This window comes from Nonomuraea sp. NPDC050547 (genome assembly GCF_044457345.1).
Lineage (GTDB): Bacteria > Actinomycetota > Actinomycetes > Streptosporangiales > Streptosporangiaceae > Nonomuraea.
On the sequence record NZ_JBITGW010000004.1, the window covers coordinates 227,955 to 284,981 of the forward strand.

At 69.8% G+C, this 57,027-nt stretch carries 50 protein-coding genes and 1 pseudogene (2 of these 51 running past the window's edge); 27 read left to right on the top strand and 24 right to left on the bottom strand.

Annotation, left to right across the window (positions count from 1 at the left end; translation table 11 throughout):
• Both ACIBHY_RS11805 and tpx read left to right on the top strand, forming a co-directional pair.
• Positions 1-505, top strand: partial view of a pyruvate dehydrogenase gene (locus ACIBHY_RS11805; RefSeq protein WP_397306672.1) — the 3' end only. 1,229 nt of this gene lie to the left of the window's left edge; the window shows 505 of its 1,734 coding nt (coding positions 1,230-1,734); its start codon lies off the left edge, out of view; its stop codon occupies positions 503-505.
• 36 nt (positions 506-541) lie between these two features.
• Positions 542-1,042 carry a thiol peroxidase gene (gene tpx, locus ACIBHY_RS11810; protein WP_397252465.1) on the top strand — a complete coding sequence of 167 codons (501 nt, stop codon included), beginning with the start codon at positions 542-544 and terminating at the stop codon, positions 1,040-1,042.
• 3 nt (positions 1,043-1,045) lie between these two features.
• Here the strand turns inward: tpx and ACIBHY_RS11815 are convergent, their stop codons facing one another.
• Entirely contained in the window at positions 1,046-1,837 is a 792-nt protein-coding gene (locus ACIBHY_RS11815; protein WP_397252466.1) for an SAM-dependent methyltransferase, read from the bottom strand.
• Between the two features lie 140 nt (positions 1,838-1,977).
• On the opposite strand from ACIBHY_RS11815, the gene ACIBHY_RS11820 reads away from it, so the two are divergent.
• On the top strand, positions 1,978-2,739 hold the full coding sequence (locus ACIBHY_RS11820; protein ID WP_397306817.1) for a helical backbone metal receptor: 762 nt from the start codon (positions 1,978-1,980) through the stop codon (positions 2,737-2,739).
• Here the strand turns inward: ACIBHY_RS11820 and ACIBHY_RS11825 are convergent.
• The 5 genes from ACIBHY_RS11825 to ACIBHY_RS11845 form a co-directional block, all read right to left on the bottom strand.
• Positions 2,736-3,896: an ROK family transcriptional regulator gene (locus ACIBHY_RS11825; RefSeq protein WP_397252467.1), complete on the bottom strand. Its 1,161-nt coding sequence runs from the start codon at positions 3,894-3,896 to the stop codon at positions 2,736-2,738. The genes ACIBHY_RS11820 and ACIBHY_RS11825 overlap by 4 nt on opposite strands.
• Before the next feature lie 3 nt (positions 3,897-3,899).
• The gene (locus ACIBHY_RS11830) at positions 3,900-4,745 is read right to left on the bottom strand and encodes a carbohydrate ABC transporter permease (protein WP_397252468.1); all 846 of its coding nucleotides are present in this window, start codon (positions 4,743-4,745) and stop codon (positions 3,900-3,902) included.
• A complete protein-coding gene (locus tag ACIBHY_RS11835) occupies positions 4,732-5,640 on the bottom strand; it encodes a carbohydrate ABC transporter permease (RefSeq protein ID WP_397252469.1) in 909 nt (302 codons plus the stop codon). The genes ACIBHY_RS11830 and ACIBHY_RS11835 overlap by 14 nt, the downstream gene beginning before the upstream one ends.
• On the bottom strand, positions 5,637-7,010 hold the full coding sequence (locus ACIBHY_RS11840) for an ABC transporter substrate-binding protein (protein ID WP_397306673.1): 1,374 nt from the start codon (positions 7,008-7,010) through the stop codon (positions 5,637-5,639). The genes ACIBHY_RS11835 and ACIBHY_RS11840 overlap by 4 nt, the downstream gene beginning before the upstream one ends.
• A gap of 88 nt (positions 7,011-7,098) precedes the next feature.
• Complete coding sequence (locus tag ACIBHY_RS11845; RefSeq protein ID WP_397306674.1) at positions 7,099-7,986, bottom strand: sugar phosphate isomerase/epimerase family protein; 888 nt, start codon at positions 7,984-7,986, stop codon at positions 7,099-7,101.
• Positions 7,987-8,177: 191 nt separating this feature from the next.
• On the opposite strand from ACIBHY_RS11845, the gene ACIBHY_RS11850 reads away from it, so the two are divergent.
• From ACIBHY_RS11850 to ACIBHY_RS11860, 3 genes and pseudogenes are all read left to right on the top strand, one after another.
• Positions 8,178-9,134 (top strand): zinc-binding alcohol dehydrogenase, encoded by a 957-nt coding sequence (locus tag ACIBHY_RS11850; RefSeq protein ID WP_397252472.1) that lies wholly within the window; start codon positions 8,178-8,180, stop codon positions 9,132-9,134.
• On the top strand, positions 9,131-9,916 hold the full coding sequence (locus ACIBHY_RS11855) for a sugar phosphate isomerase/epimerase family protein (protein WP_397094851.1): 786 nt from the start codon (positions 9,131-9,133) through the stop codon (positions 9,914-9,916). Before ACIBHY_RS11850 ends, ACIBHY_RS11855 begins: the two co-directional genes overlap by 4 nt.
• Before the next feature lie 50 nt (positions 9,917-9,966).
• Positions 9,967-11,088 (top strand): annotated as a pseudogene (locus ACIBHY_RS11860) (MGH1-like glycoside hydrolase domain-containing protein); the annotation flags it as partial.
• Positions 11,089-11,097: 9 nt separating this feature from the next.
• On the opposite strand, the gene ACIBHY_RS11865 reads toward ACIBHY_RS11860, so the two are convergent.
• Together ACIBHY_RS11865 and ACIBHY_RS11870 are read right to left on the bottom strand one after the other, a co-directional pair.
• Positions 11,098-12,198, bottom strand: a complete 1,101-nt coding sequence (locus tag ACIBHY_RS11865; protein ID WP_397252473.1) for a zinc-binding dehydrogenase — start codon at positions 12,196-12,198, stop codon at positions 11,098-11,100.
• Positions 12,191-13,141, bottom strand: a complete 951-nt coding sequence (locus ACIBHY_RS11870; protein ID WP_397306675.1) for a Gfo/Idh/MocA family protein — start codon at positions 13,139-13,141, stop codon at positions 12,191-12,193. Before ACIBHY_RS11870 ends, ACIBHY_RS11865 begins: the two co-directional genes overlap by 8 nt.
• 105 nt (positions 13,142-13,246) lie before the next feature.
• Between ACIBHY_RS11870 and ACIBHY_RS11875 the strand changes: the two genes are divergently transcribed.
• Both ACIBHY_RS11875 and ACIBHY_RS11880 read left to right on the top strand, forming a co-directional pair.
• On the top strand, positions 13,247-14,185 hold the full coding sequence (locus ACIBHY_RS11875; protein WP_397252475.1) for a glucosyl-3-phosphoglycerate synthase: 939 nt from the start codon (positions 13,247-13,249) through the stop codon (positions 14,183-14,185).
• Entirely contained in the window at positions 14,182-15,291 is a 1,110-nt protein-coding gene (locus ACIBHY_RS11880; protein ID WP_397306676.1) for a glycosyltransferase, read from the top strand. Before ACIBHY_RS11875 ends, ACIBHY_RS11880 begins: the two co-directional genes overlap by 4 nt.
• On the opposite strand, the gene ACIBHY_RS11885 is transcribed toward ACIBHY_RS11880, so the two are convergent.
• Positions 15,284-16,078, bottom strand: coding sequence for a universal stress protein (locus ACIBHY_RS11885; RefSeq protein ID WP_397252477.1), 795 nt, complete (start codon positions 16,076-16,078; stop codon positions 15,284-15,286). The two genes, ACIBHY_RS11880 and ACIBHY_RS11885, sit on opposite strands and share 8 nt — an antisense overlap.
• A gap of 78 nt (positions 16,079-16,156) precedes the next feature.
• Here ACIBHY_RS11885 and ACIBHY_RS11890 point away from each other — a divergent pair, with 78 nt between their 5' ends.
• Positions 16,157-16,465 carry a hypothetical protein gene (locus ACIBHY_RS11890; RefSeq protein ID WP_397306677.1) on the top strand — a complete coding sequence of 103 codons (309 nt, stop codon included), beginning with the start codon at positions 16,157-16,159 and terminating at the stop codon, positions 16,463-16,465.
• Positions 16,466-16,570: 105 nt separating this feature from the next.
• Positions 16,571-17,122: a phosphatase PAP2 family protein gene (locus ACIBHY_RS11895; protein WP_397306678.1), complete on the top strand. Its 552-nt coding sequence runs from the start codon at positions 16,571-16,573 to the stop codon at positions 17,120-17,122.
• Here the strand turns inward: ACIBHY_RS11895 and pip are convergent.
• Positions 17,119-18,075 carry a prolyl aminopeptidase gene (gene pip, locus ACIBHY_RS11900; RefSeq protein ID WP_397252480.1) on the bottom strand — a complete coding sequence of 319 codons (957 nt, stop codon included), beginning with the start codon at positions 18,073-18,075 and terminating at the stop codon, positions 17,119-17,121. The genes ACIBHY_RS11895 and pip overlap by 4 nt on opposite strands.
• A gap of 20 nt (positions 18,076-18,095) precedes the next feature.
• On the opposite strand from pip, the gene ACIBHY_RS11905 reads away from it, so the two are divergent.
• Together ACIBHY_RS11905 and ACIBHY_RS11910 are read left to right on the top strand one after the other, a co-directional pair.
• On the top strand, positions 18,096-21,263 hold the full coding sequence (locus ACIBHY_RS11905) for an NACHT domain-containing protein (RefSeq protein ID WP_397306679.1): 3,168 nt from the start codon (positions 18,096-18,098) through the stop codon (positions 21,261-21,263).
• Between the two features lie 7 nt (positions 21,264-21,270).
• Entirely contained in the window at positions 21,271-22,185 is a 915-nt protein-coding gene (locus tag ACIBHY_RS11910) for a threonine/serine dehydratase (RefSeq protein WP_397252483.1), read from the top strand.
• Here the strand turns inward: ACIBHY_RS11910 and ACIBHY_RS11915 are convergent.
• Together ACIBHY_RS11915 and mscL are read right to left on the bottom strand one after the other, a co-directional pair.
• Positions 22,182-22,769 (bottom strand): hypothetical protein, encoded by a 588-nt coding sequence (locus ACIBHY_RS11915; RefSeq protein WP_397252484.1) that lies wholly within the window; start codon positions 22,767-22,769, stop codon positions 22,182-22,184. The genes ACIBHY_RS11910 and ACIBHY_RS11915 overlap by 4 nt on opposite strands.
• Before the next feature lie 93 nt (positions 22,770-22,862).
• A complete protein-coding gene (mscL, locus tag ACIBHY_RS11920; RefSeq protein ID WP_397252485.1) occupies positions 22,863-23,279 on the bottom strand; it encodes a large conductance mechanosensitive channel protein MscL in 417 nt (138 codons plus the stop codon).
• 144 nt (positions 23,280-23,423) lie between these two features.
• Here mscL and glgX point away from each other — a divergent pair, with 144 nt between their 5' ends.
• The 9 genes from glgX (at position 23,424) to ACIBHY_RS11965 (ending at position 37,206) form a co-directional block, all read left to right on the top strand.
• The gene (glgX, locus tag ACIBHY_RS11925; RefSeq protein WP_397252486.1) at positions 23,424-25,517 is read left to right on the top strand and encodes a glycogen debranching protein GlgX; all 2,094 of its coding nucleotides are present in this window, start codon (positions 23,424-23,426) and stop codon (positions 25,515-25,517) included.
• Positions 25,510-27,702, top strand: a complete 2,193-nt coding sequence (gene treY, locus ACIBHY_RS11930) for a malto-oligosyltrehalose synthase (protein ID WP_397306680.1) — start codon at positions 25,510-25,512, stop codon at positions 27,700-27,702. Before glgX ends, treY begins: the two co-directional genes overlap by 8 nt.
• On the top strand, positions 27,702-29,414 hold the full coding sequence (gene treZ / locus ACIBHY_RS11935) for a malto-oligosyltrehalose trehalohydrolase (protein ID WP_397306681.1): 1,713 nt from the start codon (positions 27,702-27,704) through the stop codon (positions 29,412-29,414). Before treY ends, treZ begins: the two co-directional genes overlap by 1 nt.
• 168 nt (positions 29,415-29,582) lie before the next feature.
• Positions 29,583-30,560 (top strand): ABC transporter permease, encoded by a 978-nt coding sequence (locus tag ACIBHY_RS11940; RefSeq protein ID WP_397252489.1) that lies wholly within the window; start codon positions 29,583-29,585, stop codon positions 30,558-30,560.
• 3 nt (positions 30,561-30,563) lie between these two features.
• Positions 30,564-31,409, top strand: a complete 846-nt coding sequence (locus ACIBHY_RS11945; RefSeq protein WP_397252490.1) for an ABC transporter permease — start codon at positions 30,564-30,566, stop codon at positions 31,407-31,409.
• Positions 31,406-33,475 (top strand): dipeptide ABC transporter ATP-binding protein, encoded by a 2,070-nt coding sequence (locus tag ACIBHY_RS11950; protein ID WP_397252491.1) that lies wholly within the window; start codon positions 31,406-31,408, stop codon positions 33,473-33,475. The genes ACIBHY_RS11945 and ACIBHY_RS11950 overlap by 4 nt, the downstream gene beginning before the upstream one ends.
• On the top strand, positions 33,472-35,181 hold the full coding sequence (locus ACIBHY_RS11955; RefSeq protein WP_397252492.1) for an ABC transporter family substrate-binding protein: 1,710 nt from the start codon (positions 33,472-33,474) through the stop codon (positions 35,179-35,181). Before ACIBHY_RS11950 ends, ACIBHY_RS11955 begins: the two co-directional genes overlap by 4 nt.
• A 171-nt stretch (positions 35,182-35,352) precedes the next feature.
• Positions 35,353-36,276: a hypothetical protein gene (locus tag ACIBHY_RS11960; RefSeq protein WP_397306682.1), complete on the top strand. Its 924-nt coding sequence runs from the start codon at positions 35,353-35,355 to the stop codon at positions 36,274-36,276.
• Positions 36,277-36,432: 156 nt separating this feature from the next.
• Entirely contained in the window at positions 36,433-37,206 is a 774-nt protein-coding gene (locus ACIBHY_RS11965) for an SAM-dependent methyltransferase (RefSeq protein ID WP_397252494.1), read from the top strand.
• A gap of 123 nt (positions 37,207-37,329) precedes the next feature.
• On the opposite strand, the gene ACIBHY_RS11970 is transcribed toward ACIBHY_RS11965, so the two are convergent.
• Entirely contained in the window at positions 37,330-38,916 is a 1,587-nt protein-coding gene (locus ACIBHY_RS11970; RefSeq protein WP_397252565.1) for an FAD-dependent monooxygenase, read from the bottom strand.
• 668 nt (positions 38,917-39,584) lie between these two features.
• Here ACIBHY_RS11970 and ACIBHY_RS11975 point away from each other — a divergent pair.
• The gene (locus ACIBHY_RS11975) at positions 39,585-39,746 is read left to right on the top strand and encodes a hypothetical protein (RefSeq protein ID WP_397306683.1); all 162 of its coding nucleotides are present in this window, start codon (positions 39,585-39,587) and stop codon (positions 39,744-39,746) included.
• A 272-nt stretch (positions 39,747-40,018) separates the two neighbouring features.
• Here ACIBHY_RS11975 and ACIBHY_RS11980 read toward each other — a convergent pair whose 3' ends face one another.
• The 4 genes from ACIBHY_RS11980 to ACIBHY_RS11995 all read right to left on the bottom strand — a co-directional run bounded on the left by ACIBHY_RS11980 (position 40,019) and on the right by ACIBHY_RS11995 (position 42,731).
• Complete coding sequence (locus ACIBHY_RS11980; RefSeq protein ID WP_379609351.1) at positions 40,019-40,309, bottom strand: MTH1187 family thiamine-binding protein; 291 nt, start codon at positions 40,307-40,309, stop codon at positions 40,019-40,021.
• Positions 40,310-40,624: 315 nt separating this feature from the next.
• Positions 40,625-40,945 carry a hypothetical protein gene (locus ACIBHY_RS11985; protein WP_184966041.1) on the bottom strand — a complete coding sequence of 107 codons (321 nt, stop codon included), beginning with the start codon at positions 40,943-40,945 and terminating at the stop codon, positions 40,625-40,627.
• A 17-nt stretch (positions 40,946-40,962) separates the two neighbouring features.
• The gene (locus tag ACIBHY_RS11990; RefSeq protein ID WP_397252496.1) at positions 40,963-41,583 is read right to left on the bottom strand and encodes a response regulator; all 621 of its coding nucleotides are present in this window, start codon (positions 41,581-41,583) and stop codon (positions 40,963-40,965) included.
• Positions 41,580-42,731: a sensor histidine kinase gene (locus ACIBHY_RS11995; RefSeq protein WP_397306684.1), complete on the bottom strand. Its 1,152-nt coding sequence runs from the start codon at positions 42,729-42,731 to the stop codon at positions 41,580-41,582. Before ACIBHY_RS11995 ends, ACIBHY_RS11990 begins: the two co-directional genes overlap by 4 nt.
• Before the next feature lie 128 nt (positions 42,732-42,859).
• Here ACIBHY_RS11995 and ACIBHY_RS12000 point away from each other — a divergent pair, with 128 nt between their 5' ends.
• The gene (locus ACIBHY_RS12000; RefSeq protein WP_397252498.1) at positions 42,860-43,285 is read left to right on the top strand and encodes a DoxX family protein; all 426 of its coding nucleotides are present in this window, start codon (positions 42,860-42,862) and stop codon (positions 43,283-43,285) included.
• Here ACIBHY_RS12000 and ACIBHY_RS12005 read toward each other — a convergent pair.
• The 5 genes from ACIBHY_RS12005 to ACIBHY_RS12025 form a co-directional block, all read right to left on the bottom strand.
• Positions 43,282-43,959, bottom strand: coding sequence for a uracil-DNA glycosylase (locus ACIBHY_RS12005; protein WP_184966034.1), 678 nt, complete (start codon positions 43,957-43,959; stop codon positions 43,282-43,284). The genes ACIBHY_RS12000 and ACIBHY_RS12005 overlap by 4 nt on opposite strands.
• A 113-nt stretch (positions 43,960-44,072) precedes the next feature.
• On the bottom strand, positions 44,073-44,972 hold the full coding sequence (locus tag ACIBHY_RS12010) for a carbohydrate ABC transporter permease (protein WP_397252499.1): 900 nt from the start codon (positions 44,970-44,972) through the stop codon (positions 44,073-44,075).
• Positions 44,972-46,336 (bottom strand): ABC transporter permease subunit, encoded by a 1,365-nt coding sequence (locus ACIBHY_RS12015; RefSeq protein ID WP_397252500.1) that lies wholly within the window; start codon positions 46,334-46,336, stop codon positions 44,972-44,974. Before ACIBHY_RS12015 ends, ACIBHY_RS12010 begins: the two co-directional genes overlap by 1 nt.
• A gap of 12 nt (positions 46,337-46,348) precedes the next feature.
• Positions 46,349-47,668: an ABC transporter substrate-binding protein gene (locus ACIBHY_RS12020; protein WP_397252501.1), complete on the bottom strand. Its 1,320-nt coding sequence runs from the start codon at positions 47,666-47,668 to the stop codon at positions 46,349-46,351.
• Positions 47,669-47,676: 8 nt separating this feature from the next.
• On the bottom strand, positions 47,677-48,915 hold the full coding sequence (locus ACIBHY_RS12025) for an ABC transporter substrate-binding protein (protein ID WP_397252502.1): 1,239 nt from the start codon (positions 48,913-48,915) through the stop codon (positions 47,677-47,679).
• A 126-nt stretch (positions 48,916-49,041) separates the two neighbouring features.
• Here ACIBHY_RS12025 and ACIBHY_RS12030 point away from each other — a divergent pair, with 126 nt between their 5' ends.
• Genes ACIBHY_RS12030 through ACIBHY_RS12040 form a run of 3 tightly spaced genes read left to right on the top strand, consistent with a single transcriptional unit; the run spans position 49,042 to position 52,566 of the window.
• Positions 49,042-49,548: a PadR family transcriptional regulator gene (locus tag ACIBHY_RS12030; protein WP_184966027.1), complete on the top strand. Its 507-nt coding sequence runs from the start codon at positions 49,042-49,044 to the stop codon at positions 49,546-49,548.
• Positions 49,545-50,270 carry an ABC transporter ATP-binding protein gene (locus ACIBHY_RS12035; protein ID WP_397252503.1) on the top strand — a complete coding sequence of 242 codons (726 nt, stop codon included), beginning with the start codon at positions 49,545-49,547 and terminating at the stop codon, positions 50,268-50,270. Before ACIBHY_RS12030 ends, ACIBHY_RS12035 begins: the two co-directional genes overlap by 4 nt.
• A gap of 31 nt (positions 50,271-50,301) precedes the next feature.
• Positions 50,302-52,566: an ABC transporter permease gene (locus ACIBHY_RS12040; protein WP_397252504.1), complete on the top strand. Its 2,265-nt coding sequence runs from the start codon at positions 50,302-50,304 to the stop codon at positions 52,564-52,566.
• 4 nt (positions 52,567-52,570) lie between these two features.
• Here ACIBHY_RS12040 and treS read toward each other — a convergent pair whose 3' ends face one another.
• Together treS and ACIBHY_RS12050 are read right to left on the bottom strand one after the other, a co-directional pair.
• Positions 52,571-54,262, bottom strand: a complete 1,692-nt coding sequence (gene treS, locus ACIBHY_RS12045) for a maltose alpha-D-glucosyltransferase (RefSeq protein WP_397252505.1) — start codon at positions 54,260-54,262, stop codon at positions 52,571-52,573.
• A gap of 260 nt (positions 54,263-54,522) precedes the next feature.
• Positions 54,523-56,166 carry an asparagine synthetase B family protein gene (locus tag ACIBHY_RS12050; protein WP_397252506.1) on the bottom strand — a complete coding sequence of 548 codons (1,644 nt, stop codon included), beginning with the start codon at positions 56,164-56,166 and terminating at the stop codon, positions 54,523-54,525.
• Positions 56,167-56,264: 98 nt separating this feature from the next.
• Here ACIBHY_RS12050 and ACIBHY_RS12055 point away from each other — a divergent pair, with 98 nt between their 5' ends.
• Positions 56,265-57,027, top strand: partial view of a hypothetical protein gene (locus ACIBHY_RS12055; RefSeq protein ID WP_397306685.1) — the 5' portion only. The gene runs 1,079 nt beyond the window's last position; only the first 763 of its 1,842 coding nucleotides appear in the window; it begins with the start codon at positions 56,265-56,267; the stop codon falls past the right edge of the window.

Sequence of the window (57,027 nt, forward strand, 5' to 3'; positions counted from 1 at the left end):
CAACGCGCTGCCGCACGCCATCGGCGCCGCCTTCGCCGACCGCGGCCGCCAGGTCGTCTCCATGTCCGGCGACGGCGGGCTGGCCATGCTGCTCGGCGAGCTGATCACGGTCAAGCTGCACGACCTGCCGGTCAAGACGGTGGTGTTCAACAACTCCTCGCTCGGCATGGTGAAGCTGGAGATGCTCGTGGACGGCCTGCCCGACTTCGGCACCGACCACGAGCGGGTGTCCTACGCGGCGGTGGCGGCGGCCGTCGGCATCCCGTCGGTCACGGTGACCAGGCCGGGGGAGATCCGCGAGGCGCTGACGAAGGCGTTCGCCGCCGACGGCCCCTACCTCGTGGACCTGATCACCGACCCGGACGCGCTGTCGATCCCGCCGAAGGTCTCGGCCGAGCAGATGAAGGGGTTCGCGCTGGCCGCCGGGAAGATCGTCCTGTCCGGCGGGGTCGGCAGGATGGTGGACATGGCCAGGTCGAACCTGCGCAATGTGAAGGGCATATGATCGCCTGCTGGGGAGCACAGCTAACTGGAGGTTTTCATGTCCGAGATCACGTTCAAGGGCAACCCGGTCACGGTCGGCGGCACGTTCCCGCGGCCCGGTGACAGCGCGCCCGGCTTCACGCTGGTGGCCAAGGACCTGTCCGACGTCTCGCTGGCCGACTACGGCGACAAGTACAAGGTCCTCAACATCTTCCCGAGCATCGACACCGGGGTCTGCGCGGCGTCGGTGCGGCGGTTCAACGAGGTGGCCGCCGACCACCCCGACGCCGTCGTCCTGTGCGTCTCGGCCGACCTGCCGTTCGCGCAGGGCCGCTTCTGCGGCGCCGAGGGCCTCGACAAGGTGGTGACGCTCTCGCTGATGCGCGGCAGGGAGTTCCTGAGCGACTACGGCGTGGCGCAGGAGAGCGGCCCGCTGGCCGGACTCGCGGCCCGCGCGGTCGTCGTGCTCGACGGCGAGAACAAGGTCGTCCACTCCGAGCTGGTCCCGGAGATCGTGCAGGAGCCCGACTACGAGGGCGCGCTCAAGGCACTCAAGTAGAAGTCAGGTCTTCCGGCCGATTCCGCAGAGGATGAGCGACTTCTCCGGCTGCCCGGGGAAGTCGATCATGTCGGTGTCGTCGGGACGCCATTCCGGCAGCCAGACGACGCCCGGCTCCTCCAGCGCGAAGCCGTCGAACATGGCCGCGATCTCGTCCCTGCTGCGCAGCGTCAGCGGGCTGGCGGAGTTCTGGTAGACCTCGGTGCCCTTGGTCACCGCCGCCGCGCGGGCGTCGCTGGTGCCGTGGGACAGGACCAGGAAGCTGCCGGGCGCCATCGCGTCCCTGAGCGTGGCGATGATCCGGCCCGGGTCTTCGGAGCGGGCGACGAAGTGCAGGACCGCCACGAGCAGGATGCCGACCGGGCGGTCGAAGTCGATGCCGAGCTCGCCGTCCTTGAGTATCTCCTCGGGATGGCGCAGGTCGCCCTGGACCACGGAGGTGTCGCTGTCGAGTGCCAGCAGCGCCCTGGCGTGAACGAGCACGACCGGGTCGTTGTCCACGTACGCCACCCGCGCGCCGGGCGGCGCGACCTCGTGCACGTTGCCCTGCGTGGGCAGGCCGGTGCCGATGTCCAGGAACTGCGTGATCCCCTGCCCCGACAGGTGTCTCACCGCACGTCCCAGGAAGGCGCGGTTGGCGCGGGCGGCGGCCCTCAGCTCGGGCGCCACCCGTAAGATCTTCTCCGCCGCCGCCCGATCGGCCGGGAAGTTGTCCTTGCCGCCCAGGTAGTAGTCGTACAGCCGGGCGGCGTTGGGCTTGTTCGGATCGAAGCCCCTCGAACTCCTCTGGTCCAACCGGTGATCCCCCGATCACAAATAGTCGGCCTTTGCTGCGATCCTACGTATTCGACCCGTGACGTGGCGCGAGATCGGCCATAACGTCCGGGAGGGGATCACCGTGCTATGGGACGGCGTGCGGGATACTTGGCCGTGTGCTGAACGACGACACCGGAGCCCCCTCGGCGGTGCCCGACCAGGTGCGGCGGATCGTCTCGCTGGTCCCCTCGCTGACCGAGTCGGTCGCGGCCACGGTGCCCGATGCGCTGGTCGGCGCGACCGACTGGTGCTCGCATCCGGCGGACCTCGACGTGACCCGCGTACGCGGCACCAAGAACCCCGACCTCGACGCCATCGTGCGGCTGCGGCCCGACGTGGTCCTCGCCAACTTCGAGGAGAACCGCGAGCAGGACATCCTGGCGCTGCGAGAGGCCGGGATCCCGGTCTGGGTCACGGTGATCAGGACGGTGGAGGAGGCGTTCACCTCGCTGGCCAGGATGTTCGAGCTGGCCTGCCGTACTCCGGCGCCGCCCTGGCTGGGCGCGGCGCGGGCCGCCTGGGACCTGCCGGAGCCCGCCGTACGCGCGAGCGCCGTCGTGCCGATCTGGCGGCGGCCGTGGATGGTCGTGGGCAGCGGCACCTTCACCGGTGACGTGCTGCGGCGCCTCGGCGTCGACAACCTCTACGAGGGGCACGCCGAGCGCTATCCCAAGATCCCCCTGCCCGACCTGCTCGCCGCCGCCCCCGACCTGGTCGTGCTGCCCGACGAGCCCTACGCCTTCTCCGCCGGCGACGGGCCCGAGGCCTTTCCCGGGCTGCCCTGCGCGCTGGTGAGCGGGCGCCTGCTCACGTGGTACGGGCCGTCGCTGGCCGTCGCCCCCGCCCTGCTGGGCGAGGCGCTGGGCCGTACCGCGACCTAGGCGCGATCGGCCAGCCGGGGCCCCTCCAGCGCGGCGTCCACGGCGTCAGGGGACAGGACGTGCTCCGTCACGATCACCGCCGTGCCCACGATGCCCGCACGCGCGCCGAGCACACTCGTCACGATGTCGAGATTGCGGGTCGTGTACGGCAGGCTCCGCCGGTAGACGCTCTCCCTGATGCCCGTCAGGTAGTGCTCCCGGGTCTCGGCCATGTCACCGGCCAGCACCAGCACCCCCGGGTTGAGCAGGCTCACCGCCGTGGCCAGCACGATCCCCAGCGTACGGCCGGCCTCCTGGGTACGCGCGATGGCCGTGGGGTCGCCGGCCTGCACCAGCCGGACGACGTCGCGGCTCGAGGCCTGCCCGAGGTCCACGGCGAGCGCGTGGCCGCTGGCCAGCGAGGCGACGCAGCCGCGTGAGCCGCAGGTGCAGACCCGGTCGTCGCTGTCGCGCAGCCGTACGTGGCCGAGGTTGCCCGCGGCCGCCTCCACGCCCCGGTAGATCTGGCCGTCGATGACGATGCCCGCCCCGATCCCGGTGGAGACCTTGATGAGCAGCAGCGAGGGCGTCTCGCGCCAGTGCGTCCACCATTCGCCGAGCGCCATCGCCTTGGCGTCGTTCTCCACCAGGATCGGCACGTCGAAGCCGGCGCCGATGGCCTGGGCGATCGGGTACTCGTCCCAGCCGGGCATCAGGAACGACCTGACGGCCCGGCCGGAGGCGTGGTCGACGGAGCCGGGCAGGTCGACGCCGATGCCGCAGACCCGGTCGCGGGCGTGCCCGGTCCGGTCGAGCAGACGCTGGAAGGCCTGGCGGACCCAGGTCAGGACGGGTTCGGGGCCGAGCTCGATGCGGATCTCGGTGTGCTCCTCGGCCAGCGGGCGGGCGGCGAGGTCGGTCAGCGCCACGCGGGCGTGGCCGGCGCCGAGGTCGGCCACGAGGGCGAACCGGTTGGTGGAGTCGATGTCGAGCACCGACGGCGGCCGTCCGCCGCCGGAGATGGCGACGCCGGACTCGTGGATGTATCCGGCCTCGATGAGCCGGTCGACCCGGTCGGTGATCGTCGAGCGGGACAGGCCGGTGAACTCGATGAGTTCCTTGCGCGTTCGGCAGGAGCCGTTCCTGATGAGCTGGAGCACCTGCCCTGCCGTGAGCATGGCCTATCCCTTCTCCGCCCCGGCGGTGAGCCCTTCGGTCAGCAGCCGCTCGCTGGCGAAGAAGACGATCACGATGGGCAGCGTCAGAACCACCGATCCTGCCATGAGAACCGTGGTCGGGATCTCGATACTGCCCGCCAGCTGGGAGAGCCCGAGGGAGACCGTCCATCTCTCCCGCCGCTCGACCAGGAAGAGCAGGGCGAACAAGAACTCGTTCCAGGCGATCATGAAGGCGTACAGTCCGGTCGCCATGAGCGCCGGCTTGGACAGCGGCAGCACCACCCGCCAGATGGTCTCCACCCGGGAGCAGCCGTCGATGGCCGCCGCCTCCTCGACGCTCCGCGGGACGGTCTCGAAGTAGTTGCGCAGCATGTACACGGTGACCGGGACGGTCTGGGCGATGTAGACGAGGATCAGACCGGCCAGTGAGCCGCGCAGGCCCATCATCGTGAACAAGACGAACAGCGGGATGGCCAGCACGATGGCGGGGAAGAGGTAGACGGCCAGGAACAGGAAGTGCACCTGCCGGCGGCCGAAGAAGCGCAGCCGGGCGACGGCGTAGGCGCCCGGGACGGAGATCAGCAGGGTGACCGCCACCGAGGAGACGGCGATGATCGCGCTGTTGCCCATGAAGGTCAGGAAGCCCTGCCGGGTCAGGACGTCGGCGTAGGTGCTCAGGGTGAAGGCGTCCGGCCAGAGCGATCCTGGTTCGAGTATCAGTTCCTGGATGTCGCGTACCGACAGCATCACCATGTAGAGGAACGGGAACGCGGTGATCACGAACAGGAAGGCGATCACCAGCGGCCTCAGCGCGCGAAGCAGCGCGCGCTCGAACCTATCCCTGCTCACGCGCACCTCCGGAGAAGAAGCGCAGGTAGATCACCAGGAAGACGACGAGCACCACGGCCAGCACGATGGCCTGCGCGGCCGAGGCGCCGATGTCGTCGCGCGCGGTCAGGAAGTTGTAGACGCGCACCGAGACCACCTCGGTGCCCGCGCCGCCGCCGGTCAGCAGGTAGACGTCGTCGAACTTGGTGAAGGTGAAGACGAAGCGCAGCACCGACAGCAGGGCGATGATCCGCCAGAGCTGCGGCATGATCACATAGCGGAAGCGCTGCGTGGGCGTGGCCCCGTCGACCACGGCCGCCTCGTCCAGCTCCTTGGGCAGCGCCTGCAGCCGGGCCAGGATGAACAGGAAGGCGAAGGGGAAGTACCGCCAGGCCTCGAAGGCGATCACCGTCAGCAGCGCCACCGGGACCTCGATGCCCAGAAAGGTGCCGCGGGCCTGCGACAGGAAGGCGATCGGCTCGTTCAGCCAGGTGTTGACGATGCCGTACTGCGGGTTCAGCATCACCTCCCACAGGAAGGCCACGGCCACCACGGGCGCCACGTACGGAACCAGGATCGAGGCCCTGACCAGTGTCCGCCCGGGGAACCTGTCCCGGAGCGCGAGCGCGGCCGCCAGCCCGACGGCGATCGACAGCGCCGTGCCGGCGACCGTGTAGACGAGCGTGTTGACCAGCGCCGACCAGAAGCCCGGCTCGGAGATCACATAAGTGAAGTTCTCCAGCGTGTAGTGGCCGAAGATCCCGACCCGCCTGATGTTGATCAGCCGGACGTCCTGGAAGGCCAGCATGACCGCCCACAGCAGCGGCGCCACGACCACGACCAGCGTGACCACCAGTGTGGGCGAGATCAGCGCGAGCCCGGCCCTGCCCTCCTGCTGCCGGAGCGTCCCCCTCACTGACGGATCCCGCGTTTGATGCCCTCCACGTCCGCCTTGGCCTGCGCCGCCGCGGCCTCGGGCGTCAGTGAGCCCTCGACGATCCCGCTCAGCGCCTTGGGCACCGGCAGCTCGCCCATCGTGACGCCGACCAGCTTGCCCTGCCCCTGCGGGATGCCCCAGCGGCCGAAGGTGTCGGGGCTCTTGCGCAGCGCCTCCAGCGTCGCGGCCGGGTACAGCTCGGCCAGCGGCTTCTTGGTGTCCACCCCGGCGGGCAGCTTGGCCCACGCGCCGGCGAACTCCGGCCGGGTGGGGAACTTGCCCTCGGGCGCCATGCCCATCCAGCGCTCGTAGCCCTCGTTCATCAGGTACGCGACGAACCTGGCCGCCGAGTCCTTGGCGGCGTCGCGGGTGACGGCCCAGGAGACGATCTCGCCGTACTGCGCGGGCGCGGCGCCGTCCGGGCCCTTCAGCGCGGTCACCACGCCGGTGTTCGCGGCCAGCCACTCCTTGTCGGTACGGCACGCCGCACAGGAAGGCAGCGCATCGTTCCGCAGCCCGGCCATCTCGTCGAGGATGAACGACGACCAGATCATCATGGCCGCCTTGCCGGAGAAGTACGTGGCCCGGGTCGAGTCGACGTCCTGCTTGCCCTTGACCGAGTACTGCTTGGCCAGCGTGGAGTAGAACGTGAAGGCCCGCACGCAGTTGGGTGAGGCCAGGGCCACGTTGCCCGAGCCGTCCACCAGCTCGCAGCCGTTGGCCAGAGCCACGTGCTCGAAGCTCTGGGCGGTGAAGGAGTCCTTGGGCGCGACCGCCAGCGTGATGCCGGCCACGTCGGGGCCGTGCAGCTTGGCGGCGGCGGCCTGCAGCCGCTCGTAGGTGTCCGGCGGCTCCAGCCCCGCCTTCTCGAACAGGTCCTTGCGGTAGAGGATGAGCTGGGCCCATCCGTCGCTGGGCACGGCCAGCAGCTTGCCGTCGGCGGTGTTGAGGTCGAGCGCCCGCTTGGAGAAGGTGGCGCGGCCGAGCTGGTCGACGACCTTGGCCGGCGTCTCGGTGTCGAGAAGGTCGTTGGCCTCCATCTCGCGTACCGCCGCCAGGGGGAGTGCGCCGATCACGTCGGGCAGGTCGCCGGCGGCGGCGGCCGCGGTCAGCGTCTGGCTGAACTGGTCCTCGGCCACCGGCACCAGCTTGACCTTGATCTTGGTCTTCCGCGTGAACTCGTCGGCGATCGTGGTTTGGACGTCCATCCGGTCCGGGAGGTTCTCCTCGGTCCAGACGGTGATCTCCGCGGCGGCGGCGGGCCGGCTGTCCCCGCCGCCGTCCCCGCAGGCGGTCATGGCCGCGACCAGCGCGGCGGCGCTGAGAACGGCGGTTGCCTTTCCTGGCATGGCACGCTCCTCGGTCTGCACCCGGCGCTCCGAGCAGCCCGACGCCAGGTCTCCGGCAAGGCCCCCGCGAAAAGGGGTTGGGCCGCCTTTACCCCGTGATGAGCGGCCGCAACGTGTGATAGGCGATACCGAGACCGGTCCGGACCCTCGCCGGGTCGCCACTCCACACCGGATCCTCGTGCTCTACCGACACCACCCCGTCGTACCCGCCTTCCTGAAGTGCGTCAATGACCCGGGTCCAGTCGACCTGCCCGCGGCCGGGAACCCGGAAGCGGTACCAGCCCTTCTCGCCGCCGATCGGGCCGTGGAACCCGGTGTGGTCGATCCGGCCGCCGAGTATCTCGGTGTCCTTGGCCTGGACGTGCGCGATCTCCGAGACGTACGGCCGCGCCGCCGCCACCGGGTCGATGCCCAGCGCCACCAGGTGTGAGGGGTCGTAGTTGAGCTTGAGCCCGAGCCCGAACATCCACTCCCACAGCTCGGGCGAGTAGGCCAGGTTGCCCGGGTACCCGTCGGGGTGCCAGCTCTTCATGACGCAGTTCTCGATGACGAGATCGACCCCGTGCCCCTTGGCGTGCTCGACCAGCGGGCCGAAAACGTCCTCGGCCTTCTTGAGGTTGTCGTGCACCGTCATTCCGGCGTCGCGGCCGACGAAGGTGCCCACGGTCGGGCAGCCGAGCGCGGCCGCGGCCTCGACGCAGTGCCGCACGTGCGCGTTCACCTGCGGCCCTTCGGTTGGGTGCAGGTTGTTCTCGTAGTAGGCGATCGAGGAAAGGGCGAGTCCGGTGTCCGCGAAGATTCGCCTGACCTGCTCGTATTCGATCTCATCGAAACGCTCTACTCTGATGTGATTTCGGTCATCCGTTGCCGGCCATCCGGCTACTTCCAGGGCTTCGAATCCCTGGTCGACGGCCCAGCGTGCGATGTCGGAAAGGTTGCTTTCCGGAAGACACGCTGTTAGGAACCCCAATTTCATCGGCTACCTCCAACAAAAGTCGTAGACTTACGAGTGCTGATTACACAACTATCGCGTGCAAACAAGCACTAAACCTGTGACTTTTGTTTGATCAAAAAGCGTAAGTGTGGGGAATGCACGTCATCACCATTCAAGGGCCAGGTGCTGTCCGCGTCAGTCTGGAGCCAACCGGTGAGCTGGAGCCGGGCTGCGTGCGGGTCCGCACGATCTACTCAGGTGTCTCGGCGGGGACGGAACTCACCGCCTACCGCGGCACCAACCCGTATCTCACGAAAAAGTGGGATACCGAACAGCGGCTGTTCGTCGAGGGCCGGACACACGCCTACCCGCTGACCGGCTGGGGCTACCAGGAGGTCGGCGAGGTCGTCGAGGCCGCTCCCGACGTACGCGAGCCGGTGGTGGGCGGCGTCGTCTGGGGCATCTGGGGCCACCGCGAGGAGGCCGTCGTGCCCGCCGAGCGGCTCGCCGGGCACCTCATGCCGCCCGGCACGGACCCGCTGACCGGCGTCTTCGCCCGCGTCGGCGCCATCGCGCTCAACGCCGTCCACGCCGCGGACCTGCACCTGGGCGACCAGGTCGCGATCTTCGGCCAGGGTGTCATCGGCCTGCTCGCCACCCGCCTCGCCGTGCTCAGCGGCGCCCGCGTGGTCGCCGCCGACGCCATCCCCGAACGGCTCGAACTCGCCCGGCGCTTCGGCGCCGCCGAGACCTACGACGTGCGCGAGGGCTCGGTCGCCGAGTTCATCCGCAAGCGCGTCGTGGGCGCCGACGCCGCCATCGAGCTCAGCGGCAGCCATACCGGCCTGCACGAGGCCATCAGGACCGTCCGCAGGGGCGGCAGGGTCGTCGCGGCCGGGTTCTACCAGGGAGACGGGCTCGGGCTGCGGCTCGGCGAGGAGTTCCACCACAACCAGGTGCAGCTCGTCTCCTCGCAGATCGGCGGCGTGGCCGCGTGGCTGGCGCACCGATGGGACGTGGAACGGCTCCAGCGCACGTTCATGGAGCTCGTCCACCGCGGCGAAGTCCCTGCTGGAGACCTGGTCAGCCATGTCATGGACGCCGCCCAGGCGGCCGAGGCCTTCGAGCTGATCGACCGCCGCCCGTCGGAGGTGCTCCAACTCGTCTTCAAGTTCAAGGAGCCAGCGTGAAGCTTGCCGTACAGGAGCAGCTGCTGCCGGGACGCACCCTGCAGGAGAAGTTCGCCTTCGCGGTCGATGCCGGATTCGACGCGATCGAGCTGCGGGGGAAGGGCGACTTCCACTTCGCCGGGCGGCTGACCGAGCTGAAGCGGGCGCTCGCCGACGGCGTGGTCATGCCGACCGTCTGCGTGGACATGCCGCACTTCATCGGCGACTTCGACGCCGCCAAGCGCACCGACGCCATCCAGCAGTTGCGCTCCCAGCTCACGGTCATCGCCGAGCTGGGCGGGATCGGGGTCATGACGCCCGCCTCGTGGGGGCAGTTCTCGCGGCGGCTGCCGCCGTTCGAGCCGCCGCGCAGCCCCGGGGAGGACCGCGAGGTGCTGGCCGAGGCGCTCGGGGTGCTCGGCGAGCACGCGCAGCGCAACGGCGTGCTGATCATGCTGGAGCCGCTCAACCGCTACGAGAACCACATGGTCAACACCCTGGCCGAGGCAGTGTCCTACTGCTCCATGGACGCGATCAAGGTCGTCGGCGACACGTACCACATGAACATCGAGGAGGACGATCCCTGCCGCTCGCTGGTGGAGGCCGCGCCCTACCTCGCGCACATGCAGATCAGCGAGTCCAACAGGAACCAGCCCGGCACCGGGCACCTCGACTGGGGTTCCCAGCTGGCCGCGCTGGACGCCACCGGGTACGAGGGCTACCTGGCGCTGGAGTGCCGGCTTCGCGGTGAACCGGAGATCGTGCTGCCGCAGACGGCGGCGTTCGTCAGGAAGTTCCTGTGATCCGCGAGGCGGTACGCGTCCTGGTCGCCAACTGGGACGGCAGTTACACCGTGCCCTCGCGGCGGCTCTACCCGCACCAGTGGAGCTGGGACTCGGCCTTCGTCGCGATCGGCAACGCCCGCTGGTCGCCGCGGCGGGCCAGGTCCGAGCTGCTGTCGCTGTTCGGCGCGCAGTGGCGCGACGGGCGGGTGCCGCACATCGTCTTCAACCCGGAGGTGCCCGACGGCTGCTACTTCCCGGGCCCCGACGTCTGGGAGGTCCGCGCGCCCTCCGGCTCGGCCACCTCGGGCATCGTGCAGCCGCCGGTTCACGCGCTGGCCGCCTGGCGGGTCCACCTGGCCGATCCCGATCCCGCCTTCCTGCGCCGCATCTACCCGCGGCTCGTGGCCCAGCAGCGGTTTCTGCGTACCGCGCGCCGCTCGGCGGACGGCCTGATCTCGATCGTGCACCCGTGGGAGTCCGGCATGGACAACAGCCCCGCCTGGGACGTGCCGCTGGCCGCCGTCCAGGCCGGGCCCATGGGCGCGCGGCGCAGGGACCTCGCCCACGTCAGCGCCGACGAGCGGCCCACCGACCGCGACTACGAGCGCTACACCGCGCTGGCCCGCGCCTACCGCGACACCGGCTATCGCAGAGCGGGCGCGTTCGCGGTCGAGGATCCGCTGTTCAACGCCGCGTACGGCGTCGCCGAGACGTCACTGGCCCGCATCGCCAAGGCGATCGGCCTCGACCCCGACCCGCACCACCGCGAGGCCGCCGAGATCACCGCGGCCATGGTCGCCCACCTCTACGACGACGGCCTGTTCCACGCCCGCGACGCGAGCACCGGCTGCCCGATCCGCTCCCAGAGCGCCGCCGGGCTCGTCCCGCTCATGCTGCCCGACCTGCCGCGCGAGATCGCCCACGCGCTCATCGGCACCGCGCTCGACCGCTTCGAGATCAAGAACGGGCTGCTGCCCAGCTACGCCCCCGGCGCCCCCGAGTTCGACCCGGCCCGCTACTGGCGCGGGCCGAGCTGGCTCAACCTGACCTGGCTGGTCTGGCAGGGGCTGCGGCACCGCCGGCCCGACCTGGCCGAGGCGCTGGCCGACGGCATGGTCGGCGCGGTGGCCCGATCGGGCTTTCGCGAGTACTTCGACCCGTTCACCCGCGCCGGGCACGGCTGCCGCGACTTCAGCTGGTCAGCCGCGCTCATCCTGGACGTCGCGGCAGAGCACGGCCTGGAGGGCCTCCCTGCGGCGGGCGGCGAGATCGCGAAGGAGCTCGGGCGCCTTGCCGAAGCGGACGACGTCGGTGATCACGTGCTCACGTAGCCACGGGCCGATGCGGTGCAGGAGCTCGACGGTCTCGCGCGAGAGGCGGTCGCGGTCCCAGGCGTGGGCCATGCCGCGCGGCACCCGGCCGATCTGCGCGCAGCGCAGGCTCAGGCCGTTGTGGTGGAACTCCTCGCCGAGCCGTACCAGGCCGGCGCCGCCGGTGTAGAAGGCCAGGTCGATCGCGCTGCCCTGGGGGCGCAGCAGCTTGAGCGCCAGGGCCAGCGCCCGTTCCTGGCCGCGGCACTGGAAGACCACGTCGGCACCGTGGTCGTTCGGGCCGTGCCGCCAGCGGCGCTTCAGCTGGAACGCGTCCTCGGCCAGCAGCGTCCCCACGCCGAGCGCGGCGGCCACGCACAGCCGCGCGGGGGTCTCGTCGACCACCACGACCTCGGTCCCGCCTCCCGCGCCCGCCGCGAACGCCGCCACCAGCAGCCCGACCACGCCCGCGCCGACGACCACCACCCGCCGCCCCCGCACCCCGTCGAGCAGGTCGCGCACGCCGGGCCCGAGCAGGTCGTGCGCCGCGTGCAGCAGGCCGTTGGCGCAGATCGGACCCATGTGCGCGGCGTAGATCCCGAGGAGCGGGTCGAGGTCCCGCGGCAGTTCGACGAAGCGGTCGCGCAGCGGGTCGGCGGCGTAGGCGGTGCGGTGCCCGTAGGCCATCGCGACGATCCGCCCGGCGGCGACCGCGTCGGTACGGCTGTCCACCACCATCCCCACCTGCATGTAGCCGATGCCGCGCACCGGGTAGGCCATCACCGGCCCGCCCGTGCCGAACAACCCGAGCGCCGGGTCCCACGAGGTGTTCAGGTAGGGGTTGGTGCCCTTGACGTAGGTCAGCTCGGTGCCGGCCGAGACGCCGCTGTAGACGGTCTCCACCAGGAAGCCGCCCGGCGCCGCCATGGGCATCGGCTCCGAGATCAGGCTGACCCGCTCCGGCCCGTCGATGCTGAGCACCTCAGCCATCCAGCACCACCGGCTCCCGCGTGGCCGCCGACCGCGCGACCGCCTGCGCCAGACGATGCGTCTTCAGCGCCTCGTGGTACGGCACGCGTACGTCGGCCGGCTTCCCCCGCACCGCGTTGACGAACTCCCGGTCCACGCGGATCTTGGCCGCTCCGCCGTCCTCGATCACCGTGCGCCCGTCGACGACCAGGCGTTCCTCGCCCAGGTCGAGCGTGACGCCCTCGGCGTGCACCTCCAGCCCGGCACGCCGCTTGCCCGAGCACAGGCTGGTGGCGGCCAGCGTGCCCGCCGCGCCGTCCGCGAAGCGCAGCACCGCCGCGGTGGCCCGGTCGATCTCGCCGTCCGCCGCCCCCTCCGACGGTACGGCGTGCACCATCGCGACCTCGCCCACCAGAACCCTGGCCAGGTCCAGCACATGGACGGCCTGCTCGACGATCTGGCCGCCGGAGGTCTCGGTACGGAGCCACCAGTCCACGGGCGGCACCTTGTCGAGCCAGTGGCCGAGGGCCAGCCGTACGGGGCGGCCGGCGAGCAGGTCGCGGGCTTTCCGCAGGATGTCGAGGTAGCGCCAGTGGTGACCGACGGCGGAGGGAAGGTCGCGGCGTGTTATCTCGGCGGCGATCTTTTCCGCTGTTTCTAGATCAATTGCTAACGGCTTTTCTACAAAAAGCGGAAGATCGCACGACAAAGCGTCTGTCTCCGGGTTACCGTGCGCGAAAGGCGGCACGCACACGTAGACGGCATCCAGTCCGCCGGCGTCCAGCAGGTCGGTGTGACTCCCGTAGGCCAGGGAGCCATGCCGAGAGGCCAGTGCCTCGGCCTTGTGGGGAACCGCGTCGGCGATTCCGGCAATCGTCACGTCGGGGAATGCCGAGAGCACGTCTGCGTGACGGGCGGCGACATTTCCAGCACCTATGATGCCGATTCGAGTTATTGGCGACACAGGATGGCATATCCCACATCCGCTGATGAACAAACGAAAATGTTCGAACTCCTATCGGCAGGGCATGTGTCGCCATCCGTGACCTGAGACGACCGGGGTGAGCGCATGGAGACGAATCCGCGGGTCCGGGACTGGTACCGGCGGCGCACAAGCAGAGCCGCCGACTGGTCGCCGGACACACTGGTGGCCGCCAAGGGGGCGACCACGGTGAGCGTGGTTCTCCCGGCCCGCGACGAAGAACACACGGTCGGGCGGATCGTCTCGGTGATCCGCCGCGACCTCGCCGACCTGGTGGACGAGATCGTCGTCGTGGACTCCCGCTCCACCGACGCCACCGCCGCCGTGGCCGCCGCCGCGGGCGCCACCGTCGTGCGCCAGGACGACGTGCTGGCCCACCTGCCGCCGCTGTCGGGCAAGGGCGAGGCACTGTGGAAGGGACTGGCCGCCAGCTCCGGCGACCTCGTCGTCTTCGTCGACGCCGACCTGCGCGACTTCCCTTCCTCCTTCGTCACCGGCCTGCTCGGGCCGCTGCTGCTGGACACGGGGGTGCACTTCGTCAAGGGCGCCTACGAACGGCCGCTGAACGGCCGGCGCGGCGAGGGCGGCCGGGTCACGGAACTCGTCGCCCGGCCCCTGCTCAACCTGTGGTGGCCGGAGCTGTCCGGGTTCGTCCAGCCGCTCGGCGGTGAGTACGCGGCCCGGCGCACGGCCCTGGAACGCGTGCCGTTCGCGACCGAGTACGGCGTGGAACTCGGCCTGCTGGTCGACCTGCTCGAACTCGTCGGCCTGGACGCCATGGCCCAGGTGGACCTGGGCCGCCGCACCCACGCGCACCAGTCCACGGCGGCGCTCGGCCGCATGGCCGCCCAGATCATGCTCACCGCGTGGACCAGGCTCGAACGCCAGGGCCGGGTGGTGTCGGTGGCGGCGCCCGCGCACAGCCTGCTCCAGTTCGACGCCGAACGGCGGGCGGCCCGCGCCGACGTGGCCGTGGCCGAGCGCCCGCCGCTGGCCTCGCTGGCCGTCGAGGAGGACGTCGCGTGAACATCCTGATGAACGCCGGCCCGTGGCTGGAGGTGCCGCCGCCCGGCTACGGCGGGATCGAGAACGTGGTGGCCACGCTGGTGCCCGCGCTGCGCGAGCGAGGCGTACGCGTGGTGCTGGCTTCGGTGGGGGCCAGCACCGTCGAGGCCGACGAACTGGTCGCCGCCTTCCCCGAAGGGCAGTTCGCCCACCTGCAGAAGCCGTACAACCAGGTGATGGGTCTCGCCCACGCCCACCAGGCGCGGGTGGTGCGGGAGTTACGCGCCCGCGACGACATCGACCTCGTCCACGATCATCTGGAGGTCGTCGGCCCCGCGGTGCTGTCGGCGCTCGGCGGGCCGCCGGTGCTCCACACCCTCCACTGGGACCTGCGCAAGCACCCCGACTTCTACGGCGCCTGGCCCCGGGACATCGCCGTCAACGGCGTCTCCCACGACCAGCTCACCCGCGCTCCCGCCGCCCTGCGCGCCGCCGCCGTGGGCGCGGCCCACCTGGCCACCCCGCTGGCCGAGCGCGACCTGCGCTTCCCGCGCGGCGCGCACCTCGCGGTCATGGGCCGGATCTGCGCGCTCAAGGGCCAGCACGTCGCCGTCCGCGTCTGCCAGAAGCTCGGCCTGCCGCTGGTGCTGGCCGGCCCGGTCAGCGGCCTCGGCGGCCCCGCCGAGCTGGAACGTGTCCTGGAGGATCCGGAACATCCGCTCCACGGGCACCCGGACGTCCGCTACCACCGCGACCACATCGCCCCCCATCTGGACGGCGAGCTGATCCGCTGGGCCGGCGGCGTCGCCGGGGACCGGCGCGACGAGCTCTACGGCACCGCCAGAGCCGCCCTGTTCCCCTTGCAGTGGGACGAGCCGGGCGGCACCGCCGTGGTCGAGGCCCTGGCCCTGGGCGTCCCGGTGATCGGCCTGCGCCGTGGCTGCCTGCCCGAACTGGTCGAGCACGGCCGCACGGGGTTCCTGGCGGACAGCGAGGAAGAACTCGCCGAATGGCTGCGGCGCGTCGGCGACCTCGACCCCGAGGAGTGCCGCCGCGAGGCTCGCGCCCGCTTCACCCCGTCCGTCATGGCCGAGCGCTACCTGGAGCTCTACGCCCGGGTCAGTTGAAGCCCCGGGGCAGCACCGCCACCGGGCAGACCGAGGCGCGCAGCACCTTCATCGCCAGCTCACCCAGGAAGACCCGGTGCGCCTGCGCGTCCTCACTGCTCGCGCAGACCAGCAGGTCGCCCGGCGGCCATTCGACCGCGCCGATCGCGGCCGCCACGTCGTAGCCTTCGGCGATCTCCGCCTCGGCCTCGATGCCGGTGCCCTCCCACGCCAGCCGTACAGCGAGGGCGAGGTCGTCGCGCAGCCGGCCGGCGTCTTCCGTGCGCAGGTCCAGCGTGATCAGCCGCAGCGGCACCCCGAGCCGCAGCGCCGCCTGGGCCACCCGCTCCACGGCCTCGTCGCACTGCGGCCGGTGCACGTACGCCAGCGTCAGCCGCGTCGGCGCCGCAGGCGGGCGGTAGCCGGCCGGGGCCAGCATCACCGCCTCGCTCGACAGGTGCAGCAGGTGGTCGGAGGTGCTGCCGATCGCGATGCGGCCGTGCTGCCCACCGTCCGCGGAGCCGACCACGATCAGGTCCGCCTTGATCCGGCTGGCCAGCACAGCCAGGCCGCGGCCGGCGCCGCGGCTCTCGAACGCGATGTACTCCGCGGGCCGCTCGCCCAGCTCGCCCGCCGCGTGGGCCAGGTTCGCCTGCGCCTCGACCGCCTGGCCGGGGCTGCCCGGCGGGTAGATGGTCGCCACCGTGAGCTCGCCGCCGGTGACCTGCGTGATCGCGGTCCCCAGCGCGAGCGCGTCCCGTCCTCCAGCGTCGCCGGTGTACCCGACGATCACGTGCGCACCGATCACGCATCCCTCTCTACCCGCTCTGAGCAGGGAATACGCGGGTTCTGTCAGACGTTGTGAACTCTTGGAGGCGCACGCGAAGTGAAGATCACACCAGACACGGAATTCAACGGCTCCCGCGGTCAGGTCACCCTCAGGGAAGCCGTGAAGCAGCTCAAGGCCCACGAACTCGACTGCACCATCTCCCGCGAAACCCTCGAAGGCAAGGTCAACGTCTTCGCCGAGTGCGTACAGCGCGGTTTCACCCCACTGCGCAGCGAGATCATGGCCGCCTACTACGTCGCCGAGAACGACGCGGCCAAGGACGCCTTCGAGACCGGGCTGATCACGGAGGGCGAGCTCAGACAGCGACAGCTCGATCTGGCCCGCATCCTCACCGGCAGCGCCTGATCCCCTTATCGGCCATACGGCCGATGACGACTGGCCGAACTGCCGACGAAACCACTCGGTAAGATCATTAAGGTCATGTCCATCGTTTCTTCATCGATTGGACATGTGTTGTACCGCGACATCGTCGATTTCGCCCTCGGCACGCCCGGCTGGGTGCACACCTTCGCGGAGGTGGGCACCGACGCCGGGCTTTTCGTGTTCGCCGCCCTGTTCGTCCTGTGCTGGTGGCGCGCCCGCCGCGCCCCCGCCCGTGAACTGGCCCTCGCCCTGGTCGGACCCGCCGCGGTGATCGTCGCCTACGTCGTGAGCGAGATCGTGAAGCTGATCGTCCGCGAGGAACGGCCGTGCCGCGGCGTCACCACGGTGGCCGCCTGCCCGCCGGCCGGCGACTGGTCGTTCCCGAGCAACCACTCCGTGATCGCCGCCGGGGCCGCGGGCGCGCTCATCCTGGCGTGGCGGGCCCTCGCCTGGGTCGTGCTCCCGCTGGCGGCGATCATGGCGTTCTCCCGCGTGTTCGTCGGCGCCCACTACCCGCACGACGTGGCCGCCGGGTTCGCACTCGGGCTCGTGATCGCGCCGCTGGTCGCGCTGCTGTGCGTCGGCGCGGTCACACCCCTCGTCCGCCTGGTACGCGACCGGCTGGCCCTCGCCGCCTAACCGGCGAACCGGTCGGTGGCCTCCACCAGGCGATCCACGATGCCGGGCTCGGTCGAGGCGTGACCGGCGTCGTTCACCACGTGGAAGTCTGCCTCCGGCCACGCCTTGTGCAGGTCCCAGGCGGTCGCCATGGGCGTACAGGCGTCGTAGCGGCCCTGCACGATCACGGCGGGAATGTGCCGGATCTTCCCAACGTCCCGGATGAGCTGCTCAGGCTCGAACCACCCGTCGTGCGTGAAGTAGTGGTTCTCGATGCGCGCGAACGCCAGCGCCATCCGCTCCTCACCGAACTCCGCCACCAGCTCCGGATCGGGCAGCAACGTCACCGTCGAGCCCTCCCACTGCGCCCACGCCTTGGCGGCCGGTACCCGCACCGCCGGATCGGAGCTCTCCAGCCTTGCGCGGTAGGCGGCCATCAGGTCGCCGCGCTCGCCGGGCGGGATCGGCGCCACGAACCCCTCCCACAGGTCGGGGAACAGGTGGGAGGCGCCCTCCTGGTAGAACCAGTGCAGCTCCCGGGGACGCAGTGTGAAGACGCCGCGCAGGACCAGCTCCGTCGTGCGCTCGGGGTGCGTCTGCGCGTAGGCCAGCGCCAGCGCGCTGCCCCACGACCCGCCGAACACCTGCCAGTGCTCGATGCCGAGGTGCTCGCGCAGCTTCTCCATGTCCGCCACCAGATTCCAGGTGGTGTTGTGCTCCAGCGAGACCGCCGCGTCGCTCGCGTGGGGCTTGCTGCGCCCGCAGTTGCGCTGGTCGAACAGGACGATGCGGTACAGCTCCGGGTTCCACTGACGGCGGTGCTTGCCGGTGCACCCGCCGCCCGGCCCGCCGTGGAGCATGACCGCGGGCTTTCCGTCCGGGTTGCCACACACCTCCCAGTAGATCTGGTCGCCGTCTCCGACCTCGAGAAGGCCGGAATCGTAGGGCTCGATGGCCGGGTAGAGCTGTCTCATAGTTCGGCATAATTCCATGCGTGGCCCTGGACGCGGCGGCTCTCGCGGTAGGCAAGGCGGTCGGTGACCGCGCGGCGCGTACCTGGCTGACGGCCAGGTCCACGGCGGAGAGCCGCGAGCTCCCGCTGCTCGACCTCATGCGCTCGCGCTTCCCCGACCAGCTCGTACGCCGCAAGGCGGAACGCCAGATCGCCGACATCGCCGACTCCGTCACCGCCCGCGTCCTGAAGCTGGCCGCCCACGAGTACCCCGGCCTGGAGGACAACGCCCGCGAGAGCGTCCTGGCCGAGATCGTGGACACGCTGACGCGCGCGGACCTGTCCGACGCCGCCCTCCTGGCCGCCGACACCGATCCGGTACGGCTGGCCCGCTCCCTACCCCGCCCCAAGGACCTGGACGAGCCCGCCTCCCGCCTCTTCGAGACCGTCCTCGACGAGGTCCTGGACTGCCTGGTCCGGATCATCAGGCACCTGCCCGAGTTCCGGCCCCGGGCGGCGACGGAGACGCTGACCCGCCTGTCCGGCCTGGGGGAGCAGGTGGCGCTCATCCTCGACCGGCTGCCCGCGCGTACCCTCGAAGCCCCCGACGGCACCGACCGCGACGCCGCCTTCGCCCGCCGCTACCTGGAACACGTCAGCGGCACCCTCGACACGCTCGACCTCATCGGCGTCCGCGTCGAACGCTTCACCCCGCGCACCTCGCTCAGCGTCGCCTACATCAGCCTGTCCGTCTCCGCCGCGCTCCCGCCCTCCCGCGAGATCCCCTTCGACGCCTGGCGCGGCCGCGGCGGCGAGCCGGCCACGATGCGGGTAGAGAGCGCGCTCGGCCGCAGCCGCCGCGTGCTGCTGCGCGGCGAGGCGGGCGGCGGCAAGAGCACGCTGCTGCGCTGGCTGGCCATCACCGCCGCGCGCAGCTCCTACGAGTCCGACCTGTCCGACTGCAACGGCTCCACGCCGTTCCTGGTCAAGCTGCGCAGCTACGCCGACCGCGAGCTGCCCCGCCCGGAACACTTCCTGGACGGCACCGCCGCACCTCTGGCCGGCCTGATGCCGACCGGCTGGGTCCATCGCCGTCTGTCGTCCGGCCGGGCGTTGTTGCTGGTGGACGGCGTGGACGAGCTGACAGGATCCCAGCGCAAGGCGATCCGCCCGTGGCTGCGCGGCCTGCTCGCCGAGTTCCCCGGCATCCGCGTCGTGGTCACCTCCCGCCCGGCGGCGGCCGAGTCGAGCTGGCTGGAGGACGACGGCTTCACCTCCGCCTTCCTGGAACGCATGACCCCGGGCGACACCACGGCGCTCATCCGGCACTGGCACGCCGCCATCCGCACCGGCCGCGACCTGCCCTGCGCGCCGGAAAAACTCCCCGCCTACGAGGAACGCCTGCTCACCCGCCTGGAGAACGCCGCCCACCTGCGCTCACTGGCCGCCACCCCCCTGCTCGCGTCCATGCTGTGCGCACTCAACCTGGACCGCGAGGCCCAGCTCCCGCCCGACCGCATGGGCCTGTACGGCGCCGCCCTGGAGATGCTCCTGGAACGGCGTGACGCCGAACGCTCCATCCCCAGCTACGGCGCCATGCACCTCGACCGGGCCCAGAAGACGCAGATCCTGCAGGAGCTGGCCTGGCAGCTGTCGGTCAGCAACCGGGTCGAACTGGCCAAGCCCGCCGCCGTGTCCCGCGTGGGCAGAGTGGTGGCGGGCATGCCCCGGTTGCGCGCCTCCGGCGAGGCGGTGCTGGCGTACCTGCTCGACCGGTGCGGCGTGATCAGGGAGGCGACGGAGGGCCGGATCGACTTCGTACACCGGACGCTGCAGGAGTACCTCACGGCACGGGCGGCGGCGGAGGACGGCGACATCGAACCGCTCGTCACCTGGGCGCACCGGGACCAGTGGCGGGACGTCGTGGTCCTGGCCGCCGGCCACGCCAACGGCCCGGTCCGGACGGAACTGCTGCGAGGTCTGCTGCGCCGCGTCGAAACCGAGCCCCGCCAGGCACGGCGGCTGAAGCTCCTGGTGACGGCCTGCCTGGAGACGATGCCCGCGATTCCCGGAGAGCTCCGGGAACAGATCGAGGCGTGTGTCCGGGACCTGGTGCCGCCCAGGAGCGTCAAGGCCGCCCGCTCGTTGTCCTTGGCGGGGGAGGCGGTGCTCCATTGGCTGCCCGCGGACCTGTCCGGGCTGAGTGAGGCAGTAGCGCGGGCCACGGTGCGGACGGCCTGGCTGGTGAACGGGCCGCAGGCGCTGGAAAAGCTGGCCGGGTATGCGGAGGACACGCGCGAGACCATTCAGGAGGAGCTGGTCACGGGATGGCGGTACTTCGATCCCGACGTCTACGCCCAGCGTGTCCTCGCCAAAATGGGCTCCCTGCCGGCCCTGACGTGGGTTCAGACGGTAGGGCAGTTCAACGCGCTCGTCCGCTTGCCGCCCCAGCGGGGCATCCTCACCATGACCGGACCGGTGAATCTGAGCCCGCTCCTTCCGCATCGGAAGGCACTGACGAGGCTCGCCCTTGTCGGGTACGAGCAAATCGTCGACTTCTCGCCGCTGGCTTCCCTCTCCGCACTCGAATTTCTGGGCCTCGGCCATGACTGCTTCGAGAATTTCGCCTTCCTCGCAGACCTGCCTCGTCTGCGTGACGTGACGCTCTTCGGGCTGACCGGCATCACGGACTACTCGCCTATGCTCGCTTTGCGTAACTTGATCAGCTTGACGCTCACGGATGCTGACGGGCTCACGCGGTGGGAGCAACTTCCCCCGCTCGACCGGCTGGAGCGCCTGTGGCTTGGCGCAACCGGACTGGTGGAGAGCGCCCACGACCTGGTCGAGCGTGCACCCAGGCTGAGGTACTTGCGCCTGGACAGTGCGCCGGTGCCCGCGGATCTCGAGGCGCTCGGCCGGTTGCCGCTGGATCGCCTTGATCTTGGGTGGATCGTGGAGCTGGAAGATCTGAGGGAGTTGGTCGGCTGCCGTGCTCTCACATCTCTGGGCCTTCAGAGGTGCGAGAGCGTGCGCGACCTGAGCCCGATCGCGGGCCTTCCCCTGCTGGAAATCCTGGACATCAGGGATGTGGCGCCGGGGATCGATCTCGCGCCGCTGGCCGGGCTTCCTCTGACCAAGGTGACGATCGGGCCGGACCAGCACGTGCTCAACGGGGACTTTCTGGGAGATCGGCTGGTTCGCGAAGCATGATGGAGACATGAATCTGGTTGGGCTGGATGACATCAGGGCCGCTGCCGAGCGGATCGCCCCCGTGGTGGTCAGGACTCCGCTGGTGTCCATGGGCGAGGCGTGGGTCAAGCCGGAGAGCCTTCAGCGGGTCGGCTCGTTCAAGATCCGGGGCGCCTACAACGCGGCCGTCTCCCTGGCGGGCGCGCAGGGGGTGGTGGCCCACTCCTCCGGCAACCACGGGCAGGCGCTGGCGTACGCGGCGAAGCTGCTGGGTGTGCCGTGTGTCGTGGTGGTGCCGGAGGGGACGCCTCGGGTCAAGGCGGAGGCGATCGTCGGTCACGGGGCCGAGCTGGTGGTGGTGCCGCCGGAGCAGCGGGTGTCGGCGGCGGAGAAGGTGGCGGCGGAGCGGGGGATGACGATGGTGCCGCCGTACGACCATCCGGCGGTCATCGCGGGGCAGGGGACGATCGGGCTGGAGATCGTGGCTGACCTGCCGGATGTCGAGGTGGTGCTGGTTCCGGTGAGCGGGGGCGGGCTGGCTTCCGGGATCGCTTCGGCGGTCAAGGCGCTCAGGCCGGACGCCAAGGTCGTCGGGGTGGAGCCGGAGCTGGCGGCCGACGCGCGGGAGAGCCTGCGCGCGGGGCGGGTGGTGTCGTGGGAGCCTTCCAGGACGTTCAGGACGATCGCGGACGGGCTGCGGGCGGACCTGTCCGAGTTGACCCTCGCGCATCTGCGGGAACGGCTGGACGACATCGTGACCGTCTCCGAGGACGAGATCCGCGCCGCCATGGGCCATCTGGCCAGGACGGCCCGGCTGGTGGCCGAGCCCAGCGGGGCCACCGCGACGGCGGCCTATCTGGCGGGGCGGGCGCCGGCCGGGCGGACGGTGATCGTGCTGTCGGGGGGCAACGTGGATCCCGAGCTCTTCCGTTCGGTGATCTAGGACGACCAGGCGAGGCGGCTCAGGAATCCGCGCTCGTCGCGGGCGTACTCGCCGAAGGCCCGCTGGATCTCCGCGAGGTCGGGCGCCTGCGTGCGGTGGAGGGTGCCGCCCTCCTTGTACTCCAGCTCGTAACCCCCCGCCTCGGGGGAGACCTGCATGAAGTGGTGGCCGAAGTTGACGAGGGCGACGAAGGGGTTCTGGGCGGAGAGCGTGGCCAGGGCGTCGTGGACGAGGCCCAGGTCCGGGTCGGTGACGATCATGCCGTCGCCGGTGTGGAGCTGCATGCCCGCATAGGCGCCGCGTGGCCCCGCGTTGTGGACGAGGTCGCGCTGCGGGTCGTAGCAGACCAGGCCGTGCGCGCCGGCGACGGCGAAGACCCGGCCGGACATCTCGTCCATGGACTCCAGGTCCATGGTCACCAGCACGTGCCCGCCGGTGTAGGCCGTGAGTTTCCCGGGCAGCTCGTCGGCGTACGGCGGCAGCGCGCCGCCCGGCGCGTCCTTCTTGGCCGCCAAATACCCCTTACGGGCGTGATCTCGGGTGATCGGCTCTGGTTCCCGCCAGACCATCAGCTCAACACTCACTCGCCCCATCTAACCGGACGATCGCCTCAGTCGGGGCATTCGCCAGCATAGGGCGCAAGATCCGCTTGCTGGCCGTGGCTTTTCCGCGTGGCGTCACGGCTGCTCGGACCGGGGGACCAGCTCGACCGTGCAGTACGCGCACCGCCGGGCCTCGACCGGGACCTCGCTCAGGCAGTCGGGACACTGCTTGGCCGTCGCCGCCTGGTCCCGCTCGAAGAGGCTGACCAGCCGGGACATCGGCATGACGACCAGCCAGTACACGACGGCCGCGATGATCAGGAAGGCGAGGAGGTGGTTGAGGAAGTCGCCGTACTTGAACACGCTGCCGTTGACGGTGAAGGAGTAACTGGCGAAGTCCGGCTCGCGGCCGCCGGTGATCGCCCCGATCAACGGTGTGATCAGATCGGCGACCAGGGCCTGGACGAGCCCGCTGAAGGTGGCGCCCACGATGACCGCGACCGCCAGCTCGACGATGTTGCCGCGCAGCAGGAATTTCTTGAATCCGCCCATGGGACCGGCACATTGCCGACAGAACGCCCCCGAAACCTGGGACCGGGGGCGTGGTGGCGGAGGTTTGCGGGTAGGTCGGTGCTCCCGCCCTTGTCGCCGGCGGCGGGGGCACGGAACATGGGATGGATCGCGAGGGAGCCGTCGATGATCGAGCTTTGGCCGGGAGACCCTTACCCGCTGGGTGCGACCTACGACGGGGCGGGCACCAACTTCGCGCTCTTCAGCGAGGTGGCCGAGCGGGTCGAGCTGTGCCTGTTCGACGAGGACGGCAAGGAGAGCGCGGTCCGGCTGAGCGAGTGCGACGGGTTCGTCTGGCACGGGTACCTGCCCGGCATCGGACCCGGCCACCGGTACGGCTACCGCGTCCACGGCCCCCACGACCCGGCCAGGGGCCTGCGCTGCAACCCGGCCAAGCTCCTCCTGGACCCGTACGCCAAGGCGATCGAGGGCGAGGTGACCTGGGACGAGGCGGTATACGGGTACATGTTCGGCCGCCCGGAGACGATGAACGAGGCGGACTCCGCCCCGTTCATGCCCAGGTCGGTGGTGGTCAACCCGTTCTTCGGATGGGGTCACGACCGGCCACCGGCGACGCCGTACCACGACACGGTCATCTACGAGGCGCACGTACGGGGACTGACGATCACCAACCCGAAGATCCCCGAGCGGATCCGCGGGACCTACGCCGCCCTGGGCCACCCGGAGATCCTCGACCACCTGACGAAGCTCGGGGTGACCGCCCTGGAGCTGATGCCGGTGCACCAGTTCGTCACCGACGACTTCCTGAGCCAGCGCGGGCTGAGCAACTACTGGGGCTACAACTCGATCGGGTTCTTCGCCCCGCACAACCGCTACTCCAGCCAGGGCCAGCGCGGCGGGCAGGTGCTGGAGTTCAAGGCGATGGTCAGGGCGCTGCACGAGGCGGACATCGAGGTCATCCTCGACGTGGTCTACAACCACACGGCCGAGGGCAACCACCTGGGCCCCACGCTGAGCTTCAAGGGCATCGACAACACCCACTACTACCGGCTGGCCGACGGCGACCCGCGCCACTACCTGGACACGACCGGCACCGGCAACAGCCTGTTCATGCGCAGCCCGCACGTCCTGCAGATGATCATGGACTCGCTGCGCTACTGGGTGATCGAGATGCACGTGGACGGCTTCCGCTTCGACCTGGCCTCGACGCTGGCCAGGGAACTGCACGAGGTGGACCGGCTGAGCGCCTTCTTCGACCTGGTGCAGCAGGACCCGGTGCTGTCGCAGGTCAAACTGATCGCCGAGCCCTGGGACCTCGGACCCGGCGGGTACCAGGTGGGCAACTTCCCCTCCCGCTGGACCGAGTGGAACGGCCGCTACCGCGACACCATCCGCGACCTGTGGCGCGGGCAGCCGGCGACGCTGCCCGAGTTCGGCTCGCGCTTCACCGGCTCCAGCGACCTCTACCAGGACGACAGCCGCCGCCCCGCCGCCTCGATCAACTTCGTCACCTGTCACGACGGGTTCACGTTGCAGGACCTGGTCTCGTACAACGACAAGCACAACGAGGCCAACCAGGAGGGCAACCGCGACGGCACCGACGACAACCGCTCCTGGAACTGCGGCGCGGAGGGCCAGGCGGGGCCCCAGATCGAGGCGCTGCGCGAGCAGCAGAAGCGCAACTTCCTGACCACGCTCTTCCTGTCACAGGGCGTGCCGATGATCTCCCACGGCGACGAGCTGGGCCGCACGCAGCAGGGCAACAACAACGGCTACTGCCAGGACAACGAGCTGACCTGGGTCGACTGGTCGGACGTGCGGGAGAACTGGCTGCTGCTGGAGTTCACCCAGCGGCTGGCCGCACTGCGCAGACGGCACCCGGTCTTCCGCCGCCGGCGCTTCTTCTACGGCCGGCCCGTGCGCGGCCTGGCCGACATCGCCTGGCTGACCCCGGCGGGCGAGGAGATGACCAACGGCGACTGGGAGGCCGGCTTCGCCAAGTCGCTGGCGGTCTTCCTGAACGGCGAGGCCATCACCGAGCCCGACCGCCGAGGCCGCACGATCAGGGACGACTCGTTCCTGCTGCTGTTCAACGCGCACCACGAAACCATCCGATTCACCGTCCCCAAGGATTACGGCGACATGTGGCAGACCGAGATCGATACCGCGATGCCGATCAGCGTGGGTGTGGCGACGTGCCGCGCCGGGGAGGGCGTGGCCGTGACCGGCCGCAGTGTGCGGGTGCTGCGCCGTGTCTAAGCCGACCTCGACCTACCGCGTACAGCTCACGCCGGACTTCGGCTTCGCGCAGGTGGCCGAGATCGCCCCGTACCTGCGGGAGCTGGGCGTCAGCCATGTGTACCTGTCGCCGATCCTCCAGGCGACGCCGGGCTCGCTGCACGGCTACGACGTCATCGACCACTCCAGCATCAGGGCGGAGTTCGGCAGCGCGGCGGGCCTGCGCGAGCTGGCCGAGCAACTGGCCGCGCACGATCTGGCCATCGTCATGGACATCGTGCCCAACCACATGAACACCGAGAACGCGCAGTTCCGGTCAGTTCTCAAGGACGGTACGGCCTCGCCGTACGCGAACTGGTTCGACATCGAGTGGGCCGGCGGGAAGGTCGCGCTGCCGGTGCTGGGCGACGGCGCCGAGCCCAAGGTCGACGGCGACGTGCTGCGCTACTACGAGCATGAGTATCCCCATCCGGGGCACTACCGGCTGGTTCCTTACACCGAGGGGCCCGGCTACCGGCGCTTCTTCGACGTGTCGTCGCTGATCGGGCTGCGGGTGGAGGACCCCGCGGTGCTGTTCGCCACCCATGAGGTGATCTTCTGGCTGCTCGACGAGGGGCTGGTCGAAGGGCTGCGGGTGGACCATCCGGACGGCCTGGCCGACCCGCGCGGCTACCTGGAGTCGCTGCGCCGGCGTTCCGGCGGCGTGTGGACGGTCGTGGAGAAGATCCTCATCGGCGAGGAGCGGCTGCCGGACGACTGGGCCTGCGACGGCACGACCGGATACGAGGTCCTGAACCGGATCACCCGCCTGTTCGTCGACCCGGCCGGGGCCGATCCGCTCATCAGCCAGTTCGTCCGGCGTACCGGGCAGAGCGCCGACTACCGGGCGGTGGTCGCGCGCTCCAAGCGCGAGGTCATCGAGCTGTTCTTCACCGCCGAGGTCGGGCGGCTGGCGCGGGCCGCCGGCGCCGATCCGGCCGAGGTCGCGGAGTTGCTGGCCGCCATGCCGGTCTACCGCGCCTACGTGACGCCGGGCGAGCCGCCGCCGCCCGCGTCGGTCGAGCTCATCGAGGAGATCGCCACTCCGAAGACGCGGGAACTCGCCCAGAAGATCCTGTACGGCCCCGCCGAGGCGGTCACCAGGTTCCAGCAGAGCACCGGGCCGGTCATGGCCAAGGGCGTGGAGGACACGGCGCTGTACCGGTGGTATCCGCTCGCCGCGCTCAACGAGGTGGGCGGGGAGCCGGACGTCTTCGGGATCGAGGTCAAGGAGTTCCACGAGTTCTGCGCCGGGATGCGGCCGCACACGATGACGACGCTGTCGACGCACGACACCAAGCGCTCGGAGGACGTGCGGGCCCGGCTGACGGTGCTGTCGGAGATGCCCGAGGAGTGGGCCCGGGTGGTGGCGGACTGGTCGTCGGCGCTGAGCTTCGACCCGCACCTCGACTACCTGGCCTGGCAGAACCTGCTCGGCGCCTGGCCGATCACGCCGGAACGCTTCGCCGCCCATCTGCTGAAGGCCGCGCGGGAGGCCAAGACCAGGACGTCCTGGGTCAGGCCGGATGCGGCATATGAGAAGGGGCTGCGCGAGTTCGCCGTCCAGGCGACGCGGCTGCCGGTGGGGGAGTTCGCGGCGGAGATCGAGCCGTACGCGATGGCGAACTCGCTAGGGGCCAAGCTCGTGCAGCTCATGATGCCCGGCGTCCCCGACGTCTACCAGGGCAATGAGATGACCGACTTCTCCCTCGTCGACCCGGACAACCGGCGGCCCGTCGACTTCGGCCGCCGCCCCGCCAACGCCTGGGACGCCACCAAGCTCCTGCTCACCAGCCAGGCGTTGCGCCTGCGCCGCCGGCTGCCGCCCGCCGCGCCGTACCTGCCGCTGTTCGCGACGGGCGAGGCGGAGGAGCACGCGATCGCCTTCGCGCGCGGCTGCATCGGAGCGCAGGAGCTCGGAGGGAGAGAGCGAGGCACGAGCCAACGAGCTCGGAAGCGGGCGCGACCATCAAACGCAGCGGTCGCGGTCGCGGTCGCCACCCGCCTTCCCGTACGGCTGGCGCGCCGCGGCGGCTGGGCCGCCACCACGCTCATGCTGCCACCGGGATCCTGGCACGACCTGCTGACGGGCAGCCGCTACACCGGCCGCATCCCCCTGGCCCACCTGTTGTGCCGCAACCCCGTCGCCTTGCTGGAGCGAACCTGATGCGATTTGACGTGTGGGCGCCTCGTGCCACGACCGTCGAGATCGAGCTGCCCGAGGGGCGGCGGCCGTTGCGGGCGGGCAAGGACGGCTGGTGGGGCGCCGAGGTGGCGGAGGCGGGGCACGGCACGCCGTACTCCTTCGTGCTGGACGGCGACGGCCCCTACCCCGATCCGCGCTCGCGGCGGCAGCCCGAGGGGATCTTCGGCCCCAGCATGGTCTACGACCACGCCCACTACACCTGGAGCGACCACGACTGGACCGGCCGCGACCTGCGCGGATCGGTGATCTACGAGCTGCACATCGGCGCGTTCACCCCCGAGGGCACCTTCGCCTCGGCGATCGAGCGGCTGGACCACCTGGTCGAGCTGGGCGTCGACCTCGTGGAGGTCATGCCGATCGTCCCGGTGCCCGGCGGGCGCAACTGGGGCTACGACGGCGTCGACCTCTACGCGGTCAACGAGACCTACGGCGGGCCCGACGGGTTCAAGTCGTTCGTGGACGCCTGCCACGGCAAGGGTCTGGGCGTCGTGCTCGACGTGGTCTACAACCACCTCGGCCCGTCGGGCAACTTCCTGCACCCGTTCGGCCCGTACCTGACCGGCACCCAGGGCAGCTACTGGGGCGAGGCGGTCAACCTGGACGGCCCGCAGTCGGACGAGGTACGCCGCTACTTCATCGAGAACGCTCTGCAGTGGCTGCGCGACTACCACGTGGACGGGCTGCGGCTCGACGCGGTCCACGCGCTGCACGACCGCCGCGCCACGCATCTGCTGGCGGAGCTGTCGGCGGAGGTGGACGCGCTGTCGTGCGCGCTCGGCCGCCCGCTGTCGCTGATCGCCGAGTCCGACCTCAACGACCCGCGCATGGTCACGCCGCTGGAGGCCGGCGGCCTCGGCATGACGGCGCAGTGGAACGACGACGTCCACCACGCCCTGCACTGCGCGGTCAGCGGCGAGAACCACGGCTACTACGGCGACTTCGCCGGCCTGCGGTCGCTGGCCAAGGCACTGACCTCGGGATTCGTGCACGACGGAGGCTACTCCACCTTCCGCGGCCGCTCCCACGGCGCCTCGGCGCGCGGGGTGCCGGGCCACCGCTTCGTCTGCTGCCTGCAGAACCACGACCAGATCGGCAACCGCCCCGCCGGCGACCGGCTGCCGATGACGGCGCTGAAGCTGGGGGCCGGGTTGCTGCTGGCCTCGCCGTACACGCCGATGCTGTTCATGGGGGAGGAGTGGGGGACGCGCTCGCCGTTCCTGTTCTTCTCCGACCACGTGGAGCCCTCGCTGCGCGAGGGCGAGTCGGCGCGCAGGGCGCGGGAGTTCGAGGGTTTCGGGTACGACTGGGACGCGCCGGACCCGTCGTCGGAGGAGGCGTTCCAGCGGTCCAAGCTCGACTGGAGCGAGCTGAAGGACGAAGAGCACTGGACGCTGCTGAGCTGGTACCGGGATCTCATCGCCCTGCGGAAGGCGTTTCCCGAGCTCGCCGATCCCCGTCTGGACCGGGTCCGCGTAGAGGTGGGACCTCTTGACCGCTGGCTGATCCTGTGGCGGGGATCACTTTGCGTAATCGTAAATTTTTGTCCGGATTCTGTGACACTGCCTCTCCGTGGAGGCACCGTTATCTTGGCTGCGGATGACCGTGTTTCCGCAGGTCCGAAGGGTTTACTGATCCCTGGACAGTCGGTGGTGATCTACCGTTCAGTAATCTGACCGTAACTTTGCCCCGTTGCGGACTGTTACGTTTCGCCAGATATTCTGCGCTTCGGCCGTGACTGATGCGTCAAGTGGTTTCTCACGACGCGGAACGGCCTTTTCGTTGCGGGGGCGAACACTCCACCCCAGGACCTTCTGGCCCCCGTTCAGCGCGAACGGAGGGTAATGGGCAAGTACCTGCTGCGCAGGTTGGCGATCAACGTGATCTTGGTCGCTATCGCGGCCAGTCTGGCTTACCTCCTCGCCGCGTCGAGTCTGAACCCCCAGGTCAACTTCAAGGGACGTAACCCTCCCGTCCCCGAGGCGACCATCGACAAGACGCTCGACCAGTACAACCTCAACCCCAAGAAGCCGCTGCTCGAGCGGTACGGCACGTGGGCGTCCGGGGTGGTCAAGGGCGACTTCGGCCAGACGTGGGAAGGCGACTCGGTCAACGAGGAGATGGGCCGCAGGATGGGCGTCAGCTTGCGCCTCCTGCTGATCGGAACGATCCTCGGCTCCGGGCTCGGCGTGCTCATCGGCGCCTTCGCCGCGGTACGCCAGTACAAACTCAGCGACCGGGTGATCGGCGTCTCGTCATTCGTGATCATGGCGGTGCCGGTCTTCGTCATGGCCACGATGCTGATCCTCGCCGCGACCGGGCTCAACAACGCCGCGGGATCGAAGCTGATCGAGTTCGTGGGTGAATACTCGCCCGGCCTGACCGGCTGGGACCAGTTCGCCAACCGGCTCGTCCACCTGATCCTGCCGACGATCTCCCTGTGCCTCGGCCAGATCGCCTTCTACAGCCGGATCCAGCGGAACATGATGCTCGACGTGCTCGGCCAGGACTTCGTCCGCACGGCCATGGCCAAGGGGCTGCGGCGCCGTACCGCGTTGTTCAGGCACGCGCTGCGCACCGCGCTGATCCCCGCCGCGACCTACTTCGCCTTCGCCTTCGGCACGCTGCTCACCGGTGCCACGTTCACCGAGAAGATCTTCGGCTGGCACGGCATGGGCGCCTGGCTGGTCGACTCGATCAACCAGCACGACGTGAACTCCGTCGCGGCGGTCAGCACCTTCGCGGCCGCCTGCGTCCTCGTGGCCGGTTTCCTGTCCGACCTGGCGGTCGCCGCCCTCGACCCCCGAGTCCGGGTGAGCTAACAGATGCGTAGCAAGGTCGTTCTCCGACGCCTGGTCAAGAACAAGCAGACGCGCTACGGCCTCATCGGCGTGCTCCTCCTGCTGATCCTGGCCTACGTGGGCCCGTTCGTGGCCCCCTACGAATGGTCCGACAAGGACTTCATGGCCTTCATGCAGCCCCCGGGGCCCGACCACTGGTGGGGCACCACGCAGACCGGCGGCGACGTCTTCGCCAACACCCTGCGCGGCCTGCAGAAGTCGCTCGTCATCGGCTTCCTCGTGGCGCTGATCTCCACCGGCCTCGCCGCCCTCGTCGGCGCCGCCGCCGGCTACTTCGGCGGCTGGGTCGACCGCATCCTCATGTGGGGCGTCGACCTGCTGCTGGTCCTGCCCAGCTTCCTGATCATCGCCATCCTCTCGCCGCGGCTCAAGGGCGGCACCTGGCTGCTGTTCGTCCTGCTGCTCGCGCTGTTCGGATGGATGATCACATCCCGGGTGGTCCGCAGCATGACGCTGTCGCTGCGCGAGCGTGAATATGTGCTGGCCGCCCGGTACATGGGCATCCCCGGCTGGCGGATCATCCTGCGGCACGTGCTGCCGAACCTGTCGTCGCTCCTGATCATCGACGCCACGCTGAACGTCAGCGGCGCCATCATCGGCGAGACCTCGCTGTCCTTCTTCGGCTTCGGCGTCCAGGCGCCCGACGTCTCCCTCGGCACCCTGATCGCCGACGGCTCCGGCACCAGCACGGTCATCTCGTATCCGTGGCTCTTCCTCTTCCCCGCGGGCCTCCTGGTGGCGCTGGTGCTCAGCGTCAACCTGATCGGCGACGGCCTGCGCGACGCGCTCGACCCCGGGAGCACCTCATGAGCATCCTCGAGGTGAAGGACCTCACCGTCACGTTCCCCGGCGGCATCGAGGCCGTCCGCGGCGTGAACTACTCGGTCTCACGCGGAGAAGTGCTCGGCATCGTCGGCGAGTCCGGCTCGGGCAAGTCCGTGACCTCCCTGGCCGTCATGGGCCTGCTGCCGCGCAACGCCGTGGTCAGCGGCTCGGTGAAGCTGCACGGCCGCGAACTGCTCGGCATGTCGGAAGACGAGCAGATCAAGGTACGCGGCAAGACGATCAGCATGATCTTCCAGGATCCGCTGTCGGCCTTCACCCCCGTCTACACGATCGGCGACCAGATCGCGGAAGCCGTCCGCATCCACCAGAAGGTGGGCAAGGACAAGGCCGCGCGCAAGGCCGTCGAACTGCTCGACCTGGTCGGCATCCCGCACCCCGGCGTGCGGGCCAAGTCGTTCCCGCACGAGTTCTCCGGCGGCATGCGCCAGCGCGCGATGATCGCCATGGCCATCGCCAACGACCCCGACCTGCTCATCTGCGACGAGCCCACCACCGCCCTCGATGTCACGATCCAGGCCCAGGTGCTGGAGGTGCTCAAGACCGCGCAGCGGGAGACCGGCGCCGGCATCGTGATGATCACCCACGACCTGGGCGTCATCGCGGGCATGGCCGACCGGGTGCTCGTCATGTACGCGGGCAAGCCGGTCGAGCAGGGGCCGGTGGACGAGATCTACTACCGGCCGCGCATGCCGTACACGATGGGGCTTCTCGCTTCGATCCCGCGGATCGACGGCGAGGAGGGGCCGCTGGTCCCCATCGAGGGCAACCCGCCCTCCCCGGCGGCGCTGCCGCCCGGCTGCCCGTTCGCGCCGCGCTGCCCGATGAAGATCGACGCCTGCGACGACGAGGAGCCGCCGCTCACCGAGATCGGCGGCGGGCGGCACGTGGCCTGCATCCGCTCGCGCGAGATCGAGCACAAGGGTCTGACCGGCGCCGACGTCTTCCCCGTCCCGGTGATCCCGCCGAGCGACGTGGTGAGGGTGCCGCGCGAGCGGCGTGCCACGGTGCTGGAGCTCAACGACCTCATCCGGCACTACCCGCTGATGAAGGGCGCGGTCTTCAAACGCCGCGTCGGCACCGTGCACGCCGTGGACGGCATCAGCTTCGACGTCGCCGAGGGCGAGACGCTGGCACTGGTCGGCGAGTCGGGCTGCGGCAAGACGACCACGCTCCAGCAGATCATGCAGCTTGAGCCGCCGCAGAGCGGCCGCATCGTCGTGCTCGGCAAGGACAGCGGCAAGCTCGGCAAGGAGGACCGCAAGGCGCTCCGCGGCGACCTGCAGATCGTCTTCCAGGACCCGATGGCCGCGCTCGACCCGCGCATGCCGGTCGGCGACATCGTCGCCGAGCCGCTGCGCGCCCACGGCCGCAAGAACGTCGACCAGCGCGTGGCGGAACTGCTCACGCTGGTCGGCCTCGACCCGAGCTACGCAGAGCGCTACCCGCAGCACTTCTCCGGCGGTCAGCGCCAGCGCATCGGCATCGCCCGCGCGCTCGCCCTGGAGCCCAAGCTGCTCGTCCTCGACGAGCCGGTCTCCGCCCTCGACGTCTCCATCCAGGCCGGTGTCATCAACCTGCTGGAGGAGCTGAAGAACACGCTCGGGCTGTCCTACCTGTTCGTGGCGCACGACCTGGCCGTGGTACGGCACCTCGCCGACCGCGTCGCCGTCATGTACCTCGGCCGGATCGCCGAGATCGGCACCGTCGAGAACGTCTACGACCGCCCGGCCCACCCCTACACGCAGGCGCTGCTGTCAGCGATCCCGCTGCCCGACCCCGAGATGGAGCGCACACGCAAGCGCATCCTGCTCGAAGGCGACCTGCCCAGCCCGGCCGACCCGCCATCGGGTTGCCGGTTCCGCACCCGCTGTCCCAAGTTCGCCCGCCTCAGCGAGGCCGAGCGGCGGCGGTGTGTGGAGGAAGAGCCCTCAGTTGCTCGGCTCGCGAACGCCGTCGACCACGGTGCCGCCTGCCACTACGCGGAGGAGATCGAGGTCATCACGGCCTCGGACGATCAGGAGGAAAAGTGAAGGTTCGTTACCGGGCAGCGGCCGGACTCGCCGTCCTCGCCATGGCCGTCGCGGCCTGTGGCGGAGGTGGCGGCAGCGACGCCAAGAAGCCCAGTGCCGAGCAGTCGCAGCAGGCCCAGCAGCAGGCCGCCGCGCTGCCGGAGGTGTCCATCAACGAGACGCCGTACGAGCAGGTCCCGGACGGCGGCACGGTGAAGCTGGCGCTGCAGTCCTGGCAGACGCAGTGGAACTACAGCCAGACCCAGGGCACCAAGGGTGACGTCCGCGACGCCATGTCGCCGATGATGCCGTTCATCAGCGTCGCCGATGAAAAGGGGCAGGTCACCAACAACCCGGACTACATCTCCGAGTGGAAGTCCGAGGTCGTCGACGGCAAGCAGACCGTCACCTACAAGATCAACGACAAGGCCACCTGGTCCGACGGCGAGCCGATGAGCTACAAGGACTTCCAGGCTCAGTGGAAGGCCCTGAACGGCAAGAACAAGGACTACCTGATCTCCTCGCCCGACGGTTACGACCGCATCGAGTCGGTGGAGAAGGGCGCCACCGACAAGGACGTCGTCGTCAAGTTCTCGAAGGTCTGGCCGGCCTGGCAGGGCCTGTTCAGCCCGCTCTACCCGGCGTCGGTCAACGGGACCCCCGAGGGCTTCAACAAGGCCTACCTGAACAAGATCCCGGTCACCGCCGGGCCGTTCAAGCTCGGCAAGATCGACCAGACCGCGAAGACCGTCACCGCGGTCCGCGACGACAAGTGGTGGGGCCGCAAGGCCAAGCTCGACTCGGTCGTCTTCCGCGCCATCGACCTGTCCGGCCACGTTCCGGCCTTCGCCAACGGTGAGATCGACGCCGTGGTCATCGGCGCCGACGGCGCCAAGTACCAGCAGGCCAAGGACGTCGCCGGCGCCGACATGCGCAAGGCCGCCGGTCCGATCTGGCGTCACTTCACCTTCAACGGCGCCTCCGAGGCGCTGAAGGACAAGAACGTCCGCCACGCCATCTTCATGGGCATCAACCGCACGCCCATCCTCCAGTCGGACCTCCAGGGCCTCGACTGGCCGATGCAGCCCCAGGACAACCACGTCTACGTGAACACCCAGAAGGGCTACCAGGACAACTCGGGCGGGCTGAACACCTACAACCCCGACAAGGCCAAGCAGCTGCTCGACGCGGCCGGTTGGAAGCTTGAGGGCGACGTCCGCAAGAAGGACGGCAAGGAGCTGAACATCCGCTTCATGTACTCGGCCGACCTGGCCGTGGCGAAGCAGGAGGGTGAGCTCACCCAGGCCATGCTCAAGGAGATCGGGGTCAAGGTGACCCTGGACGCGGCCGTTCCCGACAAGTTCTTCGACCGGATCAACGAGGGCGACTTCGACGTCACGCCGTTCGTGTGGGAGGGCACGCCGTTCCCGCTGGGCAACCTGTTCCAGCTGTACGGCAACCCGCCGGACTCGAAGCTGTTCAACAACAACTTCACCCGCGTGGGTTCCGCCGAGCTGGACGCCGCCATGGACGCGGCCGCCTCCGAGATCGACCCGGCCAAGGCCGTTGAGCTCGGCAACAAGGCGGACCAGATGATCTGGGACCAGGCCGGTGTGCTGCCGCTGTTCCAGCGGCCGAACATCGTGGCCGCCAAGACCGGGCTGGCCAACTACGGCGCGTTCGGGTTCTCGGACCGTGACTGGACCTCTGTCGGGCTGAAGAAGTAATTCCTGACGGGTTGCTCTGGGCCCTGGCCGGGTTCCTCCGGCCGGGGCCCTTTGCTTTTCCACAGCCCTGCTGCCACGGCGGGGGCCTTTCCACAGAACCCCGTTCGCGTCCCCTTCCCGCACCCGCGCCTCGGCACTCTGAGGGCCTCACCGTTCATCCGGAGGCCCCCTGTGCAGATCACCTTCCCCGTGCCCGCGTCCCTGACGGCCCTGTTCGTGGTGGCCATCGAACGTCTGCGCTTCGACATCGAGGGCATGCTGCCGTGGCGCATGGGCAGACCCCACAGAAGAGCCGCGATGGCGGCGCTGGGCACGCCGCGCCTGACGTTGACCCACAGCACCGCCCAGTGGCGGCCCGGCGGAGTCGACCTCACCGAGGACGAGCGCCGTCTGCTGCGCCGTACCCGCCAGCACGTGCTGATCTCCAGCACCGCGCCACCACAGGCACTACCGGCGAGCCTCCAGGTCGCCAGGGCCGCCGCACGAGCCATCGCCGAGGAGTGCGCGGGCATGGTCGTGGACCCGCTGGCCGGCTACGCCCTGCCGTCCTGCGCCCGCTGCGCCGGCGAACCGTCCTCTTTCCGTCTGACCGACGACTGGCTGGGCTGGAGCGTGGACGTTCACGACACGGCGACCTGCCCACCCTGGAACCCCGCCGACACCCGCGCCTGCGACTGCCTGCGCGTGACATCACGGGGCCTGCGCCGCTTCGCCCTCCCCGAGATCACCCTCGACGGCGCCGCCTGCGCCCACAACCTGTGCGCCGTCAACCTGCTGCGCGCCGTGGCCCAGCGCCTCCTGACCGACCACCTGGTCTTCCTGTCGGCCAACCCCGAGGCCCGCGAACGCACCATCGACGACCACCTGCGCATCCACGACCACGCCCTGTTCTCCGACCGCCAGTCGTTCGGCGTCCGCCTGACCCCATGCGAGAGCCCCGGCTCGATCCGCCGCCTGAAGGTCGGCCCCGCTCCCGGCTCCGGCCAGATCACCTGCCTGAAGGTGGGCCCGCCGTCCGGCTTCACCGGCACCCTGAACGACTGGCTCTGCTCCACCCAGGGCGCGACCCCGGTCACCTACCTTACCGCGGCCTGACCCATCCGGTACGGCCCCGGCCACGACCTCCACCCGGGTCTGGGGCGGCCGGGTCGTGCGGTCGTGGGCCGGGCCGAGGGTATGGGCGGGGTGGCGTGCGATAGTCTCTGCGCCAATGTGGTTGCCGGTGCTCGTGGCCGGCACGGGAGGAGAACGATGAGCGAGCGGGCTCCCGCGGGCATTGACGTCCACACGCCGAACGTCGCCCGGATCTATGACTACATGCTCGGTGGCAAGGACAATTTCGCCGCAGACCGTGAGGCCGCCGAGCAGATACTCAAATCGTTCCCCGAATCACGGGAAGGCGTCCGGCTCAACCGCGAGTTCCTCGGCAACGCCGTCCGGTATCTCGCCGATGAGGCGGGGATCCGGCAGTTCATCGACATCGGGGCGGGCCTGCCCACGCAGCGGAACGTTCACGAGGTGGCCCACTCGGTCGACAAGACGGCCCGCACGGTCTACGTCGACAACGACCCGATCGTCTGCGTCCACGGCCGTGCCCTGCTCGCCAACACGCCCACCGTGGCCATGGTCGAGGCCGACCTGCGCGAACCCGAGGCGCTCCGGGCCAAGGTGGCCGCCACCACGCTGATCGACTTCGACGAGCCGGTGGCGTTGCTGATGGTGGCCGTCCTGCACTTCCTCGAAGACCCGTACGACGACGTCGCCCAGCTCCGCGACATGCTCCCGCCCGGCAGCCACATGGTGATCACCCATATGTCCATGCAGGAGAAGCGCAGCACGGACACGGACTCGGTCCGCGAGGTGTACTCCCGCGCCAGCTCAGGCGTCTACCCCCGCACGGTGCCGGACATCCGCCGCTTCTTCGGCCCCTACGAGGTACTGACCCCCGACCACTTCATCTCCCCGCACATCCTGAGCCGCTTCGCCCCTCTCGGCTGGGCCGCCGTGGCCGAACACCCTTCCTGACCTCCCACTCGGGGGACGTACCGCACTCGGCCTGTGGCTCGCGAATGCGTGGGCTCAGCGTTGCCTGGTCCCTTGCGGCCCATCCGGCGGCGCGGCTTCCCCGGTGGCGGTCCGGGAGTCGCGCTAGAGGCTGAGGATTTTGGTGAGGGCTTCGTGGAGGGTGGTTTCGGGGGACGGCGGCAGGGAGGGGGCGCGCCAGGCGACGTAGCCGTCCGGGCGGACCAGGACGGCGCCGGTGTCGTCGACGCCGTAGCGCTCCTGCCACTGTCCGTCCATGTCCTTGAGCTCGCCGCCGATGGGCAGCGGGGTGAGGTGGAGTGACAGGCGGTCGCTCATCTTGCGCGCCGCCGTCTCCCACGCCCTTCCGCTCGGCCCGACCAGCAGGACGAAGCCCGTTCCGAACAGGTCGATCGTAGAGATCGGGTAGCCGTCCCAGTCGAGGAGCATGTGGGGGGCGCGGCTGCCGGGGCGGGCGGTGGCGGTGCGGGGGTCCTCCAGGATGGAGCGGTCGTCGCCGGGTTCCGTCAGGATCGCCGTCGAGTGGTAGCGGTAACCGATCATGACCGAGAAGGGGTCCGCGATCGGCGGGGGAGAGCCCTGCGTCTGCTCGGACGGCATCCGGAAGGCCAGGTTGGCCAGCTGGCCGTCGGCCGTCAGGGCGCCGATGGGGCGGCGTTCGGCGTCGTAGGTGTCCAGGAAGTCCGGTCCGGCCTGGCCGGTGTGAACGAGCCACAGGCGCCAGGCGAGGTCGATGCCGTCCTGGAGCGCGGTGCTGCCGCCCTGGCCGCCGGTGGGCGGCATGGTGTGGGCGGCGTCCCCGGCGAAGAAGACGCGGCCCGCTCGGTAGGTATCGGCAAGGATGTGGGCGAAGGCGAAGCTGGTGGTGTCCTTGATGGTGACGTCCAGATCGGGGATGCCTACCGCCTGCCGTACCAGCTGGCGGCACCGCTCCTCGGTGAAGCCGGGGTCGGTCTCCGGGTCGTAGTAGACGCCGAACACGTGGCTGCCGACGCCGGTGCCGGTGATGATGGCGCCGGTGAGGTCAGGTGACTGCAGGTACCAGAGGGTGACCTCGCGGTCGCGCACGATGCCGGTGAGGTCGGCGTCGAACATGATCGAGTACATCTCGTTCAGCTCGCCCTTGCCACTGGTCGGCACGCCCAGGGCGGTGCGCAACGGGCTGCGGTAGCCGTCGGCGGCCACGACGTAGTCGGCGCGGATGGTGCTCACCGCGTCGCCGGACATGATCACGGCGGTGACGCCGTCAGCGTCCTGCTCCAGGGAGATGAGTTCGGTGGAGAAGCGCAGGTCGGCGCCGAACTCCTCGGCCTTGGCCCGCAGCACCCGCTCCACCTCCGACTGCGGCGCCCCCACCTGCGGCACCGGCGTGATGTCGATCAGAGAGTCGAGGTCGCCCTCGGAGGTGTCCACGATGATCTTCGGGTTGGGGTCGGTGAGGCTGCCGGCGATCGCGATGCGCATCTCGTCGCCGATGCCCTCCCAGATGCTGGTAAGTCTCGACTCGATCCCCGGCACCGACCGCACCAGCTCCATCACCCTCGGCCCCACGCCGAACGCTTTGGGCTGGATCGACGTGCTCGCATGCCGTTCGACCAGGATGACCGGCACCTCGTGCCACGCCAGCATCATCGCCGCACTGAGCCCCGCATACCCGGCACCGACCACCAGAACGGGCACCCGCTCTTCCATGTCCACCCTTTCCACCTCCGAGATGCTCGGCTTCGCGTAATATCGCGTTAGCGCGTCCGAGGGACACGATATGTCGCGTGTTGCGGCGGGTCAAGACATATCGCGTTTGTGGGTGGTTTGTTAAGATCGCCATCCTTTACGGCACAGCCGCCCCCACCGCACGGGGCCGGGCCCCGTCCAGGGAGACACTGACGAGGCGCGCGAGGGGCGGGCCGCCGTCACGAGATCCGCCTACCGGCCAGGTGGTTCAGAAGCCGGGCACCGAATCGGGCCCACCTGGCCCAGACTCCGGAAACCCACCCCGAGACATCCCGTTCTGCGGAACCCCGCCCAGAGGCGAACCGTTCTGCGGCACGCCAGCCTGAGGCGCCCCAGCCTGCGGAGTTCCAGTCTGCGGCGTGCCTGCCTGGGGCGCCCCAGCTTGTGGTGCGCCTGCTTGTGGTGCGCCTGCCTGCGGCGCACCGGTCTGTGGCAGGCCCGCCTGGGGGACGCCGTTCTGCGGAACCCCGTTCTGCGGGACGGCCTGCTGCGGGCCGCCCGTTTGGGGGGATCCGGTCTGAGGTGTGCCTGGTTGGGTGGTGCCGGGCTGCGGGACTCCGGTGGTGTCCGGTGATGGCACGTTGGTGAAGGTGTCGCCGGAGGGCGGGGCCGACGTGGGGAAGAGGTCGATGGGCGCCGTGGAGAGCGTGTCCGCCGGGGTGGTCGTGTTGACGCTGGTGGTGGCCGTGAACACCTGGACGAGCGCCAGCACCGCGCTTGCCGTGAACGCCAGCGCGAAGGCTCCGATGACGATCGGAACCGCCAGGGGAGTCCGCATTCGCGATTTCTAGCACGCTCAGCGCAGCGAGAAAACCCCGAATACCCCGGAAAGCCGGATATATATGACCAGATCCACCACCCCCGTCAACCCCAACCAGCCAAGACCCCCAACCTGGCCAGGAACCACCAGCAAGCCAAGAACCCCAACCCGGGCCAACGGGCTCCAGCAAGCCGAGAACCCCAACCCGAGCCAAAACGGGCTCCAGCCGGCCAAGAACCACCGGCCGGCCAAGGACCTCAACCGGCCAGCGGGATCACACCGGTCGACGGTGTCGGGGGAGGTTCAGTCCAGGTGGCGTTCGAGGGAGTCCAGTTTGCTGGTCATTCCGTCGGTGACGCCTTCGCGGATGTCGGCCTTCAGCACGATGCTCACCCGGGGCGCGACTTCCTTCACCGCGTCGACGGCCTGCTTGATGACCGCCATCACCTCGTCCCACTCGCCCTCGATCGTGGTGAACATCGCGTCTGTCCGGTTGGGGAGTCCGCTCTCCCGTACCACCTTGACCGCACGGGCCACCGGCTCAGCGACGCCTTCGCCCACTCCCAGCGGCGTGATGGAGAATGCGACGATCACGAACCAACCTCCCACGAACTCGGCCATGCCCGAAGGCTCCCGATCCTACAAACGCCAGACCTTCTCGACGGCACCCGGGTGGTACCCGGCCGCATGATGCCCGGGGGAAGAGCCCTGCGTAGGAGGGAGGGAAGCGGGTGAAGCGGGGATGGGAATCCCGGGGGAGGAAGAGCCCGGCGCGGGAGGGACGGGGGTCGGGTGCGGGTGAGCCGGAGGTGCCGGGGTGGGCGGCCGAGGGTCGGGTGGGGAAGAGCTCTGGAAGGGGGTGGTGGGGAGCCGCTGGTCGTTGGTGAGTGGCGGCTCCCCGGGGTGTGCTCAGTGCTCGTGGTCGTGCTCTTCCTCGTCCTCACTCAGCCCGTCCGACGGCTCCACGCCCAGCACGGCTTCCCGCGGCTCAACCTCGTCGATGTGGTTGACCAGCGACAGCACGTGGTCCGGCTCGATCAGCCATTGCAGCGCCGTGGCCCCGGTCTCGTCGGCGTTGACCAGCTCGGCCTGCTCCTTGCGCTCCTCGTCGGTGAGGTCGGCGTCCTCATGGCGGATCTCGCCCAGCGCCGCGGCCTGCAGCGCGTCAACGTCGAGCACCTCCACGGTCAGCTCGACCGTGAGACGCAGGAACTTACCTTCATCACTCATGGAGCTGACTCTACGGGTTACAGCCGGATCAGGCGCCGCTCCACGGCGCACCGGACGGCCGCGGTTCTGCTGTCGACGCCCAGCTTGTCGTAGACGTGGGCGAGATGCGTCTTGACGGTGGCCTCGCTGATGAACATGGCCTTGCTGATCTCACGGTTGGAACGGCCGGCCGCCAGAAGTTCGAGGATCTCGATCTCCCGCTGGCTGAGCGCGAGCTGGGGGCTGCGGAAGCGCTGGGCCAGCCGGGACGCCACGGGCGGCGACAGGGCGGTCTCGCCGCTCGCGGCGGTGCGCAGGGCCGCGAACAGCTCTTCGGGGGGCGACTCCTTCAGCAGGTAGCCGACGGCACCGGCTTCGAGGGCACGCAGGATGTCGGCGTCGGAGTCGTACGTGGTGAGCACGACCACCTTGGGCGCCCCGGGCAGGGCGGCGATCTGCCGGGTGGCCTCCAGGCCGTCGATGCCCTCGCCCATCTGGAGGTCCATGAGGACGAGGTCGGGGGCCAGGTAGGCGCTCTGCCGTACCGCTTCCTCTCCGTCGGCGGCTTCACCGGCGACGGTGAAGTCCTCCTGTGCGGCGAGCATCGCGGCCAGGCCCGCCCGCACCACGGGGTGGTCGTCGACCAGCAGGATCCTCATGCGTACACCTTCACGGCCACCACGGTGCCTTCGCCGGGCACGCTGTCCACGGTCGCCGTGCCGCCGAGTGACTCGGCGCGCTGGCGGATGGCCTTCAGGCCGTAGCCCCGGCCCCGGCCGGAGGTGGGGCTGGCGGGGTCGAAGCCGACGCCGTCGTCCATGACGTCGAGGGTGACGGTGTCGGGCAGATAGGTGAGCGTGACCACGACGGTGCCGGCGCGGGCGTGCTGGGCGGCGTTGGCGAGGGCGCCCTGGGCGATGCGCAGGAGTTCGCCCTCCACACCCGGGTCGAGCTTGCGTGGTGTGCCTTCCACGCGTACCTGGACGGTGTCGGCGACCTTGCGGAGGGCTTCGGGGAGGGAACGTTCGTCGAGGGCGGGCGGGGCCAGGTCGTGGACGAAGCGCCTGGCTTCTGCGAGGTTCTCGCGGGCGGCCACCGCGGCCTGGCGCACGTGGGCGCGGGCCTTGCCGTTGTCGGCGTCCCATTCCTGGTCGGCGGCGTTGAGCAGCATGTGCATGCTGGACAGGCCCTGTGCGAGCGTGTCGTGGATCTCGCGCGAGAGCCGTACCCGCTCCTGGAGGACGCCGGCGGCGCGCTCGGACTCCGCGAGCGCGTCCCGCGCCCGCATGAGGTCGTCGATGAGCTCCTGGCGGCGGACGTTCTCGTGGTGGAGGCGGCGGTAGTTGAACATGCTCATCGTGGCGATCGCGATCGGCGCGACGAGCGGGGCGGGGTCCCAGTTGGTGCGCGCGTGGAACTCGCCGACGACCGCGGCGACCGCCGCGAGATATCCCACCAGGGGTACGGCCAGCCGCATCGGCAGCACGATGAGCACAAGGAAGAACAGCGGGATCGCCGACCAGCTGAAGCATGGCGTGGTCAGCGTGAGCGGCGTCCAGGCGACGATCATGGCGCCCACCCAGGCGACCTGCTGCCGTCCCGGCTTGGCCCACGCGACTCCGCCGGCATAAAGGGAGCAGAAAGCGGCCACCGCGACGAGCCTGATCACGTCGAGCTGCGACACGCCGCCGCCGTAGGAGAGCATCCGTACGGTACAAGCCGCCATCGTGAGATAAAAGCCCAGGTGGACGACTCGCGGGAAACCGTCCTCGAAGGTCATCGGCTGCCGCAGGGAAAGCACGCTCATCCCTTCTTGGTACCAGGAGCGTGCGGTGCCCGGATCATCCTTTTGGATGATCGGAGACCAACCATGCGCCCGTCCCGCCACCCGGCCTGGACCGGAAGGCTTGACCACGACCGGAAAGGAGACTTCACATGATCGAAAAAATTCGGCCGTTCTCCCTGCTGATCGGACGTGTGGTGCTCGGGGCCGTGTTCCTCGTGCACGGCCTGCAGAAGTTCACCGTCATGGGGATCCCGGGCGTGACCGGCTTCTTCGAGTCGCTCGGCGTCCCGCTTCCCGGCGTGGCCGCGCCGCTGGTCGCGATCCTGGAGGTGGGGGGTGGCGTCGCCCTCATCGTGGGCGCGGCCCTGCCCGTCGTCGGCACGCTGCTCGCCGTCGACATGCTCGGCGCCATCGTCCTGGTTCACTTCCAGAACGGCTTCGCCGTCGACAAGGGCGGCTACGAGTTCGTCCTCACGCTGGCCGCGGCCAGCCTGGTGATCGCGTTCAGCGAGGGCGGCGCACTGGCCGTCGACAACGTCTGGCGGCGCAAGCGCGCCCTCGCCGTGGTGCGTTAGGGGAGCTTCCACTCCACGGGCGCCGCGCCCTGCTGGACCAGCAGCTCGTTGGCGCGGCTGAACGGCCGCGAGCCGAAGAAGCCGCTGCGCGCCGAGAGCGGAGACGGGTGCGCGGACTCGATCCGCGGCACGTCACCCAGCATCGGGGCGAGGTTGCGGGCGTCGCGGCCCCACAGAATGGCCACCATCGGCTTACTACGCGCGACCAGAGCGCGAATGGCCTGCTCGGTGACCTCCTCCCAGCCCTTGCCGCGGTGGGAGGCGGGCTTGCCCGGCATCACGGTCAGGACCCTGTTGAGCAGGAGCACACCCTGCTCGGCCCACGGCGTCAGATCGCCGTTGGCGGGCCTGGGCAGGCCGAGGTCGCTCTCCATCTCCTTGTAGATGTTGAGCAGGCTGCCCGGCAGCGGGCGTACGTCGGCCGCGACCGAGAACGACAGCCCGATGGGGTGGCCCGGGGTGGGATAGGGATCCTGGCCCACGATCAGCACCTTGACCTCGTCGAAGGGCTGGCTGAAGGCGCGCAGCACGTGCGCGCCCGCGGGGAGGTATTGCCGGCCTTCGGCGATCTCCTTGCGGAGGAACTCACCCATGGTGGAGATTCGCTCGGAAACGGGCTCAAGCGCCGCGGCCCAACCGGCCTCGACGACTTCGTTCAGGGGACGACCTGCCATGGCCGTTGAGCCTATCCAGCTCTGGTACGGCTTGCGCCGCAAACGCGGGCACAAGCGGTACCAAAACGATCACACACCTGGGATCCGGGTGGCCCGGATCCCAGGGGAGAGCCCTACTTGACCGAACCCGCCATCATGCCCTGCACGAAGTAGCGCTGGAAGGCGAAGAAGAGGATCAGTGGGATGATCAGCGACAGGAAGGCGCCTGACGACAGGATGTCGATGTTGTTGCCGAACTGTCGCATCTGGGACTGCAGGGCCTTGGTCATCGGCTGGGAGTCGGGGTTGGCGAAGACCAGGGCGATGAGCATGTCGTTCCAGACCCAGAGGAACTGGAAGATGCCCAGCGAGGCGATCGCCGGCTTGCCCAGGGGGAAGACGATGCTGACGAAGATCTTCCATTCCGGCGCCCCGTCCATCCGCGCCGCCTCAAGCAACGACGCCGGGATGCCGACGAAGAAGTTGCGCAGCAGGAAGATCGCGAACGGCAGGCCGAAGGCCACGTGGAACAGCACCACGCTGGGGATCGAGCCGAACATCCCGGTGCTGCCGTAGAACGAGGCGATCGGGATGAGCGCGACCTGGATGGGGACGATGAGCAGGCCGACGACGACGAGGAACAGCAGGTCGCGGCCGGGGAACTCCATCCACGCGAACGCGTAGGCGGCCATGGCCGCGATGCCGATGACCAGGACCGTGGTCGGCACCGTGATGGCGATGGTGTTCCAGAACGACGCGGTGAACCCGGTGGCCAGCAGGTTGGAGTAGTTGGCCAGGGTGAGTTCCGCGGGCTTGGTGAAGATCGTCCACCAGCCCTCGGCGTTGTTGACCGCGACCGAGCGCATCGACACGACCAGCAGGCCGAGCGTCGGGACCAGCCAGAACAGGCCGATCAGGATCATCACGACCTGGACGGCGCCGCCGCCCACCTTGTCCACGCCCCGGCCGAGCAGCCCGCGCTTGGGGGCGCCCGCCTGGGCACTCCGCTCAACGGTGGCGGTCGCCGTGGCCATCAGCGCTCCTCCCTTCTGAACCTGCGGACATTCATGATCATGAAGGGCAGGACCAGGATCAGAAGGAAGACCGCCAGCGCGCTGCCCAGGCCCTGGTTGTTGCCGCCGCCGAACGACACGCGCCACATCTCCAGCGCGATCACGTTCGACTGTGGCTGCACCGAGGCCGGCGCGATGATGAAGACCAGGTCGAACACCTTCAAGGTATTGATGATCATCGTCACGAAGACGACCAGCAGCACCGGGGACAGGAGCGGGATGGTGATCCTGCGGAACACCTGCCACTCCGTGGCTCCGTCGATGCGTGCGGCCTCCAGGGCGTCGCGCGGGATGGCCGCGAGTCCGGCCGAGATGAGGACCATCGCGAATCCGGCCCAGACCCAGACGAACGCGCCGATGATCGCGGGGGTGATGAGGGCTTCGCCGAGCCAGTTCAGGCCGCGGTAGGGGGCGGTGAAGTTGGTCTGCGGGAGCCGTACCTCATAGGAGCCGGCGGCCAGCCCGTCGAAACGGAAGGATCCGTTGTCGGCGGTGGTGGTCGTCGCGGCGACCTGGCCGTCCTTGACCGCCTCGACGGTCAGGCCGGGCAGGCCCTTCTCCTGGGGATCGACGGCGCCGCTCGTGCCCTGGCCGCCCGGGGTGAAGTCGAACCAGACCGTCCCGGACAGCGCGCCCGGCGGCGGGCTGGCGAGCGCGGGGGCGGCGTTGGTGGGCATCGTGTTGGCCTTGATGCCGACCAGCGGGATGAGCACCGGCTGGCCCGCCTGCGCGGGCTGCTTGGTGGCGACCCCGCCGTCCTTGGCCGCGACCGGAGAGGCGTCGCCCTCGCGGGGGCGGGCGTCCGGGTAGCCCCGGCTGGAGGAGAACGTGTCGTTCACGGTGGTGAGCACCGCGTTGGCCAGGCCCTTGTCGGGGTCCTGCTCGTAGACCAGGCGGAAGATGACGCCGGCGGCCATCAGCGAGACCGCCATCGGCATGAAGACGATCAGCTTGAACGCCGTGGACCACTTGATGCGCTCGGTCAGCACCGCGAAGAGCAGGCCGAGCACGGTGACCAGGATCGGCGCGACGATCACCCAGATCAGGTTGTTCCTGATGGTGACCAGCGTGCCGCGGTCGGTGAAGATCGTGGTGAAGTTCTCCACGCCCACGAACACGCTGCCCGAGGCGTCGAAGAGGCTGCGGAAGATCGAGTAGACGATCGGGTAGACCACCCAGATTCCCAGCAGGATCGCGGCCGGCAGCAAGAAGACGACGGCGATCGTGGGGGAAGGGCCGAGGCGGAATTTCTTGGGGGTGTCAGCCCGTGAGGAGGCGGCCCCGTCCTGCGACGGGGCCTGCGGGCCGTCCAACCGTTCGGTCACGGCCTAACCTCTCTACTTCCAGGCCTTCTTGGCTTCTTCTTCGAGCTTCGCCTGAGCGCCCTTGACGTCGGCGGGGTTGCGCAGGAAGTCCTGCAGGACCTTCCACTCGCCCTTGCCGTCGGTGGCGCCGAAGGCGCTGGGGGCGAGGTCGGACATGTCGTAGCGGACGGCGTCACCGGCCGAGACGATGGTCTGGCCGAGCTGCTTGGTCAGCTCGTCCGGGTAGTTGTCGGGGGAGACGTTCTTGTTGGGCGACAGGTAGCCGGGCAGCTTCGCCCAGATCTCGCCGCCTTCCTTGGAGGCCAGGAACTCCAGCAGCGCCATGGCGCCGGGGGTGTCCTTGAGCGCGACCGCGATGTCGCCGCCGAGCACGACCGGGCTGGTCTCGCCGACCTTGGGGAAGGGGAAGGTCTTGGCGCCCTCGCCGACCTTCTCGCCGGACTGGGCGACCGGAGTGGCCACGAAGTCCGCCTCGATGATCATGGCGGCCTTCTTCTGGTCGTAGACCTTGGTGACGCAGTCGGGGAACTGCGTCTGCAGGGCGCCGGAGTTGCCGTCGAGGACGAACTCCTTCTTGGTCATGATCTGCGCCATCTTCTCCAGCGCCGTGGTGACGGAGGGGTCGGTCCACGGGATCTCGTGCTTGGAGAGCTTGTCGTAGTTCTCCGGGCCGGCGCTGCTGAGGTAGACGTTCTCGAACAGGTCGGTCAGGGTCCAGCCGGAGGCGCCGCAGAAGGAGAAGGGAGCGGTGCCGGAGTCGGCGATGGTCTGCGCGGCCTTGAGCAGCTCGTCCCAGTTGGTGGGCGGCTGGACGCCGGCCTCCTCGAAGGTGGCCGTGCGGTACCACACCAGCGACTTGTGCGCGGCCTTCACCATCACGCCGTACACCTGGCCGCCCGCGGAGCCGAGCTCCTTCCAGTACGGGGTGTAGTTCGTGTCGATCTGGCTGATGACCTCGGGCGTGAGGGGCTTGAGCGCCTTGTCGTCGGAGTACTGCTGGACCAGGCCCGGCTGGGGCAGGATCGCGATGTCGGGCGGGCTGCCGCCCTTGATGCGCGGGCCGAGGTACGCGCCGGTGTCCTCACCGGTGGAGGCGTAGGTCACCTCGGCGCCGGTCTTGTCGGAGAAGGCCTTCAGCACCTGGCGGAAGGACTTCTCCTCGTCGCTGGTCCACTTGGCGGCGACTTCGATCTTCTGGCCCTGGAGGGGCTTCGCGCCGCCGGAGGTGGCGGCGCCGGTGCCGGCGGGCTGCGTGGGGGTGGTCGTCGGCGCGTTGCCACAGGCCGAGACCGCGACCGCGAGCCCTGCCAGGACGATGGCTGTCTTTCTCATGTCTTGCCTCACTGAGTCGACAATGACTCCGTCAGATCCGCCTTCAACGAGTCCACGACCGCGTCGCTCGGCTCGGGGAACGGCGGGCTGAGCGCCTTGGCGACCGAACTGGCGATCACCAGGCTCAGCTGGTTGTAGTTGGCGCTGACCGGCCGCGGCTTGGCGGCCAGGATGCTCTCTTTGAGCACCGGGAGATAAGGGAACTGCTCGATCAGCTCGGGGTCGTCGTAGAGCTCGGTCCACACCGGCGGGAAGGAGCCTTCCGACAGGACCCGGCGCTGGGTCTCCATGCTGGTGAAGTAGTGGATGAAGTCGCGGGCGGTCTTCGGATGCCTGGAGTAGGCGCTGACGGCCAGGTTCTGGCCGCCCAGGGCACTGGTGCCCGGCCCGTTCTGGCCCGGCAGCCTGGTGACCGCGAACCGGTCGCCGAGCTGGGCCTTGGCGGAGCCGTAGGCGTGCGGCCAGTTGCGGGCGAAGGCCAGGTCGCCGTTCTGGAAGGCGAGCCGCGACTCCTCTTCCTTGTACGACAGCGCGTCGTCCGGGATCCAGCCCTCGCGAAGTCCCTGGGCGAGGAAGCCGAGAGCGGCCTTGGCCTTGGCGCTGTCGAGCGTCACCTCCTGGCCGTCGGTGCTGAGGATCTGCCCGCCCACGGCCTCGGAGAAGTTCACGGTCAGCCCCTCGTACGCAAGGAACTGCCCGGCATAGCCACCAATATTGTGTTTTTTCGTTACATCAAGCGCCCGCCGCCGGAGGTCCGCCCAGGTCTTGGGCGGCTTTTTCACCAGGTCAGAGCGGTAAAACAACAACCCCGCATTGCTCGTGTACGGCACTGCCCAGAGCTTGCCGTTGTACACCGCTGTGTCCACGACCGGCGGCAGGAACTTGTCGAGCGGGAAGGCCCCGCGCTCCAAGGGGATGATCCAGCCGTTGTCCGCGAACTCCGCGGTCCACACGACGTCCAGGACGAGCACGTCATACCTGTCGCTGCGTGCCTGAAGGTTGGAGACCATCTGGGCACGCTGTTCGTCCGCCGCTTCTGGCAGCTCGATCAGCGTCACCTTCTCGGCCGGGTGGGCCTGGTTCCAGCGATCCAGCAGTGGCTGCAAGTACGTCGTGCCCTCGCGCCCGACGGCGAAGGTGATCGGGCCGATCCCGCCCGTCTCCGGCTCGCCGCCGCCGTCGTCGCCGGACGCGGCGCATCCTGCCGTCAGCAGAGCGGCAAGCAGCACCGGCATCAAACGACGCACGTTGTTACCTCCACGTTTCTAGGATTACATACGTGTTAGGTAGATGCATTCATGTTATGCACACCTGTAATCTGATGGTCAACGGTTATCTCCGTAACGCATGCGTAACGTACGGGAGGTGGGGCAGTGCGGCTGCACCTGTTGGCGCTCCTGGCCAAGGAGCCTGCCCATGGGTATGAGCTCAAACAGGCCCTGGAGCTGACCTTCGGCAGCGCCTACCCCTCTCCCAACATCGGCCAGATCTATGTGACACTCGGCCGGCTGGAGAAGGACGGGCTGGTCAGGGCGGTTGACGTCGAGCAGTCCAACCGGCCCAACAAGAAGGTCTACTATCTGACCGCGGAAGGCCGGGAGGCCCTGACGCAGTGGGTGGACGAGCCGACCGAGGGCCCGCGCGTGCGCGACGAGTTCTTCATGAAGCTCGTGCTCGCGCCGCTCACCGGGATCTCCGACCAGATGGCGCTGATCAGCCGCCAGCGCCGGCACTATCTCGCGCTGATGCGCGACCTCAACGACCTCCTGGAGCGTACGGACCCGGCCAACCGGGTCGCTACGCTGCTGATCGAGGGAGCCATGCTGCACCTGCAGGCCGACCTCGACTGGCTGCAGCGCTGCCAGGAGGACCTGATATGACCCTTGTGAAAACCGTCAACCTGGTCAAGATCTACTCGAACGGCGGGGTGCCCGTGCCCGCCGTACGCGGTGTGGACCTGCAGGTGGACGAGGGCGAGTTCGTCGTCATCATGGGCCCGTCCGGGTCGGGGAAGTCGACGCTCGTGCACATGCTGGGCGGGCTCGACACCCGCACCAGCGGCGAGATCTGGCTCGGCGGCAAGCGCGTGGACACGCTGTCGGAGTCGGCGTGGGCGGTGCTGCGGCGCCGCCAGATCGGCTTCGTCTTCCAGTTCTTCAACCTGGTCGCCAGCATGACCGTCGCCGACAACGTCGAACTGCCCGCCCTGCTGGCAGGGGCCACGCCCGGCGAGGCCCGCGAGCGCAGGGAGGAGCTGCTCGGCGCGCTCAACCTCGCCGAGCGCGCCGACGCCGCGCCCGGCCAGCTGTCCGGCGGCGAGCAGCAGCGGGTCGCGCTGGCCAGGGCCCTGGCCAACCAGCCCACGGTGCTGCTGGCCGACGAGCCCACGGGCAACCTCGACAGCCGCAACACGCGCGACGTGCTGCGCCTGCTCGGGCAGGTGCACAAGGACGGCCAGACGATCGTCATGGTCACCCACGACGCCCGCGTCGCCAGCCTTGCCGACCGCGTGGTGTCCCTGCTCGACGGCGAGATCGTCGACGACGGCCGGATCGCCAGGCGCCGCACGGGCAACGCCGGAGAGGTCATCGAGCTCAGGTGAGCGTTCTGGCCGTCGCGCCGGAGGCGCGACCATGAGACACGCCGGCAACCGATGGGTCAGGGCGGACCTGCGGGCCAGGCGCGGGCAGGCCGTCCTGACCGTCCTGGCCGTCGCCGGGATCGTCGCCGCGCTGATCACCGCCGCCACGCTGCTGGAGGAGGGCACCAACCCCTGGCGCAGCCTGTTCTCCCAGACCGACGGCGCCCACGTGTGGATCCACACCCAGGAGGTCCCCCAGGCGGTCAGGCTGCGCGAGATCGACGGGGTCACGCAGGTGGCCGGGCCGTACCGCTCGGCGCCCGTGAGCGTCGTGCAGGACGGCAAGAAGGAGCCCGCGGCGCTGCGCGCGCTGCCCGCCGCGGCGCCCGAGGTGGCGCACCCGGTCGTGGCCGAGGGCCGCTGGCTCGACCAGGGCCAGCTCGACGGCGTCGTGGTCGAGCGCTCGTTCGCGCGTGAGCTGGGGCTGCGGCTCGGCGCGCCGGTCACCGTGACCGCGCTCAGCGGCGCCCGCCACACGCTCTACGTCCGCGGCATCGCCGACACCGCCGAGCAGGGCTTCTACCCCGAGTGGACGCCCGGCCTGGCCTGGGTGCTGCCCGACCTGCTCGACCGCATCGAGCCCGCGCTGGGCCGCAGCGAGTACGTGACCGGCCTGCGCCTGACCGACCCCGAGGCCACCCAGGTCGTCTCCCAGCGGGTCGTGGTCATGCTGGAGGACAAGCTCCAGCGCGTCTACACCTGGCGGCAGGTCAGGGCCGCCATGGAGCTCGACAACCGGCTCCTGGGCACGCTGCTGGCGTTGTTCGGCGTGGTGGGGCTGGTCGCCGCCGCGCTGGCGCTGGCCAACGCCGCCGGCGGCCGGGTGCTCGGCCAGCTGCGTGACCTGGCGACGCTGAAGTCCATGGGGTTCACCCGGGCGCAGGTGTCCGGCCTCCTCATGGTCGAACACGGGGCGCTCGGCCTGGTCGGCGTCGCGCTCGGCACCGTCGCGGGCGTGGCGGTGATCGCCGTCGTGCTCGGCCCCTCGGCGATCGCCCCGGCGCCTGTGCTGCTCATCGTCGCGGGCACCGCCCTGGTCGTGCTGGCCGCCGTCGGCCTGCCCGCCTGGCGCGGCGGCCGCACCCCGCCGATCCCCGCCGCCCCCTCCGCGCCGCCACGGGGCCACCTGTCACGTCTGGCGCGCCTGGCCCTCCTGGTACGGCTCCCGCCCGCCCTCGTCCTGGGCACCCGCGACGCGTTCACCCGCCGCGTGCCCGCGTTCATGACCGTGTTCGGCCTGGCCGTACCCATGATGATGATCACCATCGGCCTGGGTGTGTGGTCCACCCTCGACAACTTCCAGCGCAACCCCGCCCAGGTCGGCCAGCACGCCGCCCTCCACGTCCGTCCCGGCAAGCTGGAGTCGGCCTCGGCGGAGCGCCTGGCCAAGGCCGACCGCGGCGTGGCCACCGTCTACCAGGGCGCCGACGTCAACGCTCTGGCCCCGGGTCAGGCCAGGTCGGTGCGGGTGCGGGCGATCGGCAACTCGGCGCAGCCGTACCCCTTCCCGGTGGTGGAGGGCCGCATGTACGCCCAGCCTGGCGAGGCCGTCGCCGGGCAGGGGCTGCTCGACCTGCTGCGGGCCAAGATCGGCGACCGGGTGCGGCTGACGGTCGGCGACTCGCCGCTCATCGTGCGCATCGTCGGCAGGACCGTGGAGCCCGACCTGGACGGCGAGGTGCTCTCGGTCGGCCTGGACAGCCTCGCGGCCAAGGACACGGTGCCGCCGGAGTTCTACGCGCTGGTGCTGAAGGACGGCGCGGACGCGGGGGAGGTGCGCACGCGGCTGCTCGCCGTCTCCGGCGAGGGGCTCGACGTGCAGCGCGTGGTGAACCCGGCCGAGCGGCTGACGGTCATCCGGGTGCTGATCGTGGCGCTCATCTTCGTGCTGTCGCTGATCGGCCTGGCGAACCTGCTGACCGCCAGCGCGCTCGGACTGCGCGACCACGCGCTCGACCTGGCGGTGCTGAAGGCGATGGGCCTGACTCCGCGTCAGCTCATGGCCACGCTGGTGACCGGGACCGGGCTGCTGGTGATCCTGGGCGTGCTCGCGGGCACCGCCGTGGGCGCCTCGGTGGTGACGGGCCTGATCGACCTGCAGGGTCACACCAGCGGCGTGGGCGCCGGCATCGGCCGCCCGCCCTCGGCCACCACACTCGTGCTCGCGGTGCTGGTGGCGGTGGGCGCGGCGCTGGCGGTGGCACTGATCCCCGCCAGACGGGCGGCACGGGCCCAAGTACCCGTCACCGCCCGCTGAGCGATCACATGTGTTTCAGGGCGAACCAGTAGAAGCCGTGGCCCGGCAGTGTCAGCAGGTACGGCAGGTCGCCGATCTGCGGGAACGGCACGCCGCCGCGCGCCTCCACCGGGGTCATGCCCTTGAAGCGGCGCAGGTCGAGCTCGACCGGCTGCGGAAACTTCGACAGGTTGTTCACGCACAGCATGAGGTCGTCGCCCTCTTCCCGGACGAACGTCAACACGCTGGAGTTCGACGACCACATCTCGGTGTACGCGCCGGTGCCGAAGACCGGGTGGTTGCGCCGGATCTGCAGCATGCGGCGCGTGAAGTGCAGCAGTGAGCCCTCGTGCTTTTGCTGCGCCTCGACGTTGACCGCCTGGTAGCCGTAGATCGGGTCCATCACCGCGGGCAGGTAGAGCCGCCCGGGGTCGGCGTTGGAGAAGCCGGCGTTACGGTCGGGGCTCCACTGCATCGGGGTGCGGACCGAGTCGCGGTCCTCCAGCCAGATGTTGTCGCCCATGCCGATCTCGTCGCCGTAGTACATGACGGGCGAGCCGGGCAGCGACAGCAGCAGGGCGTGGAAGAGCTCGATCATGTCGCGGTCGTTGTCGAGCAGCGGCGCCAGGCGCCGCCGGATGCCGAGGTAGGCGCGCATGCGCGGGTCCTTGGCGTACTCGTTGTGCATGTAGTCGCGCTCTTCCTCGGTCACCGTCTCGAGCGTGAGCTCGTCGTGGTTGCGGAGGAAGATGCCCCACTGGGCGCTGTCGGGCAGCTTGGGGGTCCGCGACATGATCTCGGAGATCGGCTCGCGGGCCTCCTTCTTGACCGCCATGTAGATGCGCGGCATCAGCGGGAAGTGGAAGGCCATGTGGCATTCGTCACCCCCGGTGGTGGGGTCGCCGAAGTACTCCACCACGTCCTCCGGCCAGCCGTTGGCCTCGGCCAGCAGGACGCGGTCGGGGTAGAGGCGGTCCACCTCGGCGCGCACCTTCTTGAGGTAGGCGTGCGTCTCCGGCAGGCCGGAGCACCCCGTGCCCTCGCGCTCGAACAGGTACGGCACCGCGTCCAGGCGGAAGCCGTCGATGCCCAGGTCCAGCCAGAAGCGCAGGACCTCCAGCATCGCCTCCTGGACGGCCGGGTTGTCGTAGTTCAGGTCCGGCTGGTGGTGGAAGAAGCGGTGCCAGTAGTACTGCTTGCGCACCGGGTCGTAGGTCCAGTTGGACTCCTCGGCGCCGATGAAGATGATCGGCGCGTCGGGGTACCCGGTGGGTTCGTCGGACCAGACGTAGAAGTCGCCGAAGGGCCCCTCGGGATCGTGCCGGGAGGCCTGGAACCACGGATGCCGGTCACTGGTGTGGTTCATCACCAGGTCGGTGATGATGCGTAGCCCACGGGCGTGCGCCGACTCGATGAGCTGGACGAAGTCCCCGAGGTCCCCGAAGTCCGGAAGGATCTTCATGTAGTCGGAGATGTCATATCCGCCATCGCGCAGCGGCGACTCGTACAAGGGCAGCAGCCAAAGGCAGTCGACACCGAGCCACTGCACGTAGTCGAGCTTCTCGACCAGACCGCGCAGGTCTCCGGTGCCGTCGCCGTTGGAGTCCTTGAAACCTCGGACGAGGACCTCATAGAAAACAGCCCGCTTGTACCAGTGCGGGTCCTCCGAGACGAACGTCTCGGGCACCTGCTCAGGTGTTGGGGATGCGTTGATCATGTGTCGCTCACAGAAGGAGATGTGGGCAGGACGAAGTCACCGGATACCCCGGCGTTTTGTGGTGACCGCGCCGCCTGGAGTCGTCATCCCTGCGAACCCCATGCCCTTAGCGAGCCCGGATTTGTGACCCGGTGCCCGCTTGTTCGCGGCGCTTACGGGCCGAACACTACCAGCCCGTCGGCCTTCCGGAACCCGCTTGTGCTGTGCCGCATGTAATACCCACGAGATCGCGGTGTAATCGCGACGTTACTTAGCGTTCGCTAGAACGGCGCTTCCAGTTCACCCAGGTCATGCCCGTAATCGCGCAGCCAGGCGCCGAACAGCACCAGACCGCGCACCCAGAACCGGTCGTTCCAGCCGTTGAACCGCGTTAGCGCGTCGGGCCCGCCGCCGATCACCTCGTGCAGGTCCTCCGACAGCAGGCCGGGCACCCGCTCGGCCACCGTGGCCAGCATCCGGTGCGAGTACGCGCGGGCCGGCGCCCCGGTCGAGCGCAGCGGCACCCGCTGAAGCGGCTGCTTGACGACGTTCGTGGACGGCAGCGCGGCCACGCGCGGGCTGGCCGCGTGGAGCAGCTCGCGGTAGAAGCGCCCCTTGTCCTTGCGGGCCACGCCCACCGACAGCGCCGCGTCGAAGAACTCCGGATGGATGAACGGCGCCGCGAACGAGGCCTCAGGCCCCACCAGGTTCACCGCCGAACGGGCGATGCCCCGCACCGTACGCGTGTGCAGCACCGACAGCGGCAGCTCCGCCCGATGCCCGTGGAGCATCGAGGTGGACTCGGCGAACTGCTCGCCCACGGTCTGCGCCATCCAGGCCGCCGCCGGCTCCGACAGGAACGGCCGCGACGGCGCGCCCAACGACAGCGAGCTCAGCACCGCCGCCGAGCGCTCGGCCTGCGAGGTGGCCTCCAGCGCCGCCCCGCTGACCATGAAGTTCTTCAGCAGCGGCCCGCCGGCCAGGCCGTCCACCAGGATGCGGCCGGCGCCGTGCACCTCCTTGGCGAACGGCGCGTACCAGGCGTGGTGCGGCGTCAGATACTCGAGCCTGCGCGCCACCTCCAGCGCGTCGGCCGGATAGGCGCCGGGATCCTGGGTGACCACGCGGTGCGGGATGCCCAGCTCGCGGGTGATCGCGCGGGCGAAGGAGATGTCGGTGTCGGTGCCGTCGTCCGGGCTGGTCGTCCAGGACTCCACGTCGAAGCCGCGCGCCACGGCCACACTGGCCAGCAGCCGCGAGTCGTAGCCGCCGCTGACCGGGACCAGCAGCCGCCGGCCCTCGTAGTCCTTGTAGACCTCGTGCAGGATTTCCAGGATCTCGTCCGCGCCGGCCCAGGCCTCGTACGGCTCGCGCCGCAGCCAGCGCGGCAGCCGCCGCTCGGTGGCCAGCCGCTCGCCCGTGAACACCAGCGCGCTGGAGCCGGGCAGCCGCCTGATCTGCCGGTACGGCGTCGCCTCCCCGAGCGGGAAGGTCACCTGCAGGATCGAGGCCCACGCGTCCCAGTCGATCTCGACCGGGACCAGCGAGAGCAGGGGGGCGATCAGGGAGGAGAAGTAGACGGCGTCGCCGAGCCGTACGTAATAGACGTCGACCAGCCCGAGCGCGCCCGCGTGCAGCGTGACCCGCTCGCCCGCGCCGATGAGACCGGGCGTCTCGTAGGTCTCGGCGACCGACATCCACGTGTCCCCGGCCGGCGGCTTGCGCTCGCCCCAGGAGAAGGCGAACTCGCCCTCGGAGCGGTGGTAGGGCGGCAGGGGAGCGGTGCTGAACAGCGCCGCGTGGGCGGTCTGGAGCGCGGGGCGGCAGCGCGGGCCGGCGGCGGCCAGCTTCGCCGCGACGGCGGGGTCGATCCGGCCGAGGGCTCCGCAGACGTAGGGCCGCACATTGAACTGCACCGGATCCATCCCTTCCTGCCGCTTACCGGTTGAAGGGTATCCTTTGGCCTCGTGAGCGAGCGCAGCGAGCGAGCCAACTTTGTCGTTGGCCTGCCGGAGGAAGGCCGATGACGGAGCTGGAAAGCACGCGAAAAGCGCTGAGGGACGCGGTCGCCCAGGCCGAGCACGCGGCCGAGCTGGCGCGGCTGCTGGACACGGCCCAGGCGAAGCTCGCCGCCGCCGAGCAGAGCGCGCAGGAGGCCAAGGCGCTGGCCGCGCAGGTGTCGGAGCTGGAGGACCGGCTCGACGACGAGCGTTCCGACGCGGAGAGGCTGCGCAAGGAGCTGGCGGAGCAGCGCTATCAGGCCGAGGTGGCGCAGTGGAAGCTGTCCTCCATCAAGGTCGCCCGCTGGAACCGGCTGGGTGACGCGCTGAAGTCCGGCAAGTCCAACCCGGTGCGGCTCGCCAAGGGCATCAAGGGCGCCGCCAAGGCCGCCCCGCGCCCGGTCGCGCCCAAACGCAAGCCGGTCGCCGCCGCCGACCAGAAGGCCGAGCGGCCCGGCGCCGCCTTCCAGGCCACCGCCGCGACCAGGACGATAGAGGGCGCCTCGTTCCGGCTGAAGCCGTTCAGGATCCCGACCGGCCCCAACACGCGCCCCCACCTGACGGCCGCCGTCATCGCCGGCCCGCACGCCGAGGCGCTGCTGCGCTACGAGTGGCGGCAGACGACCGGCTTCACCCCGCGCGACTTCGCCCGGGTGCTGCCGCTGGAGGTGCCCCACCTGCTCGTGGTCGAGTCGGTCACCGAGGGCCCCTGGGCCGAGGAGATCGCCGGCGAGCCGGGCGAGGGCCTGCGGGCGCTGCTGGCCTGGTGCGCCGAGCGGGGCATCC

Excerpts from the sequence above, each read along its gene's own strand:
- ACIBHY_RS12040 (WP_397252504.1), top strand. The coding sequence starts at position 50,302 with ATGAGACACGCCGGCAACCGATGGGTCAGGGCGGACCTGCGGGCCAGG.
- ACIBHY_RS11945 (WP_397252490.1), top strand. The coding sequence starts at position 30,564 with ATGCGTAGCAAGGTCGTTCTCCGACGCCTGGTCAAGAACAAGCAGACG.
- ACIBHY_RS11865 (WP_397252473.1), bottom strand. The coding sequence starts at position 12,198 with ATGGCTGAGGTGCTCAGCATCGACGGGCCGGAGCGGGTCAGCCTGATC.
- treZ (WP_397306681.1), top strand. The coding sequence starts at position 27,702 with ATGCGATTTGACGTGTGGGCGCCTCGTGCCACGACCGTCGAGATCGAG.
- ACIBHY_RS11975 (WP_397306683.1), top strand. The coding sequence starts at position 39,585 with ATGGGCGCCGTGGAGAGCGTGTCCGCCGGGGTGGTCGTGTTGACGCTG.
- ACIBHY_RS12020 (WP_397252501.1), bottom strand. The coding sequence starts at position 47,668 with ATGAGAAAGACAGCCATCGTCCTGGCAGGGCTCGCGGTCGCGGTCTCG.
- ACIBHY_RS11840 (WP_397306673.1), bottom strand. The coding sequence starts at position 7,010 with ATGCCAGGAAAGGCAACCGCCGTTCTCAGCGCCGCCGCGCTGGTCGCG.
- ACIBHY_RS11910 (WP_397252483.1), top strand. The coding sequence starts at position 21,271 with ATGAATCTGGTTGGGCTGGATGACATCAGGGCCGCTGCCGAGCGGATC.
- ACIBHY_RS11940 (WP_397252489.1), top strand. The coding sequence starts at position 29,583 with ATGGGCAAGTACCTGCTGCGCAGGTTGGCGATCAACGTGATCTTGGTC.
- ACIBHY_RS12000 (WP_397252498.1), top strand. The coding sequence starts at position 42,860 with ATGATCGAAAAAATTCGGCCGTTCTCCCTGCTGATCGGACGTGTGGTG.
- treS (WP_397252505.1), bottom strand. The coding sequence starts at position 54,262 with ATGATCAACGCATCCCCAACACCTGAGCAGGTGCCCGAGACGTTCGTC.
- ACIBHY_RS12010 (WP_397252499.1), bottom strand. The coding sequence starts at position 44,972 with ATGGCCACGGCGACCGCCACCGTTGAGCGGAGTGCCCAGGCGGGCGCC.
- pip (WP_397252480.1), bottom strand. The coding sequence starts at position 18,075 with ATGAGACAGCTCTACCCGGCCATCGAGCCCTACGATTCCGGCCTTCTC.
- ACIBHY_RS11995 (WP_397306684.1), bottom strand. The coding sequence starts at position 42,731 with ATGAGCGTGCTTTCCCTGCGGCAGCCGATGACCTTCGAGGACGGTTTC.
- glgX (WP_397252486.1), top strand. The coding sequence starts at position 23,424 with ATGATCGAGCTTTGGCCGGGAGACCCTTACCCGCTGGGTGCGACCTAC.
- ACIBHY_RS11985 (WP_184966041.1), bottom strand. The coding sequence starts at position 40,945 with ATGAGTGATGAAGGTAAGTTCCTGCGTCTCACGGTCGAGCTGACCGTG.
- ACIBHY_RS11875 (WP_397252475.1), top strand. The coding sequence starts at position 13,247 with ATGGAGACGAATCCGCGGGTCCGGGACTGGTACCGGCGGCGCACAAGC.
- ACIBHY_RS11845 (WP_397306674.1), bottom strand. The coding sequence starts at position 7,986 with ATGAAATTGGGGTTCCTAACAGCGTGTCTTCCGGAAAGCAACCTTTCC.
- ACIBHY_RS11970 (WP_397252565.1), bottom strand. The coding sequence starts at position 38,916 with ATGGAAGAGCGGGTGCCCGTTCTGGTGGTCGGTGCCGGGTATGCGGGG.
- ACIBHY_RS12050 (WP_397252506.1), bottom strand. The coding sequence starts at position 56,166 with ATGGATCCGGTGCAGTTCAATGTGCGGCCCTACGTCTGCGGAGCCCTC.
- tpx (WP_397252465.1), top strand. The coding sequence starts at position 542 with ATGTCCGAGATCACGTTCAAGGGCAACCCGGTCACGGTCGGCGGCACG.
- ACIBHY_RS12005 (WP_184966034.1), bottom strand. The coding sequence starts at position 43,959 with ATGGCAGGTCGTCCCCTGAACGAAGTCGTCGAGGCCGGTTGGGCCGCG.
- ACIBHY_RS12035 (WP_397252503.1), top strand. The coding sequence starts at position 49,545 with ATGACCCTTGTGAAAACCGTCAACCTGGTCAAGATCTACTCGAACGGC.
- mscL (WP_397252485.1), bottom strand. The coding sequence starts at position 23,279 with ATGGGCGGATTCAAGAAATTCCTGCTGCGCGGCAACATCGTCGAGCTG.
- ACIBHY_RS11825 (WP_397252467.1), bottom strand. The coding sequence starts at position 3,896 with ATGCTCACGGCAGGGCAGGTGCTCCAGCTCATCAGGAACGGCTCCTGC.
- ACIBHY_RS11965 (WP_397252494.1), top strand. The coding sequence starts at position 36,433 with ATGAGCGAGCGGGCTCCCGCGGGCATTGACGTCCACACGCCGAACGTC.
- ACIBHY_RS11950 (WP_397252491.1), top strand. The coding sequence starts at position 31,406 with ATGAGCATCCTCGAGGTGAAGGACCTCACCGTCACGTTCCCCGGCGGC.
- ACIBHY_RS11990 (WP_397252496.1), bottom strand. The coding sequence starts at position 41,583 with ATGAGGATCCTGCTGGTCGACGACCACCCCGTGGTGCGGGCGGGCCTG.